Below are 57,671 nucleotides of genomic sequence, written 5' to 3' on the forward strand. Positions count from 1 at the left end.
AGCTGGAAGACTCACTTTGGATGACGGTGTCCGTTTGATTTAATGCTTCGATATTATCCGATAATTGGCTATCTGACAGCATACCTCCATTTATATAGCTGGAAGACTCACTTTGGATGACGGTGTCCGTTTGATTTAATGCTTCGATATTATCCGATAATTGGCTGACAGCGGTACTGCGTAAATAAGGCTCAATTCGAGAAAAGACTTTGGATCCTTGGCGGATATTATCATGATCAATTGTGTTGTCGGTAAATAGATGTGTGCCATATGGCAGCTTAGAGCTGGTAACTGTGACTAAGCCGTCATTTGCCCCATAGAAAGATAAATAGGCGCCGCCTAGGGCTAGGGCAGATAAGGCCGGTCCTTTGTTCGTTCCGGCTACCGTATAGTATTTATTCTTACTGCGGTTAGGATGGCTGTCAGTTACGGAACGGAATTTGGCCATTTCCCCAACCTGCAAGGAATAGGTGCCGGCGTCATTCATCCCGAGCAGTTCTCCGAGCCATCCCGCATACCAGCTGTATGATAGGTCTGCTAGTTCTGATCCGTAATGAGGCGATCCTAATGTGATAACCTTGTCGGCATATGAATAGGCCCCGTAGTGAATAAGGGCAGCCTGAGTATCAGGACCGCCCTTGCTGTGGGCGATAATATTCACTTTCTGTCCATTGAAGTGCCGTGATATTTCTCCAAGCATGTCGGCAAGTAGGCGCCCATTCGTGTATTGATTTTCAGAACCTTTACCGGCCGCGTCATACAGTTGAACGAAAACGGTCTGATATCCAGCATCGTAAGCCTTCGTGTACATATCATTAACCCCGTGATAAGTCGTCTCCCCATACCAGCTTGTTGAGCTTCCATTCTTCCCTTGTACAAAGACAATTGGCGCTTTCGATGAATCGTAATTCGTTGGACGGTCACCAAGGAACCATTGGCCAGGGGTGAAGGTTTCATCGGACGGCTTCAGCTTTCCGGCTGATACTTCTGAAGACAGGCCATATGGTGTAAAAACCAATAAACATAAGAAAATAGCTAAAAGCTTTCTCATCAATCTTCTGTTCATTAAACTCCTCCATTACATTCGTATTTTTGAATATTTTGCTAAATGTAAAAGGCAAATAGAGCTATAGATGTTTACATAGAATGTATTCTCTATGTTTCGTCGTATTCCTTCTTTTTGAGTTCCTATTTTACGATTGTACGGACTTTTACCTTCCGATGGGAGAATGGATTTCGAGCTTTGCGTCCCTACATGGACTAGAGATGAGAGAGTATTTCCCCCCCAAAAAAAGCTTGATTCACTAGTTATCCAGTAAATCAAGCACTTTGTTTTATTTCATAGCTTTGGTCCAGATTTCAAGGCTGGGCCATTTAGTTTTTCAAAATCAAACTCTATATTTTAACCTTCTTCATCTACTCAGATGGAAATATTATGATAATAAATATAAAATATGTTTTACATTATTGAGGAAGGTGCTAATTATGGAAAACATTATTAAAGAGGCTAGGAGGACAAAAAAGAGGACTTGGCTAAGGTATGTGGTGTTTCTCTTCAAACGATAAATGCCATCGAAAACAATAAATATGATCCAAGCTTAGCCCTTGCCTTTCAATTAGCCTATTGTCTGGGATTGTCAGTCGATCAATTATTTCAATATGCGGGGAAAGAAAATGAGTTTGTATGAAATACTTTTTTGTAAAAGGAAGGGCTTTTAAATACTATGCGTAGATTGGGGCAAACTGTTCCCTGTACCTAATTATGATATTAATAAATATCCCAAGTGTAGAAAATTTGTCGAAATGGGTTACCATAATGCTCAATTTAACTTTAGATTAGATTCAACACGTATCGGTGAAATCTTCCAAGGGCAAACCCCAAGTAGAAACGGCCCGAACGCTAAATGTAACGACTCCCCGAGAAGGATTCCCAGTACCAGCTATGCCCGAAATGCCAAATGAGCACAGCCCAGGACTTAAAGATATGAGTAATTAGAAGAACCTCCCGGTGTAAACTGGGGGGATTTTACGATTAGAAAGCGATTAACTAGTTGTAATGCCCTTTGGAAAAATAGAACTTCTTGTACTTTTAAACCATTGGTAAAATAGTAAATATACAAGCACTATTTCAACCGCATCTCCGCCATAATACATTATCATAGCACCCTGTTCTGCCTGTTGTGTAGATACATGGTTAGGAGGATAAGCATAAATATACTTTGACAATATCGAATGAGCTGTTAATGCTACTAATAATACGCTTGAGCGAAAGACATAAGATAGTTGATGTGGAGTTGGATCAATATAGATAAAAGCAACGGTAAACAAGTAACCTGCTAGAAAAATATGAATGTGAATCAAAATAAATAAAAATGGGCTTTCGTGCATCAGGTTATAGAGAGGTGTAGTATAGAGCAACCATAAACCACCTACATTCAGAATAGACGCTATGATAGGATTGCGCACAAAACTAAAAAAAGAATTGCGTAGTATGCAAGAAATATGCCGGGCCATTTCCACCGGGATAGATCTTAAGAGTAGAGTCATTGGAGCTGCTAGAGCGATAAGGAGCGGGGCTAGCATTCCAAGCAATAGATGACCAATCATATGCGCTGAAAAATTAACATGTGTAAGCTCTGCTAATGGACCCATTAATGTTACGATGGCACATATATGCCCAAGAATCCAAAATAATAAGCGAATGTAAGGCCATTGTTTTTTATGCTGATTTGATAGAATGACTGCAATGATATAGGAGAAAAAAGAAATCAAAAACGGCAAAACTAATATCAACTGTACAATGATGGAGAAATTTTGGCTGTGAGTTTCATGCGAATGCAAGGTCGAATCCTCCTAACGCTTTTGTTTATTGGTTTGTATAAGTAATACAATACCAATAATAATTAAAATTGTAGCTAATACATTCCAAACTAAATCATAGGGAAGAATTTCGACATTGTAGCGGATTTGATGTAACCTCATTAACTTGTGTTGAATGATACCATCATATAGTTGAAACACTCCTGCCCCAAGAAAAATACCTCCAAGCCATTTTTTTAACCAAAATCCATGTTTTCGATGAAGATCAGCAAGTAAAAAGGAAGAACCAATAGTAGCAAAAAAGCTGAAGGCATGAAATAATCCATCAGAGACTAATCCAATATTAGCAGTGGATTTATCATAGAAATGGTGCCAATATAATAATTGATGAAAAATCACCTCGTCTATAAATGCCACTATTCCAAAACCCAATAATATTCCAGTCCACATATTACGCTGCCCATACTGAAGACGATTTTTGTGTTTATAATTGTTCTCATTTATCTCCTCATACGTATTTGATATTGCCAACCAAATCACCTCAGTTTAAATTTTTATTAGTTTATCCACGATGTTAAGAGGTTTAAACAGTTTACAAGGAGTTCTCCTAGAAGTGATTCTACATGCTGTAACATAAACACTTCTTCTTTAATTTTAAATTTATCTATGAGATAACAAGTCCCCAGGAAACACTAGGGACCCTCTTTTCAATTTAAGTATTTTCCATGATTAGGGATGCGATTTTCCTAAATTCGTTAGCCAATTTTTGTGAGTTCTTCAACTATCATCGGCAATCCATGTCCTGTGATTGCTACCGTAGGTTTTAAAGCTTCTAACTTTATTACTGAGTTCCAAGCACCCGACCAACAATGCACCTATACTATTTTCTTAAAAAAACAAAAAAAGATTTTTAAAACTGATTCTATTAATTAATTCTTTGAACTTTTAACTAGAAAATCACTTATTAATTAACACTATAAAGCATAATATAACAAGAATAGTTGATACGAATCATACATATATTGATTTTAATATTTCATTAAAATAGAAGGCTATTATTATCCTAATGAGGAATTATATTATAAGCGGAAATTTTCTATAAAGATAGGATGATGACAATTATTGAAAAATCGGTTCTTGCTATGGTTATATTACGTGTATTGTCTGGAAGTATTGAAGTAAGCGCTGGATTATTGATGTTAAAGTTGAATAATTTAGAAAAAGCATTCTATATTAATACAATGCTTGCATTGGTTGGTCCAACAGTTTTAATCGTAACGACAGCAATTGCATTATTTGGACTAGCTGATAAAATTCCTGTGACGAGAATCATTTGCCTATTTACGGGAATAACACTTATTATTATTAGCTCACATGTTAAGTAATATGGACATGCCATTCTAATCTTTATTAAACTCTTTTTTACAAACATCACATTTGCTGCGTTTTTTTATGTATAAGTACCTCTATCTGTACAAATTTATATTGAGTGTATTGCACGCATTTATTCGGTTTTAACGTTAGTTGATCGTCACATCCTCTCTCATTTAGGATCACGGTAACTCCGTGATCCTTTTGTAATTTCTATTCTCAGATTGTTTAATAACATTACACTGCATCAGGTAGTTTTTTACTTGAATAAAGAATGAATCTATAAAGCGATTTCTTAACGGCTTAACATCGATCAACAGCATTTTTCGACCTCTACCCATTTTGGCAAATAAATTCTTCTATTTTTGTTTTTGTCAGAGTACTCTTCATTTTGCCCAGTTCCAACATCCCCTTGAATTATTACCTAGAAGGAAAAATATTGATTGCCATTAAATTTTACTTCTGCGATATAATCCATGACCCCTTACCTTTATACATAAGATTACTCCTCTGGTGCTTGTGAGCGCTTTGTAAAGAGAGCGACTATGAATGCTAGAACTGCGAAGCCGAAGCCGATAAGAAAGGCATTATGTACGCCGGCTACGATGGCCTCTGGTATCTGTGTGTTTGGATCAGCAGACTGAGCCAGAAAACTGCGCTGCCCAGAAGTCATCACACTGATGAAAAGAGCTACACCGATCGCACCTGCAACCTGCTGCAGCGTGTTCAGAATTGCGGTGCCATGCGGATAGTATTGGCGCGGAAGCTGATTCATTCCATTGGTCTGAGCAGGTACCAGAATCATCGTTAGTGCAACCATTAAACAGATATGCAACAACAGAAAGGTGAGCTTAGATGTCTCTACGGTTACTTGAGTTAAGCACCACATGATGATGGCGATGATACCCGTTCCCGGAATGATGAGTCTACGTGGTCCAATACGATCAAACAGCTTGCCCATAATCGGAGAAATCAGCCCGTTCAACAAGCCTCCAGGCAGCATCAAGAGACCTGTAGCAAAGACAGTTAAGCCAAGCGCCCCTTGGAGCACAAACGGCAACAGCGATGTCGCAGAAAATAACGTCATTGTCATAATAAAGAGTAATATTGTAGTTAACGAGAACATCCGATGCTTAAAAACGCGTAGTTCCAATAGTGGTTCTTTGATACGAAGCTGACGAATAACGAATAAGACGAGTGCTATAATACCAGCCAAGGACGTTCCGTAGATGATAGGGCTCCCCCAACCAAGGTCAGCTGAGCTACTAAAGCCGTAGACAATGCCCCCAAAGCCAATCGTAGATAGTAGAATAGACAGGGTATCCACTCGTGGCTTGCTGGGTTCAGATACATTTTTGAGAAAGATAAAGGCAAACACAATGGAGAAGATCGCAAAGGGCAGTACTAAGAAAAACAACCAGCGCCACTCTAATACTTCTAAAATAAGACCCGATAGCGTAGGACCAATCGCTGGAGCGAACATCATCACTAGCCCAAGGCTGCCCATAGCAGCACCTCGCTCCTCAGGAGGATACAATACTAGGATCGTATTCATTAAAACAGGCATCATGAGCCCTGTTCCTACTGCTTGTAGAACACGTCCGATCAGTAAAACAGAGAACTGTGGTGCTATACCGCAGACGAGTGTACCAATGATGAACAAAGTCATCGCTCCTAGGAACATCTGTCGTGTTGTAAACCATTGAATCAGCAATGCTGAAGCTGGAATTAGCACAGCTACTACGAGCATGTAGCCTGTCGATACCCATTGCAACTTTGATGCTGTTACATCTAGTTCAACCATTAATTTTGGGAAGGCTACGGTCAGTAGCGTCTCATTCAACATCGTGAAAAATGCTCCAATAATAAGAGAAATCAAGATCGGCAAGCGCTTTACCTGTCCGATGCCTTTCTGTGAGCTAAGAGTAGCTCCCGCTTTTGCAGTATTCATAGTAATCACTCCAACAATAAATATGTAGTTTCTAAAAAAGAATCATGTATTAGAGTAGTCCGTAAACATCACCTAGTTACAACCCACTTACCTTTGCTTGGTTTTGTCCATCATTTGGCTAACAACAATCACACAAACACCCGCCAATGCTCCACAAATGGCCGCAACAATTCCAGCTATGATTAGTCTTGCGCCCACAGCTTTGCTAATGACTGATCCAATTTTTGTATTTAAAGGTTGGTTCAGTGGACTTATCAACCATGTGCATGTTTTTCTTTAAAGTCGCATTTGATACTTCTTGTGTTCTGCTTAATAATTTTTCGTTATTTTATAGTAGTCTTTCGTTCAATTTTTTCATATATTTTCCCCTCCCTATGCTTTAATAGTTAAAGATAGCGCTAATTAATCCAGCTACTCCAAGTACAATAAACCATCCAGCCCATTTGTTTTTCTTCTTTTTTAACTTTGCTAATCCCAGAAAAATAGCCCCTACTGCAATTAAAGCAGCCGCAATACAAATCCCAACTATAAAACCAGCGCTCATCGTTCTTCCTCCTTCTTTGTAATGAGTTTTAAATATGTTTTTGATAATAAGACGATACAGCCTGAATGTTATGTTAAACCTTTTGGATTCAATTCGAACAAGAGTATTATGGACGATGCCGGTTGGCAAATAATAGGAAGTTGCGTCCAACTACTACCAAGGTATATCTGTGTCAAAATAGCATGTAATGTTCCATACTACACCGCCTCCATCTTGTTCACTTTTGTCAGTAGTTCCAGAAAAACAATAAGTCCGATTACAAGCAGAATGACCATTCCAATCAACATCATTGAAAAAGAGTGATCAGGAAATTTCGAAAACAAAGAGCCACATGGGCCGACCATTATAATTGCAGAAACAATGGATGCTGACAGCGATTTCTTAATGAACCCAATACGCATTGCTACAAGTCCTACCGATGAAGCAAGCAATGATAGCACAACAGAGAATTTTAGGAGATACAAAAACTCGCTCGTTGTAAATGTTTCCGGCAATATCCCTACCGCATTTGAAATAAGACCAAAAAACGAAACCATTGCAATATTACAGATGAACATCGCAAGACTTGTAAAGCCAAAAACCAGAATGCACTTGGCAAACAATATCCGGCTTCGCTTGACTGGATATGAGAACAAAAGAATTGCTTTCTTTCCGTCGTATTCTTCAACTGTGAATTTTGCGTTCATAATGGCTGACATAACAGCAAATGATACTAAAAATAAAGTACCGATCAGCGGAATACAGCCTTTCCAAGTCATAAAGATTTCAAAAGCTGTATCGTTGGGCATTACTCCTCTTGAAGCTTCTATTTGGGGACCATAACCGAACAAAAAGGTAAATCCAAGAACAACAACTGCGATAATAAGGCTTGTAATGAGAAAGGTGCTTATTTTGTTTCGCCGTAGCTCTAAAACAATTAACTTAATCATTGTATTTTCCTCCACTCAATCTTCCACTCAATCTTCCTATCAGATAATTTTCCAAGTTGTTTTGGTGTGTATTTTTAAGCTCCTCCATATTTGCTACCTCAATTAAAGTTCCATTTGCAATTACAAGTACACGCTCAACAGTCTGTTCAATCTCGCTCAAATTATGACTTGAGAGCAGTATAGTCATACCTTTATTTTTGAGTAAAATAAATAACTCACGCATCTCTCTGATCGCAACGGGGTCAAGTCCATTAATCGGTTCGTCAAGCAGCAGTATTTTTGGTCTATGGATGATACTTCGAGCAATGCCCAAACGCTGTCGCATGCCGAGTGAGAATTTAGATACAGGTTTATTTCCCGTATCCGAAAGTCCGACATCCCTCAGCACCTTGCTAATATCAGCACTTACCCCCATATATTCAAGGTGGATAGAGAGATTTTGCGATGCCGATAAATGCTCATAAAAGTATGGCACTTCAATTAAGCTCCCAATATTACTTAGCACCTTATCTCTTTGTTTCCATGAGTTTTCGCCCAATACATAAGCTCCGCCCTCCGTTGGCTCAAGGAGTCCGGCTATGAGTTTGAGGAGAGTTGTTTTCCCTGCACCATTTGTGCCTAATATACCGTAAATCTCTCCCTGATCCACCCTGATTTCAAGATGATTTAATACCGATTTCCCATCAAATTCCTTGCATAGATTTTTTGTCTCTACTGCTATTTTGGTTTTCATATTTTCCTCCTCAAAAACCGACCGGCGGTTTGAATATAGACTTAAAAATAACTGCTTTTTCAGCAGCTATTTTAAGCTGGATTTTTCATCCTCTGAAACTGCCCATTTTATCGTAAGCATTCATCGTTATAGCTATATATTCATCATCTATAATATCTAACCCCAGTTTGCACATGATAGAGCTCAAATAATTTAATCGTTTCTGTGTTTGGGAAGAATCCCTGACAAATAGAATGGGATTTGTCCAATAATTCAGAAGCAACAAAAAGACTTCCGCACACAACTCTGGGTCATCTGTATGGATAGAACCATCCTCCACTCCAGCGGCTACTAGTTTACTTATAATGGGTGCATCCAGGTTGACACAGCTCTGAATCCCACTTACAACGAAATGTGGATTTTTAAGCTGTAAACCCAAAACAAGATCAAGTGCGTGGGTTTCTGTGTCAGTTGCAATATGCAGTAATATTTTTTTGAGCTTCTCTTTTGCATTTTGCGCAGTTGTATTTTGCATGAGGTCGCTTAAAAACTCGTAAACAGATTGCGAGCGTCTTTCTAAGACTGCCACCAAAATTTCCTCTTTCGATTTAAAGTGATGATAAATTCCACCCTTTGAAATATGAAGTGCCTCCATAATGTCTTGTATACTTGTCTGCTCATAACCTTTTTCAATAAATAGCTGTGCAGAAGTACTTAGTATTTTTTCAAGTGTTTGTTCAGGGTATTTGTTGCGTGCCATAGATAGCCTCCTTTCAAAACCGACTACCGGTTTGTATAAGTAGATTATCAACTTTTCTTACCTAAGTCAACCCTAAAAAGTCAACAAAACCAATACTAGGGAATATTCCAAAAATATCTTTTTTAATATATTACGGTGAATCAATTTACAATATTACGCCATCATCCACACTTCATCCCGCTTCTGGCATCCTATAAAGCTTCTTTAAGATCATATCAAAATATCCATCTGAATCTGTTTTCTTGAATACAAACCATAAAAGCATTATATCTACGCGGTTTGTATGTCATATTTAAAAATGTGTTAAAAAAAGCGGGCCTTCCACCTCCCGCTTCATATTACATCACTTAATATTGAAAAATACAGTATTTACCTACCGGAATTTAAATACTTCGTTTGTTCGATTAGATAATTTGATATATCTGTGTTGGTACCATTCCACAAGAGGAATTCTACTAAATCTTGCTTTTGAAGAACAGGATTAATAACAGCTCTATCTAGCTGACTTAGAATCTGAACAATGCCATGATGTGAAAAACTCTTGATTGCTTTAAAAAGCTTTGCATCACGTTTCTTTCGTTCGGCGGATTCTTCAGGATACCCAGTATTGAACGGTTCTTCAAATAGATTCTCAAGCGTGACTAAGACCATTGAGATAGGCCTTACATACTGTTCTCCATTGATGGAAGATCCCCCTATGGAAAGCCTGCCTGTTGTCCATTCAAAAGTTCTTTCATCTACCCCTGTCTGAAATATATCTTCACCTTGCAAAAATATTTTGCGAAAAATTTCCCCTCCAGTTTGGAGGCAAAGCTAGAATCTTGAATCGGTCTGTCATGTTCATTATTTTCCCCTGCTTCAAGAATTAAAACAGACGTTTTTTATCATCTGTCAATGTTTTAGCCATAACCACACTAGAGGTCCGGTTCCGATAATAATATAGTCAAAATGTTGGAGATAAAAACTTGACTCACTCATCGCTGTGAACCCCTTAACGGAATTGGTGATGAGAACTTGACTCATCATCGTCATGATCCTTTTTACAGTCACAATGTTTATGGTCTTGGTTGCAGCATTGGGTAAATGAATCGTCCCGGCATACGCCTGGAATAGGGATGCATGGATCAAAATTATGGTTTTGGAGTACTTCGTAAGGGCGCATCATATCATGATCTTCATGTTCCAGGATATGGCAATGCCATATATAAGTCCCGGTGAACGGCCCAAAACGTGCAATGATACGGGTAACTTCTCCAGGGTTTGCACGTACAGTATCTTTCCAACCCATTTCATTCGGATCCGGTTTCTTTGCTTCCCCTATATCAATGATATTCCCATTTTCATCCACAGTAATTGGTGCTCGATTGAGAATCTGGAATTGAACTAGATGCAAATGAATCGGATGGGTATCGGGGGTTAAATTATAAAGCTCCCAAATTTCTATTGTTCCATTATATGGTGTTTCTGTAATAGGGTCGAACCACCTCAGATTATTGAGTTCAAGCAACGGTCGGCCAAATTCATCAGTAGTTTCAACTAAAAAGTTTTTTCTCACATATATAGCATCTTTAGGATCAAGTTTTTCCAAGCAACTTAGTCTTGCGGGTATTGTACTTGTATCCGGCTTGGAACATTTTTGCTTAACTTTAAATTCCATAATTTGCGAAAGATCTGGAGAAGGTGGAACTCCCTCAGGAAAAGGTGTCGGAGCATCATTTGTCAGTATGATATTCTGCCCTCTATGTTTTGAAAAATCGATGATTACATCTGCTCGTTCTGCCGGAGCCAGTATGATTTCAGAAACCGATACAGGTTTTTCTAATAATCCGCCATCCGTACCGATTTGAACGAAATTTTGACCTGAACTCAGTCGAATACGATAAAAACGGGCATTAGAACCATTAAGGATTCTAAATCGGTATTTTCTCGGTTCAACTCTAAGATAGGGCCATATTTTTCCATTGACTAGAATTACATCTCCGAAAAATTCCGGAACCACTGATGGATTCGGAAGATCAGGATCTATTGGAGGTGGCGGTTGTGGTGCAGGTGGTGGTTCTTGCCCGGGCTGGGAAGGATAGAAGAGTTGACCGTCAGCATAGAAGGAACGATCCTGGATAACTAATGGTATTTCGAATTCTCCTTTGGGTAGATTTAGTTTTTCTTCTTCCTTGTCTCGAATAAGGTAAAACCCTGCTAACCCGGCATAAACATTTAATCGAGTGATTCCAAGGGCATGGTCGTGATACCAGAGTGTTGTCGGACGCTGACAATTCGGATAGTAGTAAACTTCATGCACGAATTTGCTGCCAAAGTTTTCAAAGTTTTTGGTAAACCATGCTTCTGGATATCCGTCATTTTCAGGGCGAACACGACCCCCATGCAAGTGAACTACCGTTCTGACAGGAGGTTGACTAGGATCGGCACCGTGAACAGTCGTATCCACTGGCAGAAGGTGATTAAAAGGTAGTTTATTTTCCCACTTCACAAGAATGGGGTGATCCCTACGAACATCGAATGTTGGCCCGGGATACATACCATTATATCCCCACACTGTTGTAGGCGGTAAGGCCCGATGCAGCTTTTGTTTTATCTGCTGCATAGACACCTCATAGTAAGGAATTCCATCCCGTTTTCCGGCTGCCTTTATAGTAGGTGGAATCGGTAATGCATCAATGAACTTTTTTAATTTCAAAATAATTTCCCCCTAATCCTTTTCAAATAATTTAATCTTAGCCATTGTTAGCCACAGAATCATTTTGACTTAGTTTATTAAATGTATAATTAGATAAAAATGTTTAGGCAAAGGATGAAGGACAGCATAAAAGCTCAAAGACCTTCTATCAAGCCTCGGTTATTTGAGTTAAAGGTAATTATTGAGATAAACATTTGTAATAATATTCTAATTTTAAAACCGTGATTACATTTATGCTTTTCAATCTTATTACGGGTAGTTAGCTCTACACATTTTTTGACAAGTGAATAGAGAAAACAACCTATATTATTATTTGCATTTAGCTTAATGTTCGTATTTTATTCAATTAATGAAGTATCTAGTCGATGGAGAAATAGCATTTTCAATACTAAAACACGAATATTGCGATATGTTTCATACGTAATATTTCGTTAATTTTCTATTTTCCTCAGCCTATTAACAGATTTTAGTTTCTTATCTGTTGAAGTTTTCGTTTTCACTTGGAAATAATATCACAACCTTTTAATGTTCTGATTCATATTAACTTTCTTATAGCATTTAAATACGAACATCCACTTGATATTCTGCTCATTTTCTCACCAGCTATCTATAAAATTAAGCCTTGATTAAGACCTAATTCCTCACCTTTAACAACTTTCTTTTTTATGCTTTCATCAAAATGTGTGTTATAATTTCTCGTATTTTTATATTCTTTATGAAGGCTTCTTTGTCTTCATCACTAAAGATAAATAAGAAAATCGACGTTGTTGCTAAATACTCCTCGCCTTAACAACACTATTAAACACAATGTTGTTCCTAAGCCCCCCTATAAATAACGTAATTTGAAGTCCAAATATAGAAACTAAAAATGTACTAGCACAACTTCCCAATTCCCTTTCCTTAAATAACATGAAAAACCCCCAAGTAAATACAAGTAAACGGTTTGAAGTAACGTTTATAATGTATAACTTAGAGGTTTCTGCTCCTTTTTCTTCCTTAATTTAACCTACTCTTTTAGTTCAATAATTTCAACATTAAGTAGTGAGTTACGTCCTTATTCTTTCAAGAGATTGAGAAAACAGCCTAAAAAATAATTTATGTTTATTATCTAGTAGTAACAGAGATAATTATATTATGTAAACTTAATTCATTTGATGTTTCAAATAATTTTTCACTAGAATTTAATTTAAATAACGCATCGTCAAAATAGGACCATGCGTTTGTTCTTTTTATGAATAATTTTTTTGTAATCGCCACCATCTAAAACTTTGTCATTCTATTTTCAGCCCTTGTCTCTTTATCTTTATAAATGCAATCACTTCCTATTTTTTTACGGCTCAAACCCAGCCTGGCTCACATAAACGTGATTTTCCGGAAAGATTTCAATAAATCGGTTATATACTTTTTTAATTACATGTGGCCCATACCATTCTTCTAAACCAAGTTGGGCATATTTTTTCTCAATACCCAGTTTTCTTGTGCGTTTTCCACCACTGCCATCGCCCATGAAGTAGTCATCAATACATATCCGATCGACGAATGGCTTTAATTTCGCAGGAAAATATTCCCCACTTGGTAAGATGGGGGCTATAGCAACTTGGGTCGGTATTCCCGCAGCTGCTAATTTTTCCAATGTCTTAAAGCGCGCCTGGATTGGGGGTGCCTTTGGAGTAAAATGGTTGCGTATCGTTTCCGAATCTGTCTCAATCGTCATACTTACTCGAACTTTATCTTTTAAATGTTGCAGCAAATCGATATCTCGACTTACAAGTGGGCTTCTCGTCTGTACTAATAGGAAGTCAGGAGGATCTTCTACCATAACTTCTAGTAAAGAACGCGTCACTTTTTCCTTATGCTCTATTGGCTGATATGGGTCTGTACTTGAGGACATAAAAATGGTCACATTCCCTTTGGCTTTGGCGCGATGGAGCTCCTTTTTTAATAAATTTGCAGCTCCGTTTTTAACATCGACCCAATTTCCCCATTCCTTTTCTCGAAAAAGAGCTACAGGCATTTCGCGTACATAACAATAGGAACACCCGAATGAACAGCCTGTATAAGGATTTAGTGAATGAGTATATCCAAAAAGAAAGCCAGTCCCTTTATTCAGAATGGTTTTCGGATTTTTATAGAATAATTCATTTTTCATGACGGAACCTCCATTCAATCAATTACGCCTCGGCGTAATTGCGTCCAAATTTTGAATTGCGCAAGCGCAATTCAAAATTTGTGACATCCGCCGGAGGCTTAACTTGAATCAGCAGGGAGTTTGGACCCCCTCTGATTTATATGTATCTTCGTATTCATCCCTCCATTTATAGAAGTGGGGGGCTTCTGCTGAATCAAGTTAAACGGTAATAATTACTCATTGCCAGATGAAGCTTGCTTTTCCAAAGCCAGGAGCAGTGTCTTCATTTCTAATCCGCCCCGATAGCCAGTTAATGAGCCATTCTTTCCTATTACACGATGGCACGGTACAGTAATTAATACCGGATTAGCCCCAATAGCCGCTCCTACAGCACGAACAGCTGCTGGTTTCTTTATATCATTTGCAATGTCGGAATAGGATTTCGTCTGTCCATAAGGAATTTCACAAAGTGCATTCCAGACTGCTAGCTGAAATTGCGTACCTACGTACTCAAATGGAACAGTAAAGGTTTTCCGCTTTCCTTCTAGATACTGAGTGATTTCAACGACATAGGGTTCAAGCTTTTCATCATCTTCAACAAGAGGACTTCCCGGAAAGCGTTTCTTAGCCCATTCGAACAATTCCTCAAATGGTTTGTTCTGTGAACCTACAAAAACAAGCCCTTTTGAAGTTGAAGCAATATAAAAATTCCAATCCTTAAACTTTAGTAAAGACCAATAAAGGGTGGGTTTATTCTTTGTTTCCATTATACTTTTCCTCCACTTTACTCATTTGACGAAATTGTGCTGGTGTCTGTCCAGTTTTCTTTTTAAATAAAGTAATAAAATAAGGCGCGTTAGCCATACCCACACATATGGCGATATCTCCAATCGCTTTATCTGTCTGAATCAAATACTTTTTAGCAGCGAGTACTCTAACTTGTTGTATATACTCAACCGGCGTAATGCCTTTAATCTTTTTAAATGTTCGATGCATATGATACGGACTCCCATGACAAATAGTTGCTAACGATTCTAGCGTTAATTTTTCTGTGAAATTTTTATCAATGTATTCAGTAATTAAATCAACCCACTCGCTATCAGGCAGATTTTCATTCGTGGGCTTGCACCGTTTACAAGGGCGAAAATTTGCACGGAGAGCTTGTTCTGCGTTTGGAAAAATACATACATTTTCTTTTTTCGGAACGCGAGATTTACAAGATGGTTTACAGAATATCCCTGTCGATTTTACTGCGTAGAAAAATTGATTATTGTACGCTGCATCATTATTTAGTATTGCTTGCCACTTTTCATCTGTGATCATTTCGACATCATTCAAAATTCTATGATCATAGCGCTCTTTATGTCCGTTATTGATACTATCTGGCATTTACCTCACCTCTCCTTACAATATACTCCCTTTAAATTCAGAATGGTCAATTCAAGGAATAGAATAGCAAGATATTGAAGTTTAATTTTTATCCCGCATTAACGGGCTGTAAGACTCCAACCTCAAAACTTAGAGAAATCGGAGAAGTTTAGGTGGGGGATGTAGAAAACCCCCACTGATCAAAATTTCACTTTATTTAGAATCGTGAAAAATGATTCCTAGACCATATCGTTCTCCAGAAGTAACCGTGCTTACTCCGTGACGAACCGTATTTTTGTGATATCCTTTTTTACCTAGAACAGGTCTATGGTTAGTAGGAAAGATCAGTGCACTGCCTTGTTCTAAAGTAATGACATGTCCCCTACTCTGAGCACGAGGAATTTGTTCCACTAATAGTGATTCTCCACCGCAAAAGTCTTTATCTCGTTGATTCAACACAAATACTACTTGAAACGGGAAAAATATGTCACCATATAAATCTTGATGCAAACAATTAAAGCCGCCTGTTTCATACTTTAATAGTAAAGGTGTCGGTCTAGTTTGTTCAAATTCTTCACAGGTGTTCAAAAAATCTTGAAGATGATCTGGAAACTGATCTGTTTTCTTTAAATAACCAAACCATCGATTAGCTGTTTTGGCCAATTCTAGATAAAAGGACTCTCTTAAACTTTGGATGATTTCAGGTAATGGATAGGAAAAATATTTGTACTCCCCATTCCCAAAGCGATATCTCGTCATATTGATTGTCGTTCTGTATAACTCTTCCTCACAATACAATTCTATGAAGAATTCACATTCCTCTTTTGTTAAAATCACTGGAAGCTTTGCAAATCCTTGCTCATCTAATTCATTTTGAATTGAATCCCAATTTAAGTTTTCGACACGTGTTTTTATATCTTGGACCATGTTTATCCCTCCTATTTAGCGTTCTTGATAACTAACACTATAACCTCATAAATAGAAAAAAATAAGGTATTTAGAATGTAATAGCAAGATAACAAAATTAGGTAAGATTATTATGTGATAAAGTAAAAATTGCAATAGAAAATCGTATTAAGATGAGGAGAATGAAAAAGTGACATGGCATGAAGTCAATGATGTTATTGTAATTACATTACCTGAAGATTTCGACATGAATGCTAACCTTGGCTATCTAACAAGGGAAAAAAATGAATGCATGTATGAAATAGAGAACGAAATCATTACAAAAGTTATAGCCATTGGGGAAATTCGATCCTTAGTACAGGTAAGCGTAATTAATAATAAACAAATGGTTGTTCAATTCCTAAATGATTCTAGACCTATTGAAAAGTGGAAACGAGAAGAGATTGTAAAATATATTCATGAATGGTTTGATCTTGATAACGATTTAACTCCATTTTATGCAATGGCAAAAACAGACCCATTACTTAAAATGCCTGCCCAAAAATTCTACGGATTACGAGTTGTCGGCATTCCCGATTTATTTGAAGCTTTATGTTGGGGAGTTTTAGGACAACAAATTAACTTAGCATTCGCGTACTCCTTAAAGAAGCAATTCGTAGAAGGATTTGGCGATTCTATCGAATGGCATGGTAAAAAGTATTGGGTGTTCCCACCGTACGAACGAATTGCACAGTTAACACCTTCCGACCTTGCAGATATTAAAATGACGGTCAAAAAAAGTGAATATATTATTGGAATTGCCAAATTAATGGCAAGTGGAGAATTATCGAGGGAAAAATTAATGAAAATGAACTTTAATGATGCTGAAAAAAACTTACTTAAAATACGAGGAATCGGTCCTTGGACAGCCAATTATGTTCTAATGCGCTGCCTCAGGTTCCAGACAGCTTTTCCAATCGATGATGTAGGTCTTATTAATTCGATAAAACTATTACGTAATATGAACCGAAAGCCTACGAAAGATGAAATCTTAGAAATATCGCTTCCATGGAAAAACTGGGAATCATACGCTACCTTTTATTTATGGCGTGTCCTTTACTGAATAAATTCTGTTCTTTATTAAGTCAAACAATTGGACGAAAACATTGTTATGACAACATTTCATACCACACATAAAGAAACCGGCAAGAAATCGAATAGAAGTTCCATTTGGTGGTAAAAACATGTTGAGCAATGACGTTTATTTTTCCATCAAGGAACCCCTACAAAATAGCACTACTATAAAAGCGTATTCGAAAAAATCTCGAATACGCTGCATTAATCTTTCATCGTTTCTAAATAGCCTTGCTGTAAACATGTATCCGTCAAAAATTTCTTAATCCCCGTAGCAAAAGACAATTCAATCGTACTACTCGTAACAGCTAATATTTCTCCTTCTCCAAAAATCACATGCTTTACTTTTGAGCCAACGATTAATGCTGACTCAGTTGTAATCGTCCGCCCATTACGGTACTGCTTCAGTGCTTTTTTCGGGCTTTTCGGCGCTTTCTTTGGTAATTCCTGCGGTGAGACGATTTGTTTTAACGCCTTCATGAAAATCGATGGCACCACACTTGTTTTAAACCGCTTACTATATGAAATTAATTCCAAATGGCGAATCGCACGCGTGATACCGACATAAAAAAGTCGCGTTTCTTCCTCGATTTCTTCTTCCACCTCACTCGGTAAAATCCCCTCAATCAAGTCAATCAAATACACACGGTCAAATTCCAAGCCTTTTGAACTGTGCAATGTTGTCAGTGTAATTGCATTCAATTCATTTTTCATATGAGACGAACGTGCTAAATTTTCAAGCTGCTTCAAACGACCCGCAAATTCGGTCATAGTCAGTGTATGACGAGCAATTAAACCAAGTACATCCACAATATCTAGTAAATTTTCATAATTAAAACCGAGTTTCTCACTCATTTTCTTTAAGGTACGCTCATAACCAAAGTCATAACGGATATGCTCTAGCATGGCTGTTGGTGTCGTTTTATCAAATTGAATGCTATCATACGTTTTGCGAATCCGCTTAATATATTCAGGCTGATAATCCTTTAACTCAACGTGCTCTAACAACTGTGTGAATACACAGCCATCCTCCGGCACTTTCTGTAGCGCCTTCAATTGCGTTGGTGTAATATAAGCATTCATTTTTCTGTAAACCTTTTCAAATACCGTGATATTTTTTGTATTATACGCTAGACGCATGAAGTTCATAATATCCTCCACGACCCAATGCGTAAAAAAACGAATCGTCGAATCTTTCATATAGAAAGGCAAACCTGCTCTATCAAACGCGTCCATAAGCGGAATGGCTGACGTATTATTTCGATATAAAATAGCCGTTGAGCCGCGCTTAGACAGATTTTTCAACTGGTCCACTAAATATTTAGCCTGTAAATTGTAATTCTCTAGGATTTTAAACGCGATGGGCTCTGCAGCAGGATTTTCCGTAAACATTTGTTTGTTATAACGATTTTTATTTCGCTGAATGAATATATTGGCCGGCTCTACAATCGTTGCAGATGAACGATAGTTTTGCGTCATAAGTAAAACATTCGCCTCCGGATATATCTTTCGGAAATTCAACAAATAATCTGGCTCTGCACCCCGCCAGCTATAAATGGCCTGATCCTCATCTGCAACGACGCATAAATTTTGATGGACTGCGACGAGCTTCGCGATGATCGCGTGTTGAACTGGCGATGTATCCTGACTTTCATCCGTTAAATAATAATCATAGCGGCGTTGGTATTGCGCCAGCACCTCTCGATTTTTCGCGAAAATATCATTCGCCATTAATAGCATATCGTCAAAATCAATTAACAAACGGTCACTACCTCTTCGTTTATATTCCTCATAACGCTGTAAAATCTCGACTTTTCTTGGCACCTTTACTTCTGGAATTGCCCATTCCTGTTCAGGCAACATTTTATTTTTGATAAACGTTATGTACGTCAGTAGCTCGTCTAACTGATCTTCGGTAATTTTTGAGCCATTTAATTGTTCAAAAATCTCGCGAAGCACTCGTTTTTTTGAAACAACACCAGGCTTGTCCGATTCTTCAATGATGCCGTACGAAATGCCCTGACGTTCAAGTGTCTGCCGCACAACTTGAAATGCTAAACTATGAATCGTCGAAAAATCAACCGGTGGTAAATGCGGGAACAACTTTGCAAAACGTGTCTTCATATCACTGGCCGATGCCTTACTAAACGTGACAGCCTTTATGCGAGAAGGATTCACACCAAGCGCCTCAATCATATAGCCAATACGCATAATAATCGTCGTCGTTTTTCCTGAACCGGGTGATGCCAATAGTAACAGCGGACCATTCGTTTGCAATACCGCCTGCGTCTGCACATCATTTAGACGAACGCCAAGTGAACGCTCCTTTTCCTCAAAAAACGCTTTTTGCGCTCCATTCATATTAATCGCTCCCATTAATGGAAAATAAGATAAGCCTTTTTCTTGTAGATTTCACTGTTACCTTTAATCCGTTATTTTAAATCATAGAATTCCATATCGTTGCCTATTGCTTGTCTTTGATCATCCAAACCTTCTTCAAAATCAGCCATCAACCTGATTACTTCATCCAAAAATACATAATTTCTTCCTACCTTCGATCTTCAACAATCGCAACCGTTTGTTCAATTATGATTTAACTAACATCTGCCTAGTTCAAAAAGCTACTTAAACAATCTGCGTGGAGTGTATGTGGCAACACAAGAGATGTTGGTGGTTTTAAGTGATTGGTTAGGTTCTTATGATAATAGAAACTAGCCTTTTTTATTTATCTTCACATAGCTTTTTTTCAATTAAAGCATCCAGTTTGTTCTACAAGGACTTTAAAGATTTAAATATTACGCTCCTTTTTTGATAAACCTTTATAATTCCCCATATTGAAAATAAAGGAATAGAGAAAGCGATACCCAATAATAGTGATAAAACAGCTAAATTATCAATACTCCTATAAGTAATATAGATAAACCACTTATCATCCCCATTACCTTCTCGGGATAGGTCAATAAATCTAATTTCGGGTGCCCATATTTCCCTTTCGAACTGAAACTCAGGTTTAGCTGTATCAATATAATTAAATACGTCATTTTTATTTTCTATATTGTAAACCTCAACTTTTGAAACCTGATTCGTGCCTTGAATTAAAGACTGAATTTTATCTTGCTTTTCCTTTGAAATGACACTATTAACATCGCTTAAAATTATAGATATATCATTATTTATTTTATGCCGTTCATTCTGATTGCTTTTTTCAATTGACATAATGATACCAAAAGTAAGGAGGCTCAAAGCAAGAAAAAATATTGCAAAATAAAGGAGCCACCTTGTAAATTTTTTTTGCACGTCAAATAATTGACCAATCACTGTACGGATTTCTTTTTCTCCACCGAAGCGTTCAATTGCAATCTTAACTGCTTCCGTTTCTGACTTACCTTCTAATTTTAATTCGTGTACAGCTTCAATTAAATGGTTCTTCATTTCTATTTTTAATTCTTTTATCTCGTCTTTATTGCCATCGAATTTTTGATAAACGGAATCTATAAAAGCATCAATTTGTTTCAATTTCTATTCCCCTTCCAAAAAAGAATCCATTATTTTTTTTACAAAACGCCACTCTGAACGCTTTTGTTCGAAACACTCTTTTCCAAGTGGGGTAAGTTTATAATATTTTCTTCTCCCCCCTGGTCCTTGTTCATCACCCCAGTATGATTCAACCCAATCATTTTTTTCTAATCTTTTCAAAGAGAGATAGAGTGTACCTTCTTTTATTTCGAACTGTTCTTCACTTTTATCTCTTACGAATTTAGCCAGCTCATACCCATACATATCTTTTTTATGTAATAAAGATAAAATCAAAGTATCTATATGCCCTTTAAGAACCTCTTTGTTAATTTCCAAAATTTGCACCCCCTATAACTAAACATATTACAAGGTACTCTATAATGCAAGGTATAATTTTATAAAGATGCATTATTTCTTGTTTCATTAACCAGCACCGTTAGTTTAAGTAGAAAAGGCTCTACTCCTTATTGAAGTAAAGCACCCGTTAGAATTAAAGTGCAGAAGTAATTTTTGTCCCTTGATGGAAATGCATCTTCCAACGTCCATCAAATAATTTCCAAATCGAACTACGTAATGAATGTTGTTTATTCATCTCATTATAAATTCTTTAGGTTGTTAAAACTATTTTTTTTAGATAGTGGAAGAATTTAAAAATCACTCAATTTCATTTGTACTAAACCAAGAGTCATTTTGCTAATGTTCTCATCTTTGTACAACACTTTTCCTGACGCTTAATATGTTTGCTACCAGATAGATGTAATTAGTTACTCTAATAAAACCAGCTCATCGGTATTAGAAAAGTCCACGGTATTGTAACGACAGCGAGTGTAAGTGCAACTTTTATTCTCAATTTTTTATCCTCTATAATTGTTTTAAAGGTGTATTTATAATTAAAAACGAAAATAAAAAAGGATGAAACAATCATAGCGAATAAAATAAAGACTACTGCTAACGGTTGTTTGAAGGGATCATATGATATGGAACTAGTTAGTTCATACGGTAATCCTAAACCTCCTCCTATTGTCACGACTAAAATTAAAATAAATGCACCAATCATATCTGCAAGAAAGCCGAATAACCATACTTTTAATATACTACGCATATAAACTGGCTTCAAAAAATAATTTAATTTAGATAACTTAAAAACATAAAAACTAGCAATAACAACTAATGAATCAATTAAAAAATTTCCTAACATCGTTGCAAATATTATGGGTGGGAAAAACAAGATAAGCCAAAATGGGAAAATGAGATTATATACCTTTATATCTTTCATGATGAATGTCCTTCTTTCTTTATGTTCTATTATTATTACAGTGTAATTTTACACCTTTAGTGTTAATTGTCAAATGATTTTATGTTAAACTAAAAAATCTTAATTCAACAGGTATTTGGCCGTTTCCGTCTAAACAATGTTCATACAAAAAACCACGAAACGTTGATTTAACAACATTCGTGGCTTTTTAATGTGCGTCGAAACTTTGATTTGGGATGTTAGAGTTGAAGAATTTCAAAACAAAAAACGCCTGTTATTTTCAAGAGTCCCTTGAGTTTGGCAAACTTCTTGTAGTTAGTGGCTGTATCTGTGCATAACAAAGCAGATGCTGAACTCAATGAAAAGGATATCGTTGCAGGAGATTTTGAGCAACAATATATATGGAAAGATTAAGAGAATGTTAGCAAACAAAACTTCAACTTCTGTTACGAGGGCGCTGAAAAAATCCAATAACAGTGCGATACATAGAATCAATGTAAAAATACTCAACATCCATTTTTTCATTATTAAAACCAGTTTCTACGGTGTGGACTTCATATAACGTGGTGTAGTACCTATAGGATTATGACTTGGGAAAGGCAGATGATCATTGTTCGTTACCAAGCCATTAAAATTAAATGTGAATTCCACACGTGCGTCTGTATTCTGTGTATCAATATCTTGTATATAGGCTTTCAATCTACTTTCTAGGTAATCTTGTATGATGAAATCTGCATAGGGTATTGACTTTAACTCATTAAAAGGTAATAAATAGGCTTCGATAAGGGTATTGAGCTCATCATATTCGACAGGTGCTAGTAGCTCATAGTCATATTCAATATGAATTACTGTTGTATATTTCTGTCCATGATGTTTATGCACAATTTCAATCGGGTATCGGTATCTTGCTTCAGTTCCAATGACACCCGCTGAAAACACATCACGATAGAGCTCTTTGTTTATAGTAGGCTCAGGTGGCACAGCTTTTCTATCCTTCATATTCTGTGGGTAAATAATAAATTTGTCTGTTGCAAAGTCACCTCTGGATGCACCATTTAAAATGGAGTCTTTCATAAATGTTTCGTCTAAATAGTTCAACGGTATACTAGAAATAGCAAATGCTGAACTGACAGCCATTCCGCCTGTTGAAAGTAAAATTAATAGTGCCATCACAACGATTCCTGATTTCTTCTTACTCATATCCATAATGGAGAGTATCCTCTTTTTTAGAATTTGTGTACTTCCTAGAAAATTCGTAGAAAAAACACCTTCTCCTCTTTTGGATTTCTCAGCATATAGTATCGTCTGACTATACGTTTTTCTAAGTTGGATGTCAGTATTTTTTACTACTTCATCATCACAAGCATGTTCACAAAGATTGTCCAATTCTTTAGCGAATAGATAGAACAATGGATTGAACCAATGAATACTACTAATCAGCAATACAAACGCTTTATACCATAAATCCTTTCGTTTTAAATGAACTAACTCATGTTTTAATATCACGTTTAGCTCTTCTTCTCGATAAGCATTATTAGGTAGCAAAATAGTATTTTTAGTAAATCCCACTAACATGGGAGAATGGATAAAGCTGCATTCTTTCAATGCGATTTCCTTTGTGATATTCATTTCACGTTTAACTTTTTCAAGCAAATGAAGGGTTTTCGGCTCAGTTATCGTTAGCCCCCATCTTTTCACCATGTACATAAAACGATAATGTCTTACAAGATGAACTGCCAAAAATATAACGATTCCAAGAATCCAAACTATCATCACCAGCTGCCATACAGAAAGTGCTGTCACTGTATCTACAGATGAGGACACAAGCGTTATCTGACTACTGTTAGTTGGAACAGGTTCTTTAGATGGTAATTGTACTGATTCTGATAGATTGACAACTTTGGTCGATATATCGAATGTAAATGGTAAAATAAACCCTGCAAGGATAGCAAGCCAGCTATAATAAAGCCAGCTAGATTTGTATCGTTTTAAAAGGAAAGGCGTTACAGCTATAAATAGTAGTCCAATAAAGGACATTACTACAGATTTAAAGATTAAACCCACCATGATACTATGCATATTAATCCCTCTTTTCTTCCACCCATTTAATTAATGAAGCTAAATCTTCATTAGAAATAGTATCGGATTTATAGAGTGTACCCACTAAATTCATAAAGGAGTTTTTATGATAGTGCTTCATAAAATGCTCTGTTTCAAAACTTAGATAGGCATCTTTTTCTACTATAGGGTAATAAAATCTCTCCTTACCTTTTTTCTCACTACGAAGAAATCCACGTTCAGTTAATCTTTTCATAAGGGATATTACGGTTTGGATTTTCCAACCTTTCACATTTCCTATTTCGCTCATTATTATACCTGTAGTAACTGGCGGATTACTTTCCCAAACTATTTTCATAATCTCAAATTCTGCTTCAGGCAATTTTTTTATAATTACTCACCTCTTTTTCATTTAAGACAGTTGTCTTATTTATATAATATGTCTCCCTTGGATTATTGTCAATTTTTCCTATGTATACTATATATTACGCAAATGCTAAAGGTTATCCCAACAGCTATTACATTTTTTGATCCAATATGATTATGAAAGTTATTAGAAAAACACTCGAAATACAAAGAATCAAGGCATAGAATAAATCAATTAATTGACGAAGGTAGACTTGCTAAAGTTTTAAAGAAAGGTTTAAAAGGAAGCTATGAATTATTTTGATTCAGGATTTGTTGGTAAACAGCATAATCCCTTAAATGATGCTTATAATACTGCAAAAATTAAATTTGACCAAAATCCTTTTAATAAGTTAATTTGTCATCTCTATAATAAATGTAAAATGTGTAACGAAACCAAATACTATCAATATTTTTCTAAAAAGGATAGTCGTTATAAAAACATATGTTTAGATTGTGCGGCTGAAAAAAGTAGACTGAAGAAGGAAAGAAGCGAATTAAGAAGGATACAGAGTGTCAATCAATAATTTTGAAATAACTATATCCATAGATATAATTATTTCAGCAACAATTAAATATAGCCTTTACGGAAAATACCGTAGGCACTGACAGACAGGTAAAGCACCTGTTTTGTTGGTGTTGCTTTGAAATAAAGTTTGATCAAAAAAATCCAACAAACCAGCATTTTACAATAAATATAAAGAATCCAGTTTGAAAAAAGATTGATCAAAATGGATTCTTTATCAGCAGATCAAAAAGGCACAATTCCAATTCAAGAATTGCGCCCGATTGTGGAAGATCGTTATTCAACTAAAATCTTAGTTAGTTCAAGAAGGACTGTTCTTTTTTAGATTTGTTAATTAAATCTATTCTTTCTTTAATACTTTCGTTCTTACTAATATCCCACCATTCAACGACCACATAAATCTCATTTATATCTTTAAGTGTAACAGAGTCACCTTTTTTATTTAGGTATGGCCCTTCAATAGCACCAGTTGTTTTTTCTGCTATGTTCATCCCACCAGTAGCTGAACTAGAATGAACCACTGAATCATCACTATCTATAACCACATGAGTTTCAAAGTGGAAGAAATCTGTGATATACTCATTCACGTTTTTCATATTTAAAGTCCCATATCCTGCTTTTAAGTCTTCTGGTGTTATAACAATTTCATAACCTGTTAGATTCCAGCTTTCACTTTCACCCATCAATAATAAATAATAATTATTACCACCTTTTTGAGCATTACAGCCAGATAGTACAAAGAAAGACAACATCAAATAAATCCAAGGCACTAAACCTTTTATATACTTATTCATTATATCCCCCTTTGTAACATTACTTTTATAAAATTTTAACATAAATATCCAATTCTCCAAAAAAGAATGTTATTCAACAATCTGGCCCGATTGTTGAACACAATTAAACCTGCCCCTTTAGTATAATAAGAACAGTTGTCTTCGGTAGCTGTTTCTTAAACTCATGCCTTTATTAGTGAAATAATGGTAGCGCTTTTATTAGCTAACTAAGTTAAAACTATAGATATGAAAGTTGTAATCCTACTCCAACTTCTTCTAAATAAGCAACTGTCGAGAGAGCTATTTTAGAGTGTAAATCTGTACAATGGCAAGCATGAAGCTTAGTAGGTTTAAGATCTTTTATATAACGAGCTGTATTATCTAACTGCTCTTTCGGCGGATTTAATAGGTGAAATCCTCCAATAATATCAACTACTCTCTCTTCCTGACATACCTCTTTTGCATATTCAATAATGTTACATATCCCCGAATGTGCACATCCAACGATAATAACTAGCCCTTCTGAAGATTTATAAACGATTGCTGTGTCATCCAAAACGAAGTCGTTAACACTCCCTTGATCTGTCAGCACTTGCCCTATAGAATCTTTACCTTCAAAATCAAATATTCTTTTAATTTCCCCTAGAAATACTAGTCGATCTGTTAGCCATAATGGTTCTTTAGTTAATCGGACTGGAAAGTGTCTGCTTAACTTTTCATGAGATAAGATACTCCCTATCTCTCCTACCGGATCAATTAGTTTAGTATTAAAAACCACTGGATGCCCAATAATCTTAGGAGTATTGTGTAGTATTTCTTCATTTTTTGCTTCCATATGTAATCTAATTAAATGTGTCAGTCCCCATGTATGATCCACATGTCCATGCGACAAGACAACATAATCGAGATTTCTTAAATCTATTCTCATTTTATCTGCATTCTTTATAAAAGCATCAGAATATCCGGTATCAAAAAGGATACGTTTATCATCTTCTTCAATAAAAAAAGAAAGCCCAGGTTCCCCTAAAAAATAGCGATCAATAAAAGTATTATTATCTACTAAAACGGTTAATTTCATATAATACCTCCCTTTTTTGTTAATTATAACAAAATAAAGTGAGGTGTGATCTATATGGTTAATCTTTTTCTTGAACAATGCAAATCATAAATATCGAACTGACCTGCCCCGTCATTTCAACTGATAGTGGACTACTATAGTAAAGTTGTTTTCTTCTATTAATAAAAAGTATCCTGTTAGTTTATTCTTTCTCGACTAATCTTAATTTTTCATAGCCCTTTACAGCTAATGAAAGAGCTTGCTGTTCATTCCATATACTATAAGGGAAAACTAAACTAATGATTGTTTGTTGTTCCTCCTCTAAGTATTTAACATTTGCACTATTTGCGTAGAAGGATTCGCCATTTCCATTTACTAATGCTGTTTCAAAAATATCATTTTCATTTAGATTATCGATTTTATAAGATACTTGCATGGAACCATTTGTTAATGAAGCTTGTTGTAACTCAAGACCTGGAACTACATTTCCCTCTACAAAAACTTGTGTTTCAATCGTTGTTGATGTTAAATCAAATGCCCATTCGCCATCTACCGAAGTAACATTTCCATCCTTATTAAATAAATTTATAGTTTCAATTACTAATTTAGCACCATCTAATGAGGGTACAGCGATGCCATTAGACACACTTAGCATTTCTAATGTTGCAGCATGTTTTTTTACATTCCCCAGTTTAAACTCGCCACCACTAAAAATTCCCGGTCCTGCAATTGGCTTCGTATCGGATACGAAAGCATCTATTTCTTCACCTTGTACGTTATAAAGTCGATATTCCACGTTCATATCATACAAGTCGCCCATTTGCATATTATCGGATTCAATATTTAGCTGCATAGCTAATCGATACGCATCCGCAAAAAAGTGTTCTAGTGTAATGGTAATATCTTCTGATTGCTGTGATTGAGCCACATATTGCACATCTCCATGATCACTTGCTACTTCAATTCCAGGATCCTTTAATCCGAAAAAGGTTTGTAATTTTGCTAGAACTGTATCATTTGTTAACATAACACCTGAAGCTAGCGCAATTGTCGCTGCGGCAGCTGCCACAGGTTTAAACCATAATATTTTAGTTTTTTTCTTTGATAGCTGACGAATCTGTTCATAGGATTGATCAAAAGCTATTCGAACTGATTGTGGTAACTCTTGCTCTTTATTCATTTCTTGCTGTATGCGTTCCTCTACATTGTTGAATTGTTATCACTTATTTATAAGCAAAAAGACAACCCGCACAAAATGTAAGGGTCCCGCCCCCCCTCTATTCCACTTTAACTTGCCCCATCATACCATTTTCTTCATGCTCAAGAATATGACAGTGGAACATGTAAATGCCTTTGTTATTAAATTTCACAGCTAACCTTACAGTTTCTCCAGCATCTATTGCTACAGTATCTTTCCAACCTTGTTCATTTGTCGGAGGTTCTTTTCCATCGATTGAGACAATTTTAAACTGAGTACCATGTATATGGAATGGATGTGTCATGCCGCCCATCATATCTGGTTTATTATAAATTTCCCATATTTCAGTCTCACCTTGTTTTTGCGTAAAGTCGATTCGGTTCATATCAAATTGTTTATTATTAATGGATACCATTGTTCCCATTCCATAAAGTTCAATTTTTTTAGAAACTGGCAAATTTCTTTCCTCATCAGTTACTACATAATCATTTAAGTTTTCTGGTGTATTACTTGATTTTGTTGATGTTTGTTCAACGATTTTAAATGGCAATAACTTTATATCTTCTTCATTAATCAATGCAACATCCGTTGACACATGATAGATTGAAAAATCAACAATAATTTCAGCACGTTCACCTGGAGTTAATGTTATTTTACTCATTGAAATTGGTTTGTTTACAAAGCCTCCATCAGTAGCTATTTGTTGAAATGAATCGCCAGTACTTAATTTAAATGTATAGTTACGAGCATTTGAACCATTTAATAAACGTAAACGAACCTTCTCTTTTCCAACAGTAAGCTTTGGATTCAGTGTACCATTTATTAACAAAATATCACCTATAGTACCATCCTCATTCATTGCAGCTTTATAATCTAATTGTGTATTTTCATCAAATTTTCTATCTTGGAATACTAAAGGGAAATCATTCACACCATATTCATTTGGTAAACCTAGTTTTTTAGAATTTTCATCTTCCACGTATATTAATCCTGCTAAACCTTTATATACCTGTTCCGCAGTTGCACCTACAGGATGAGGATGGAACCATAATGTAGATGCTCCTTGTTTCAGCGTAAACTCCACAATTTCCGTACCTCCAGGTTGTAAAAGATGGTGCGGACCCCCGTCCCCTTCTCCAGGTATATCTAAACCATGCCAATGAAATGTCGTTGGTTCTGATAATTGATTGTTTGTTTTAAACGTTACTTTTTGACCTTCATATAATTTAATGACAGGCCCTAAAAAAGTGCCATTATATCCAAATGTTTTGGTGTTAATGCCTTCGAAAATTTCACTCGTTCCTTGTTGTGCAGTAATATTAAAAGTTCCATCTTTTGATTCTAGTATAGGAGGAAGAGCAAGCTCATTTTCTCCAGTTGAATTATTTAAAGCTAATGGATTATTGTGACTTTCATGTCCATTCCCCATATTCATTTTTTCCATATCTTTTTCCGACATGTTGGAATGATCCATACCCTCCATATTCGGCATTTCTTCCTTACTCATCTTGGAATGATCCGAATTTTCGTTAGACTTTGAACTAGTTGTACTACATCCTCCAATGATTACACTACTCACGAGTAGAGGTATAATCAAAAATTTAGTCTTCATTGTGTTTCCTCCTTACATTTCATTACAAATTAACTGTAACAAATAAATATGGAGAAATTATGGAGTTGCAAATTTCTGTATAGGTATGTAACATTGTATGTTTTTCCTACTTCAACAATTAATTCTTCTGTCGCTAAAGGTGGAATTTAGTTATTCTGCTTGGGGTAATGTATATTCTCTACTTTTCATAATTAGAGACAAATAAGAAATGAAATAATCTTTTGTAACACAATTGCATAATTAACAGCCATCGTTATTCAACCCTGATAAGACTGATTCATATTATAAAAGTATCTCCGCAAGACGAAAAATGCCTTCTTCAATTGCTACCTCATCAATTTTAGCAAATCCCAGTACCCATCCTTTTCGATTATTTTCTAAACAGTACTTACTAAGCGGATAAACACGTATTCCTTTTTCGAGCGCTAGGTTCGTCATTGCTTCTTCATCAAAAGATTCTTCAGCTTCAAGAAGCATATGTAAGCCCGTTTCAATGCCACTTAGTTTGAAACGTTCAGCTAGCCCAGTTGCCATGATGGCCTTAGTCATAGCTTCATGTCTACGTCGATATACATTTCTTGCTCTCCTCATATGACGCATAAAATGACCGTGCTCAATAAAATGAGCAAGCGTTAATTGTTCCATAATTGGAAGATGTCGATAGGTTAGTTGTTGTACTTGTGCAAGTTGGCGAATGGCATTTTTTGGACCAACAACTGCCGAAATTCGTATGCCAGGAGCAACCATCTTGGAAAAACTCATCATATACAATGTGTTCTGTGGTTGCTGGCTGAACAAGGTGGGAAGCGGGCCACCACGATATCTAAATTCGCCATCATAATCATCTTCTACAATCCAAAATCGATCTTGCGCAGACTTTTGTAGCAATTGTTGCCTGCGTGGCTCAGACATAATGACACCAACTGCACATTGGTGAGAAGGAGTAACAAAAATAAGTTTGGTTTGTGGATGAATACGATCTACTTGTATTCCGTACTCATCGAGAGGCACAGAAGCAACATTCATATGCCGATATTTCATGGTCATCCAGGCAGCAGGAAATCCAGGATCTTCAACAGAAACCGTTTCTCCTTCATTTAAAAGTGCTTGGGCAATTAGATCTATGCTATGCTGTGCACCAGAAGTTAAGATAATTTGTTCGATATCTACATGAATACCTCTTTCAAATGTCAGGTAACGTTGAATCTGTTCACGTAGCGGTGTAAAACCATAAGCGTTGCCATAACCCCAATCGGTCAGATCTGCTTCGGCTGAAGCCTGTAAAAAAGATTGTCTCCAAATTTTTCGAAAGTGCTCGTCCAAATACGGCTCATGGGGGCAAAAATCGATTTCTACATTTTGATTTTCTTTGCCTCTAAACCAACTGTTTAACTGATTAACTGCTGAGTTTAATAAAGGTAATTCTGGCGTGGATGGTCCTTGAGGAATAACCTCTTCTGACGGGTTGATTTTATATCCCCATTCACTTACCCTTGTTCCACCACGCCAATTTGTAACGGTGTAGCCACGACTAAATAATTCCTCATAAACAATTTGTATTGTTGAGCGTGAAACACCGACTAATAAGGCGAGCTCTCGAGATGGAGGAAGTAACTCGCCTGGTGGCCATTTTCCTGTTGTAATATTATGAATAGCTTGGTCAAGTAACTGCTGCCATATGGGATTTTTATCGTGTCGGTTAACTTTTAACATTCAATTCACTTCCAGTTGAAATATGGATTGTTAAATTATGTGAAAATAAATATTTAATAATTATTATACTATCAATTAAATAATTATCTTAGTAATTTTGGGTTTTCATTGGCTCTTACATTGAATTGATTTATATTTCATAGCAAATTCTGTGAAATTGAAGGCATCAGTGCACGAAACATAATACCATTGGACAATTTTTTTCGACTGTAGAATAAAACACACATTCCTTAAACAACACATAGTAGATACAAAGTGTTATATTTTTTAATATTTCTAAGTAAGTGCGATTTTTTCAATTTTGAACATTTCCCCTTCTTCAATCGGATTTTCTTTCGCTGTAATATGTTGTGGATCAATTCGGTAAACTTGAACCGGACCACCGAAAACTGCTGATCGATATTTGTCTACATGTTGTTTGGATAAGGGACGATTATAATAACCAGGCACATACTTATAAATCATTTCTTGCAACATATGTGTAGCTTCATCCAAATCGACGATGGGTTGAGCCTTGCCAAAAACTATTACACTCATATAAGCAGTGTCCGTCTTGGCTGGTACTGGATTAGTAATAGTTCCATATTCTTCACAAACTGTAAAGCAGACCTCAGGATTTTCATCCATTACTTGATTTCGTCTCCCACCGGTGGCTCCATGGAAATAAAGCATCCCTTTTGTCCAAACAAAATTAAGTGGGACAACATAAGGCAAATGGCCATCAACCATTCCCAGATGCCCAATTCGAGCTTGCTGCAAAAATGTATCAATTTTGTTCTTGTCCAAAACTTTTCTTACCTTGTAACGTACCTCAACCATTGTTATCACTCCTACTTGTAGTATTACGTAATCTTATCAACCTTTGGATTGAATAAAAACGTCCATAACTATAGTAATTTAGCAATCCATTTCCCTAAGACAATTCTATTTATGTAATAGATATGTTTAAAAGTGGAAATGAAGCCGATGTGTGTACAGGCAGATCCGCAATTACATCTTTTAAAAAATTCCTTTCATAAATCGGATAACTAGAAAGTAGTGACCAAGGTATTTATATTATGTAAACTAGAATTATTTTAAAGAGAAAAAGGACTTTCCTATACAAGAACTTCCGTACATGAACGGTATATGCACAAAAATGTCCAGACAAATTACAAATGTATTGTTGATTATCTACTTTCTAATCAACAATACATTTGTAGTTATGAAATAAAGTTTGATTAGAAATCTCACATAAACCTGCATATTACGTTAAATAAAATGAATCGGTTTCGAAAAAAGTTTGATCAAAACGGTCTCATTTTATATAAAGAACTATGCAATCTATATAAAAAGTTTGATCATTTCCAACCTAGGCTGCTCCACAATCGCGCCCTATAATGGTATAGCTTTAATACGACCTTAGTCCTTTAAGTACTGATATTTAAATAAGGGATTAATATTTTTGATAAATTGTTCATTGTTCGAACTTCTGTTTATTTTCATACCGGACTATCCACTGGCTAAATATAGGCATTAACTTAAAAATGAACCCTATATTGATAATCATAATAATAAAGCACAAAATAGAATACAAAATAATGGTATATAACGAAGATATCTGTATTATTATTATTTGCTTAATGATATAAATACAAATGGGCAAACAAATAATGCTTGTAACAATTACAGGAATATACTTCCTTACTATCAATACTTGAAAACAATGTATTACTAAATGTAAAGTAAACGCAATAAATGAGCCTATCCATAGGTCATACCAATTTGTCATATAAGAAACAATAGTAATGATGCTGATTAAAATGAATTCTTCAGCTACCCCCAAAGCGAAAGCAGATGTTGTCATATGTTCAAAATGAGGTAGTAACTTTTTAGATAATGCAGGAAACCTTTCGCATATATAACTTCTATTATTATGTATCCATGCTCTCATAAAGATAATTTCTTCAAAATCATGGAACATAAAAAGAATAGGGAAAAGCCATACAATCACTTGCATATTGTTCATTTAACATCACCTCTTCCTACTTTTTTCTACGTCAATAATTCTATATGAAAACCAGTAACTCTTAATAAAAAATCTATGAGAATTAACGAAGCTATTTGTAACCGTAAACTACTTACTTTGCCTCTGGAATTTCTTCATAACATTTTCAATTAGTGGTAACCTTATACACTTTGGTAAAAATCGTACTAATCCTTGAAAAATAATACTATTCGTCATTCCTGGTAATAAGGTAGTCTTAACTCCAAGAGAACTAAGAGTCAATATAGCGACTTTTTCTGGTTCCATAAGGCCAGGTGTACTAATTCCTGAACGTTCTTGAAATTTAGTATTCATTGCTCCGGGACATACGGTTAAAACATCAACATTGTACTTTTTTAACTCTTGCGATATAGTCTCCCCAAAGTTTAACAATGCTGCTTTACCTGCTGAGTAAACACTCCATAATGGCACAGAAGTATAAGCAACTGCAGAAGAAACTAAAATGATCCCACCCCTACCACGTTTAACCATCTCATTAACAAAAAAATGTGTAAGTGCCATAGGGGTTTTTAATATGGTTTCAAGCAGTTTACTTTGGTTCTCCCAATCTTCACAATGAAATTCCCCAGTAATGCTATAACCGGCATTGTTGATCAATAACCCTACCTCTAATGGTCGAGTCACTTTTTCAATTTCAGAAATAGAATCTGGAGTTGATAAATCCGTCGCAATTGTTTCGACCTGAACTTGATATTGATTCCTGATCATTTCTTTGGTTTGTAAAAGAGTTCTCTTGTCACGTGCAACCAATACTAAATGAATCCCCTTTTCTGCTAATAAGTGAGCAAATTGATATCCGGTTCCTGATGTTGCACCCGTTATAACTGCCCATGGACCATATTTTTTTATAAAATCATCCAAATATAACACCTCCTGAGTAAACACTCAATAAAGCTCAAAAAAATAAAGTATATTTAATTTGAAATATTAAGTCCTTTTAATACTAGAGTTACTACATTCTTAATATAGTTATCATTTTCAAGAGGAAATTTATCTGATGCTCTTTCTCCAAATAAAAAATGTGTTAATAAGGTTGAAAGAAACATCGAAGCTGACAATTCAATTGTCTCTTTTTCAATAGGAGCAGAAACAGCCCTTGTTAAATGCATGCTGATTTCTTGAGACATTGAATGCATAAGGTCAATAACCTTCGCATTTACATCTTTGTTCTGTATCATTTCAGGGGACCAAATAAATGACAAGAAACTTTTATTAAGATATAAAAAATCGGAATATAGATGTCCCAATTGAATCAAAGCCGAAATGGGGTCCATCTTCGATAATTCCTTCATCTCCTTGCCCATTGATCCAATAAATGAAAACTCATGAATTAAATGATTAAGTAGTTCAGCTTTATCTTTAAAATAATAGAAAATAAGACTTTCTGCTACATCACTTTTTAATGCAATTTCTTTTGTTGTTGTCGCTTTAAATCCCTGTTCTGTAAAAAGCCTCAATGCAGTTTGTGCAATCTTATCCTTTTTTGAAATCAATAAATCCACCTCTAATTGTCTAAAAGTTGGAGTGTTTACTCAATTGTAAACCAAATGAGGTTGATGTCAAGACCTTCCATTTAAACGTGTTCTTCCACAATTCTCCTGACTGTGGAAGAAGAAAAAATCCTGTATCTTTTAAAAGTACTTCCTGTTCTTCAATCGAAATTGCACCAGAGACGCAGCCAGAATATAAATTCATATCTGATAAATAACTTTCAGATTGCCTTTAACAAAACATTTGAAATCGCTAAACGACCACCTGTTTTTAAAATGAGGATGGCTTCTTTAAATACTTGTTGTTTGTCTTTGTAAGATACGCAGGTCATCCATTCCATCTGACTTTAGAAGTTCATTCATTGTTTCGTTTTCCACAAATGTATTCGGCTCATTTGTAAGATTAAATCGTTCAGCTTTTATCTTTTTCCGAAGGGTCTTTTCGAGTATACTTAACTTTGTTTAATGATCACTTTTAAGTTGAAGACGTTTTTAAGTTTCACAACTTACCTTTGCTAAAAGTAATAGAAAAGCTGCAGCCAAAACAATTACACTTCCTAATAAACCGAAAAATGTAGACTACAAAATTCAAGGAGCGGATTTTAAAGCATTTGAATATCAATTGTATTTATTTGAATCCTAATTACAAATTAAAAAACCTTTCAATTTTTTGAATAAAGCAGGTGATTTTTTACTGAGTGAAGAAGTACATATTATGTAGATATATTTAATTTAACGACTACGTAAGAAGAAATAGAATAAAAAGAGGTGAAGAAAAGGTGAAAATAAAGACAATTTTGTTGTTAATTATTTGTTCTATATGGTTAGTTGCTTGTAACAGTAATACAGAAACAACAAAAACTATAGAAATTCAAGAATTAATTAATTTCGAAGAAGAAAAACCAGACACATTACAATTAATATCTGATGCGAAGGATATTAAAATTATAGAGAAAACATTTAAAAAGGCTAGAGAATTCGGTGAAGTAGATAACAATATAGTTCCGCAATATAAGATTAAACTAGACGATAATGAATACTATTTATGGATAGACAATACAATTACAGGGACAATAGCGAACGTAAAAAGTAGAAATATGTTTTACAATATCCTAGCTACCGAAGAATTTAAAGAAGCTATTAATTTTCAAGAACAAAAATAAATTACTTCTACAAAATTTGATCAAGGCAATTCAAAAAACTTTATTTACCATAACAATCCTTTAAATCGTCCTTTGAAAAGATCCTAAATCTCTGTGTCTTAGTCTAAGCCGCTTCATTGATTGAACATAGCCTATACTATGTCAATTGAAGGGAGTTAAAAAAAATGGTAAATCCAATGCGTTTTAATGAAGGACGCCGATTTTTTCCAGGTATGAGCCCATTCTCCCCAGTAGGGAGACCATTTTTTCCGGTCGGTAGACCATTTTTTCCAGGCGTGAGTCCGTTTTTCCCAGTAGGGAGACCATTCTTCCCAGGTATGAGTCCGTTTTTCCCAGTAGGGAGACCATTCTTCCCAGGTATGAGTCCGTTTTCCCCTGGCTTTGGCCCTCGTTTTTAAGTAGGAATCCTTTTGTATAAAATGCAAAATAAACGATTCAAGTGTTGGTTTATATCATCAACGTTGTTCTAAAAGATATTAATTTTAAATTTAGGTTCGCTTTAACGGTAAAGATGATTTAGGTTTTCCAACAATAGCTACTACTATCATAGAATAAGTTACTAAAAATGAAATACTCCTTATTAGATAGACAGAGTAAAAATAAAATCTTTTTATCTAAGGGAGTATTTTTAAGGTTCGAAATAAACATCCAGTTGAAATCAATTACGCCAAGGCGAAATTGATTAATCTTCATGTTTTTCATACATCTCTATTTTTTTATTTAGCAAATCTTTACTCCAAACTTGCATGGCTTCTAATACAGGTATAAATTTTTGCCCCTGCTTTGTTAATGAATATTCTACTTTTGGTGGAACAACTTTAAAAACTTCTCTGTGTACTAGCCCATCCTCTTTAAGCTCTCTTAATTGTCTAGTTAAGATTCCTTTTGAGATTCCAGGTAACATCCTCAATAGTTCATTAAACCTAATAATTTCATTTCTGCTTAAATGCCACAAAATCACGATTTTCCATCTGCCTGCAATTGCATTTTGGGTAACTGCTAATGGACAAATTTCTTGCTGTATTTCTTCTGGGATCGGTTCATCTTGATAACTAACACGTGCCATCATAAAACCTCCTTTATCTCTAGGTACTATTTTTATGACTATAAATTTGCCTACTTACATAAATCCTTCTTAAGAAAGAATATATATATTATGAACAAAAATCAAAAATAACACCAAATAGAGGAATGTACGTGATGACAAGTCTGAAAAAGCACTTAGCTATAAGGAGCAAGACTTAGAAGTACGTGTGACAGATTTTGAAAATCAAGAAACCTTTCTTTCAGCATTCAAAGATGTTGATCGTTTATTCATATCTTACAAAGTGCCAGTCCATATTAGGATTGGCACTTCTTTATTACTGCATTTTATGATAAAACAAACATCGTATTAAACTAACCGACCGTTCGTTAAAGAAGGATTTTAAAACAATTTAGACTAGGCCTCATATAACACGTGAGCAATACTGTCATATCTCACCTTTTCCTTGCAAACCATATTAGACACTTCATATGTGTAGAATACCTTTGGAGTAAAGAGGTTAAAATTTTTCAATTGAAATATCTGAATTAATAGTCATGGCTACTTGTATTCCCGTTGCTTCCGAAAGAACGATTTCCATAGGTGCAGGCTGGGCAGTATCACCGGCTGCATACACATTTTCTTCCGATGTTCTACCGAAATGATCAACAACAGTTAACCCATGCTCATCAAGATCACAAGAAAATCCTTGAGCAATACTATTTGTTGTATAAGTAGATGGGGTAATAAAGCCTGCTTCTCGCTTAATTTCTAACCCATTTTGAAAGACAACACTACTCATTACCCCTTGATGTCCTTTCACTTCTTTTATCTTATCGGTAATCACATTAATCCCTTTGTTTTCTAATTCTCTCTTTTCATTTTCCTTTATGTCACGACCATTTGTTGCCACGATTAAATCATTTGATAAGTTATAAATTATTTTTGCTGTTCGTAGAATGTCATCAGTTTCATTAATATAAATCAACTTTTTACCCTTTAACTCCCAGCCATAGCCATATGGAGAAGTAAAAATACTTTTATTATAGTATTGCTCAAAATTTGGAATATCCGTCTGGATTTTAGCACCATCTGTCAGAAGGATTTTTTCAGCAAGAAAATTCTCGCCATCTCCAGCATAAATTTTAAAAAGCTTATTGTCTGATTGTTTAATCACCCTAACATTTTGATTATTAATGATGGAATGAATATTAGGATATTGATTTAATTTATCTTTTGCTGCTTGCATGAATTCAATAGCGGCATTCCCATTTCTTGAAATACTTTCTTGAAGCTCGAACGCTAGGTGGTCATTACTTGTCTCAAATAATGCTACCAGGCGATTCGCTCTACCTAACAATAGTGCTGCATTTAATCCTGCCGGTCCTCCACCAATAATGGCACAATCATAAACTTTCATCTTATATCCTCCTGTTATTATGACGAATCAAATACCGATTATTTGCTTTAAGTTTTCAAAAGGAACATATCCAACAATTGGTTCACGTGATTTATTATGAATAATCAGACGCGAATGAGGGATTCCAAGTACCTGATATTCCGCTGCAATCTCTGGGCTTTTATCAACATTCACTCTTAAAATTTTCACCTTGTCACTGTATTCATCATTGAGTTGATTAAGTACCATTGCGAACATTTTACAAGGGTTACACCATTCAGCCCAAAAATTTATTAACACAATCTTTTTAGTTTCTAAGTGTTCTTCTAATTCTTTCTTTGTTGTTACATGAACAATCGACATAATGTTCCTCCTTAGTGGAAATAGAAATTTTAAAGATATACTTTTAGTTTTACTTGAACCACTATCCCCCTTTCGATGAATATTAAAGATCTTTAATATCTTCAATGGGGTAAAATTTTTTACATTGTACTATCAAAAACAACTGCCATCGCCGCTTTATATCCTTCAGCAGCAGCAACTATTAACGAAGACTGACCTAATTTAGCTGTCTCCCCCGCAGTATAAACATTTTCCTGTGACGTACGACCTGCCTCATCCATTATAATGCTACCATTTTCATTCAATTGACAGCCAAGCTGCTCTGCAAATTGATTTGGACGCATAAAATTAGGTACGATAAATCCTCCAGCTCTTTCGATTTCAAGGCCTGAACTAAACACTACTTTGTTTAAATAACCATCCTTACCATGTAAATTTTGAATAGGTTCAGTAATTACAGTTATATTTTTTCTTTGTAATTCATTCAATGTTGGAGAAGAAAGTTCATGACCATTTGTGGCTATTACTAAATCTTTTGACCAGTTATATACAAGTTTTCCTTTAAAAAGGGTTTGTTCTTCATCTTCTGAAATGATAATGAGAGGCTTATCTCTTAATTCCCACCCATCACAGGTTGGGCAGCTGAATAAACTTTTACCATAATATTCCCTAACATCTGGAATCGCTGTGAATTCCTCTTGAACACCTGTTGCCAATATAATTCTCTCAGCAACATATGCTACATCCTCCAACGTCTCAATCTTAAACAAACCGTTTGATTGTTTTGTGATGTTCGTAACCGAGTTTTGATAAAAATGTACTGATGGGTATTTTTTCACATCATTCAAAGCTATTTCTTTAAACTCTGCTGGTTTAATTCCATCACGTGTTAGAAATCCATGTGATTCCTGCGTCACACGATTGCGATTTGTTCCATTATCAAATAACGCTATTTTTTTTTGAGACCTTCCTAAAATCAAGCTTGCATTTAGACCAGCTCCACCTGCACCTATAACTGCACAATCAAATATTTCCATAATGTATCTCTCCTCGATAAATTGTTTAGAGTACATGTTGTTTCGTTAAAAAAGACCATTTCTATAATACAACATGCATTCTAGCTTACATTAAAGTTTAAAACAGAATGATTCTAAGCTATAACCACTTGAAAATAGAAGAAAGAAACGAGTATAAATCTCTAGATTTTATTTACGGATTTAAAAGACTCCTTATATCTCTAATTGTTCAAAAAATAATGGTGGACTAAATCCACTACTATTTTTTCAAAATATCTGATATTTTTCTGCTTCTTAACTCATTTTCCAGTTTTTCTTCTGCAGATAGCATTACTTCTTTTATTGCACAGTTGGGATCGTTGTATAAACAACATTCAAACAAAGACGACTTGCCTTCAATTGCATGGATAATATCTAAAAATGAAATATCATGCCAATTATGACTAAGCGTATATCCACCATTGGCACCCGATACAGAGTTAATCATTCCCTCTTTTACTAACTTAGTGAGGATTTTAGACAAATACGTAGGAGAAACATTTTGCATTTCAGCTAATTGTTGGACACCTACTGGTTTATCTGGAGTTTCCTTTGCAAGAAAAAGCATTGTGTGTAGGGCATAATTTGTTGCTTTAGAATATTTCATTACTGTTACTCACTCCAATAAAAGACTTTACATGTCCATAATAGCATTGAATTAAAGTTATTTCAATATTTGTGTCTTCGTATTTATTTTGAATGAAAATTTAGCCATCATCTAAAGCCGAAAAATCTGTCCCTTATGATGTGACTCTTGTTCAAGTAGAAGGTCAATAACCCACTCGGATATGACATCATAATGAGTGAGTTTTCTGGATGTACTCCAATGTACCTAGCCTATTTTCCTAACATAGAGTGCACTATTTCTTGCTTGATTTACCTTACTATCCATATCATCTTGTATTAATTAATATTTAATCTATTTTAAAGTGCCTAATATTCACTAAGATTTCCTTAACTATTTTGTTTTTCAACACTATGAAAACCCTCACTATAGGGTTTTTGTAAGTTACTTTTGATTAGGTTCTATATAGTAAGGATTTACATGAATAAGGACTTCCCCTACATCTGGGTATTTATTTAATATTTCATTTTTTATCTCGCGAGCTATATCATGGCCTTGTTTAATTGTTAAATCATGATTAAGTGAAATACGAATGTCTAGCAACTTATAGTGACCGTGTTCTCTTCCACGGATTTTGTCTATTCGTTTTACTTGATAAAATTCATGAATAGTGGCTTCATAGCCGTCTAAAAGTTCCTGATCTACACTTTTTTCCATTAAAACATCAACAGAAGGTTTAACTAAGTACATTGCGATTCTAAAAATAAGATAAGCTACTATAGCACTCGCAATAGCGTCAGCGTATAACAAAAATGTCCATCCAATTGCATTTCCTATAATCGCTAAGAGGACGCCAATAAATGCTGCAAGGGAAGCAAAGATATCACCTTTATGATCATAAGCAATCGCTATAATTGCCTTACTATTCCACTTTCTCCCCTGCTTTATGGAATATCTATATAATATTTCTTTCGCTAAATAAGAAAATATGGCAGCAATCAAGGCACTGTACTGAGGTACACTTGGTTTTTCAAAAAATGCTAAAATTGCTTCACCAAAGATATAGAGTGAAACTAAGATTAAAATAATTCCAACGATCGCTTCACTAATAACCTCTGCCTTACCATGCCCAAAGGGATGATCCTTATCAGGTGGTTTATTAGAGATACCTACTACTGCTAGCACAGCAATCGAAGCTACTACATCTGCTCCAGAGTGAATACCATCAGCAAAAACAGCCTCACTACCCCCAAAAAGACCAAAGAAGATTTTACCTATCATTAGAATTAGGTTGGATACAAGTGCAATCCAAGCAACTTTTTTACTTATTTGTTCTCTCTCACTGACCATTTCTAACTCCTCCGATTAAGAGTTTTATAACTATAATTGAGGGAGAATTCTCCTCCAATACCCTTAATCTTCTTTCTTCAATAAATACTCAACTATGATATCAGACGAATATCGAGTGGGTCTACAGCAACCTTTTTTACCATTACTAAATAATTTGAGAGAATAAAATTAAGTTGCTTTAGACCAAATTAATCTAAAACAGACGTTTTACCCTAACTAGAGGAATTTCTAATAAAAAAAGTAACCCATTTATTCATAGGATGAATACATAGTAGAGATTGAAGAAAGGAGGGATATTTTATGGGATGCTACGGTAAGTAGGAGGCATAAATAACAATTGCTATTACGGCGGCGGAAGCTATGACGGCTCAACATTCGTTCTAATTGTTGTTCTATTTATTCTTCTGATTATTGTTGGCGCAACTTTTATGTACTAACCTAAAAAGCCTCAGCTGCTGCCTATCACAAAATAGAAATAAATAATGTGTAAAGTTTATCTAGCTTTACATCACTTCTTACTGCTCCACTTTTACAAAAGCATTAAGTCTCTTGATATATAACTAGGATATTTTTTAAAAATAAAATTTATTAAATAGATAATTATCGCAGTTCATTTTAACAACTATTCATATTATAGATTAAAGAAAGGAGGGGGATTTAAATGTCTGAATATTGCGGTAATGGCGGCGGCTATGGTTCAGGTTCAGCATTTGCGCTAATCGTTGTTCTATTCATTCTTCTAATTATTGTCGGCGCTAGCTTCATGAGATATTAATATCTAATACCGAATCCAATGCTCATAATTTTTTAGGATAATACTATCCTTTTCCTTCTAAATTTTACTAAGGGTCACAAACCTCCGAGTGACCCTTTTAATAATGTAAAAATTACAATAAAACTTCCTCGTTATTGAATTCGTAACGTCAATATTTGACCATAGACATAATTCCGAAAATAGGCCCGATCGCTAATATAGTAAAGACCACTCCCAACCAATGATTCTCTAAATAATAGGGATGAGATTTATAGAAAATATATTGAAAAGTGAGGACTGTCCCTACATATTCAACCCCAGCTATTTCTGATTCTGCTACAGAAAATTGGGCGTAATCGGATATGACAGACATCCCCCAAATCATAGAAATTAGTAGCGTTAACCAAATAGATTGTCCAAATGTAAAACCTATTAATATAGAACAAACCGCACTGATAATCATTTAATAATCGTTAAATTGGCTCTTCCGATTTTATCTGAGATTAGTCCACCACCAATTCCCCCTACAATTCCTATTGAAATGAGGATAATGCAATGAACCATTAAGGAGTTTCTGATGAGTGGATTAAGAAACTAGCTGTCAAAAAAGCAGGAAACCATGTCCACATCGCGTACAATTCCCACATATGGCCAAAGTAACCGTAGTTCGCAAGCATTACAGGTTTATTCATAACTACTTTTTTTATTAATTTGAACGAGAAGAGTAAATTTTAATCCCTCGAAATAAAACAGAATAATATAATTATACAAAGTATTCTTTTTAATCAAAGCAAGATTTCCTATAATTTCAAAAATCATTTTTTATAAAAGAGGTCGATTTTTTTGATCCTTTATATTCCATTAAAGCCCCACGTCAGCTAAATTAGGTCGGAACTTACGAACTAGGCTTAATGCATTCACCTGTTTAAGACTATGAAATATGCTTTTGTTAACACACTTGAATGGGGCTGTCCTAAAAGTCCCTAAATAAAAAGTTCGATTTGGAGAACGAGTAGTTTTCTAAATCGAACTTTTTCCTTTTGACTTAAAGTAGCGAGGCGGATGCCTGCTACTTTAAGTAGGTTATGGGCGATTGCTACGAGTCCAAATTCTGTTCGGACCTTAGCTCGCCCACGCAATAAAAATCGCGTAAACGACCGATTGCCCTTGATGTCACCGAACACAGTTTCGACATCCACTTTGCGTTTTGCATAAAGGGCTGCTTTTTGTTCGTCATCAAGGGCTGCTCGTGCTTTTGCCTTCATTTCTTCATAGACTGGATTCAAGTGGACTTGACGATTGCCTTTTGCTTTTGTACAAAGCGCTCTCAACGGGCAATCTGTACAATCCTCACATTCATAAATTTTATAGTCCTGTTCGTATCCTCCGGTATTTTTTCGTCGACTATAACGTTTAAATAATACCTTCCGATTGTTCGGACAAATAAAGACATCTTCTTCCTCACGATAGGGCCAGTTTTGTACCTTCGAAATATCCTGTTTATATTTTTTTGTTTGTTCCTTTACATACGTGTTATAAGGAGCTAGTAATTCAAATAGTGGTTCCTTCTCTTCGCCAATCGCAAATAAGTAATTTTCTTCACTCGCATAACCTGCGTCTGCTATCACCTGTGTTGGCGCTTTGGGTAACGCTTCGAGTAGTTGTTTCATAAATGGTTGGAAACAACGTGTGTCTCCTGGTCGTTGAAATAACTCGTATCCGATAATGAACTGATATTGTGTGGCCACTTGTACATTGTACCCAGCTTTTAATTGACCATTTTTCATATGATCATCTTTCATTCGCATAAACGTGGCATCCGGGTCTGTTTTCGAATAACTACCACGTTCACCAAGAATTTCTCTTTGCGCTTCATAACGTGCTAGTCTTGGCAGATAGTCCGTTTCAATCGTTTGGATGTGTTTTTTGCGTTTAGATTTCTCCATTCGAAGTCGTTTTCTTTCCTCTTTGTCCGTTGTCTGTTTATATTGACCTTCTAACTCTTGCACTTCCTCCGTTAGTTGTTCGACTGTCTTTGCTAGTTGTTCTTCTAGTTTGTCCTCACGTAACTCTTGGGTTGTCACAGCACGCACATCTTTTATCAGCGATTGGATTTTATCACGTAGCTTTTGGTCGTGATTGGCAATCGCTTTGCCCCATACAAACGAATATTTATTGGCGTTCGCTTCAATTTTCGTACCATCCACAAACATGTGCTCAAGGTCAATGAATTCTTGCTCAACCAGTTGCAGGAGGAATTGTTCAAACACCTCCTCTATAATGGCTGGCATACGAACACCACGGAAATCATTGATGGTACGATGGTCAGGTTTTTGCATGCCTGCTAACCATATAGCGGGTAGACTTTCTTCAACCATTCGTTTCATACTTCGGCTAGAATACGTTTTTTGCGTGTAGGCATATAAAATGACTTTCAGTAACATTTTAGGATGATAAGGAGCACGACCACCACCTACGTAATGGGAAAATAACAGTTCATCAGGAATAGATTCCACCATTTCATCGACCAAACGAGCTACATGGTGCTCAGGAATATAGGATTCGATATCCATAATCATCATACTTTGACGATTCGTATAAGGTTGGAACACAAGATGTTTAGGATGTTTCTGAGAGATGTCCGCCTCTAAAATTCCTTCTAGAGTCATTTCCATTTGCATGTTATAATCTGCTTGAGTAATCAGTTGGTTATTCATTAAAAATCGTCCTTTCTTTTGAATGTTGTGTGGTAACTTCATTTTACAAAAGAGGGCGATTTTTTTGTATATAAAATGGAAAAAAGCTGTGCCGAAAAGTCAATCTACATCGACTTTTCGGACAGCCCCATTCTCCTATTTAACGGCTTGAATAATAGCTGAGACAATATAATTCTCTAAATCATAATTAGGTTCCCATTCACGGATAAATTCTTTTGACTCATCTTTTGATTCAATTGAGATATTTGTAAAGCCTGCATCTTTTAAAAGTGCTTCATATTCTGCAATTGAAATAGCCCCAGAAATACATCCAGAATATAAATTCATATCCGTCAAATAACTCTCTGGTAAGGTTGCTGTTAATACAACATCTGAAATCGCTAAACGACCACCTGTTTTTAAAATACGGTATGCTTCTTTAAATACTTGTTGTTTGTTTGGCGAAAGATTAATCACACAATTTGATATGATTATATCAGCAGTATGATCCGCAACAGGCATATGCTCGATTTCACCTAAACGAAACTCTACATTTTCAAAACCTGGCTTTTCTGTGTTACGACGTGCCTTAGAAATCATTTCAGGTGTCATATCAATGCCAATTACCTTACCTTTTCTCCCTACCTTTGGTGCAGCTAAGAAACAATCGAAGCCGCCACCAGAACCTAAATCGACAACAGTTTCTCCAGGCTTTAAATCTGCGATAGCTTGTGGATTGCCACAGCTAAGCCCCATATTAGCTCCGTCAGGAATAGAAGCTAGCTCTTCTTTTGTATAGCCCATTTTTTGCGAAATTTCCTCAATGGAAATATTTTGATTGTCATTCGGATTGCAGCAGCTAGATGCTGGTGTACAGCATCCCTGTGTGCCGTTTAATTTCAAGGCTACTTTCGCATAATTTTCACGTACATTTGCACGAATATCATCTTCTCTTTTCATTTAAAACCCCTCCTTAACATGATGTTGGTGAATATCCTAATAACTCTAAACCTAGTTCGCTATTCTCTTCTTCTGCATGAATTGTGACTTCGATACCAAGAAATAAAGTATATTTGTTTTATTAAGTACGCCCTATAATTTAATGGTTTTAAAATACTTTTTCTGCCAACGTAAAGCAACCCATACAAGCCCAATGAGTACAGGTACTTCGACAAGAGGACCAATAACAGCGGCAAACGCTACACCACTATGAAGTCCAAATACACCAACTGCAACGGCAATGGCTAACTCAAAATTGTTACTTGCAGCTGTAAAAGAAAGGACCGCTGTGACAGGATAGGATGCACCTACTTTACGTGATGAAAAGAATGAAACAGCAAACATTATCACAAAGTAAATAAATAAAGGAATTGCAATTCGTACAACATCGAGTGGTAATTCTACTAATTTCTCACCCTTTAAGGCAAACATCATGACAATTGTGAACAGTAGTGCAATTAAAGTAATTGGTGAAATCTTCGGTAAAAACCTTTCCTCATACCACTGTTTCCCTTTTATTTTGATACCTAATAGTCGAGTTAGGAATCCAGCAGCAAATGGTACCCCTAAGTAGATAAGAACGCTTTTAGTAATCTCCCACATGGAAATGGAGACATTAAAATTCTCTAAGCCAAACCAACCAGGTAATACATTTAAGAATAAGTAAGCAAATATCGAATATGTAACGATTTGAAAGATGGAGTTAAAGGCTACTAGACCAGCTACATATTCACGATCTCCACGAGCTAAATCATTCCATACAATCACCATAGCAATACAGCGAGCTAAGCCAATCATAATAAGCCCAGCCATGTACTCTGGATAATCACGTAAGAAGATAATCGCTAAAAAGAACATTAAGAATGGACCAAGTAACCAGTTTTGAAAAAGTGATAGTAAAAGTACCTTCCAATCCTTAAATACCCGCCACATTTCTTCATATTTAACTTTCGCTAATGGTGGATACATCATGACAATTAACCCTATGGCAATCGGTATGGATATTGTCCCAATAGACATGGTTTCTAATGCTTCTCCAATGTTTGGTACAAGGATACTTAATAAGACACCTATTCCCATAGCTACAAAAATCCAGAGAGTTAGGTAGCGATCTAGAAAAGAAAGCTGTTTTGTTAAAGATTCATTACTCATTAACGTTTCACCCCTACATCGCAACAATCGGTGCTACAATCGCATCCAGTTGCAGGTTGAATTTGTTCCAAAATTCCCTTCATCAAGGGCGTTTGATCCTCCACTAAACGATAATGTTTCCAAGTCCCTACTTTTCGTTCAGTTATAATGCCTGCCTCCTTTAATTTTCGAAGATGTTGACTAACTGCTGGTTGTGAAATGCCTAGAACATCTACAAAATCACATACACACACCTCCCGATTTTTCATACATGCAAGTAATTTAATGCGATTCAAGTCAGCTGCTGCTTTTAATTGTTTTTCAATTAGTGTATTTTCCATCATATCTGTGCTCCTTACATAACCATTTACTTATATTTTTTTAAAATAAAGTCACCTAAACAATTAAAGGTAATTACATTAATATATAACTATACACTTATATTATGCTTACCTAAATAATAATTGCAATAAATTTTTTCATCATTCAAAAATTTTACTGCAAATTCTATTTTCTTTTTGTGTTGGTTTCGGAAAGCATTAATTCATTAAAGCTCTTTATTATAGGAAGAACCTGAATAACAATAGGCAATCACATTTTCATCCGATTAGAATGGTTATGTGCACCTTGCAGAGTTTAACAACAACAGCTCATGGTAGGGTTTACCCCTTAACTAATATTATTATATATAATGTTACAACACTCGCTGAATCATTGTGGTGTTCTTTTGTTCATATATAAGGCTAGGAGTTTGAGGAAATAGAAACGGCTGAAGTTCTTGTATAACAAGAGTCTCAGCCGTTTGTTTTTCCTCGATTGGAGTTATATCCTTATCATGAAATACTTAATTTCTTTGCCATCTAATAGCCTTTGAAATAGTACCTCTCATGATTAATAGCTAATTAATATTACCTGTTGGGTATAATGTAGTTCCTCCAATTGAAACTTTTATTTCATTAGATAGCGGAACGTTGTATTCATCAATAACTGTTCTCCACCAATCCCACGCAAGACCTGTACATTCTCTTGCATAAATTCTTATATTTTTTGAATTAGGTGGAAGTGGTATTACTGTAGAGAAATGAGCTGTTTTGTCTTTCCAGTTTCCATCCCAAGTTTTATGGGATAGTACTTCTTTTCCATTTTCATCATATGAAAATTCATCCCAAGCTACTTCAAATTGAGCAACATATGCACCATAATGATCAAGGATGATGCTGCCTTTAGAATATTCTGTAGATGTTGTCTCGATATAATCAGTATTGTTATGAACAGCAGCAATTGAATTATCCTTTAAGAAAACACTTGTATATGATATTGGGTATGCTGGATTTTTAAGACTAAATTCTGCATTATCTTTAATGATTGTTCTAATATCATTAAAGTCTTTTGAGACAACCTGGTTATGCGCTTGTGAATCTCCGCCTAATACTACAGCAGTAAAGGAACTTTCCTCAAAAATATCTTTGTACTGTCCACTAGTTTCTACATTGGTATTGAAATCCTTCAGTAAGGCTTTAAAAGCAGCCTGTACATCCTTGCTCTTAGAGCTTGTTTCTAATTTCACATAAATTGTTCTGCCATAAGCTACATTTGACACCATAACGGGAGGGGCATCATTACTTACCCCTTTACGAGTTAATTCTTCGAAAGAAACACTATCATCAAAAAGATCTGATGGATTGTTAGGTAGTTCTGCACTTACGGTATAAAATATTTGTTTATAAGCCGCAACCATTACTTTTTTCTCTCCACTTGCAATTGCATTAAAATCAATACCCAGTGAATTATCAAGAACCTTAGCGTTAACATTTAGAGTGCTTGCTATTTGAGATTTGCTATACACCATAGATTCTGAATATTGTAGTCTTGCAGGTAAAGTATGGGTTGTTGAATATTTTTCACTCCAAGTAGATATTAGCTCATCTACTGCTCCAGATATATTACCATATGTAGGATTATCCACGGTCATAGTGTTTTCTCTTTTCATGCCAGGTAAATCTATGCTTATATTTAGCGGTTTTCTTTTGGCCACCAATACACTAGGTTGATTGTCAACAAAAGCTTGATTTGCAAGTTGTAATGCTCCTGGATAGGTACGATTCGCCATAGAATCGATAATTGAAATATCCACTGGTGAAGTTGTCAGTGATTTTTTGTTACGTTCAACCACTATAAATTTATTATTTGAGTTTATACCTTCTTTTGGAATAAAACTATCAATCCTATCACCTTTCACTGCTAAAACTTCGTTATTATTGTAGTTCAAGTTTGCTATACCAGTATCAATGTCATTAGATCTGCTTCTTTCACTAGCTAAATTATTATCAAGTGTTTCAGCAAAGGAAATAATCGGATTATTTATGATGCATAAACTAACAGATAAACATACTAGAAATTTTATTACTTTAAAATATTTTTGAATTCCCAAAAAACCACTCCTTTATTAGGAAATTATACCATAGAAATATTTTGGTCAAATACAGTAGTTTAGCATTGTGTTTGACTTACTTAATAGCAACCTAATAGTTAATTTGACATATTCGAAGTCCGGTTTTAATTACTATAATCTTAATAGTTCCTGTAATACTATCTCATTAACTTTGGATTTATGATTAATATGGTAAAAGTGAGATGCCGCTTCAGCCATGCATAACACCTATCTCTCTCGAAATCGATCTCGTACTTTCATTTTCATTCAAATATCTTAAAATAGCTTTTAATTTTTCTTCTACGCTAAATTTCCCCATAGAAAAACTGCTCCTCCAATTATTAGATTGTGTCTAACAATTGGGGTGCAGTTTAATTTTTGGAGTGGTCTTTCATTAATTAGATAACTTCAATTGATTTTTTATAAGTACATTTTTTATAAAGGCTGCTCCTGCCGCCACCATTATTGTAACGATAAGTATACCAAATCCCATTACCGCAATTACTGGTGGTAACGCATTTGCATATTCAAGTACAAAGATTCCTAAGACATACAAAACAATAATGACAAATGCACAATATTTTATATGATTTAATCCTTGAACAATGCGATTTGAAAAGATAGATTGACACTCAATGGCTTGAATCATTTTCACTGTTTCATAAATCGCATAAAAAAATGGCAGCGCTGTCGCATACATTCCTAATAAAATCGGATATCTTAGATATGCAACTTCTGGATGTATTAGTACAGTTTCCTGTGCTACCCTCGGTAAAACAAACACACACAATAACAAAATGATAGTACCTATTAAAACAATGACTGAACTTAAAATAGTGGAGTTGATTTTTTGCACATTATTCCCCCTCGTATTTTTTTATGGTCATCAATACAACGTCATAAAAATCAGAAGGTTTCTATAAATATCCAATAACACAGGTTTTTATTGAATTATGGTGTTTCATTAGCACCATAACAAAAAAGAAGCTGATAACAGCTCCATTTATTTGAGTAATGCCAATGTTTGTTGAAGTGTATTCTTGCGCAATCTACTCTACACTTTAAGAATATATAAGTACTTTAATAAGTGTTCTAAAGATTTTAGCCTATTTTACTCGTTGAAACATAGGATGACCCACTTTAAATTGTATTGAATCCCATATGTTCCCATATAAATCTTTGAATACAGCAACAATACCATATGATTGTTCTTTTGGTTCTCTAACGAATTCAATTCCTTTTTCTATCATTTCATTATAGTCTCTCCAAAAGTCATCAGTCCCAAGGAATAGAAAAACTCTTCCTCCTGCTTGATTTCCAATAAAAGATGTTTGTTCTGGTTTTGAAGCCTTTGCAAGTAATATCGTAGTTCCAGACGAGCCAGGTGGGGATACTACTACCCATCGTTTATCTTGTTCTGGTTGATACGTATCTTCAATTAACGTAAAATGAAGTTTTTTTGTGTAAAACTCAATAGCTTCATATAATCTTGAACAACCAAAGCAATATGTACAACAGATTGTATCATTTATTAACCTTCTTTCTTTATAAAGCAAAAAGTCTTACACCATATTTTAAAAGTGAAACTACTCGGATTTTTGCACAACTAAGTGGCAAGCTTAGGAAGGAATTTAATCCGAATTACTTTTTAGTTTAGTTGAAACAGAGAAACACCATAATAAATGTTTCTCTGTTCAATTAAAGTCCCTATTTGCTAAAAAAGTAACTCTACTATTTAGTAGTAGGTGACTGGCATCCATAAGAATATGCAAGACAAGTAAACCCACATTTTTCTAGGATTGGTCTACTCATTGGACTAGCATCAACAGTAAGGAAAGGATGCCCCTTTTCATACGCCTTTTGTGCACGAACAGCTAATAGTTTTGTATAATAACCATTCCCTCGAAACGATGGTAGCGTTGAACCTCCCCATAAGCTGGCAAAAGACGAGTTTATCTCTAAGTACATCCAAGCTGCACTTACAAGCTGACCATCTTCATAAATTCCATAAAGGTATAGTGAGTCAGGATTATTCTGTTTGTCTCTCCAAAGTTTTTCTCCAAGCTCCGCATGAGGTTCATTCCAGATAGTATTTTCTAGAACAACTATGTCTTGAATGCCTTGTTCATCTGTTATTTCCTTTACACCGAGGAACTGGTTATTAGTAAGCAAAGGGTGCCGATCAGCTAACTTCATGACCATGAGAGCTTCAGGATTATCAATTTTAAATCCTTCTTGTTCAAGAATATCTTTCAAACTATCTGGCTTATCGTAGCTATACACCTTCCACTCAAAATCCTGCTTACGGTTACTAAAATAGTTTAACTCGTTCTTAATAATTTCTCTTGCATTGTCTTTGTTTACATTAGAAGCGATAATAAACCCTTTTTCACCAAACTTTGAAATATGACGCACAACATGCTCTGTTTCTTCTCTTATGTAACCTTGTGTTTGAGCCTCATGTCGAAGTTCTCTGTGGAATAGTGAAATTAATTCATTTTTATCCATTGCCGAGCTCCTTTCGATTTTAACTAAAATAACAAATCTTCTAGTATGGCATTTAATTTCTCTCTCATATGTTCGGATTTCTGTAAATGTTCTATTATTATACCATTTAATATTTCACGCTCAAGCTACAATCGCTATTTTAGGGAAATCAGCGCCATCGCACACTCTTTCATATAAGGCAAGAGGTTCGAGTTTGAGGAAAGCCTTGACTCGAAAAAGCCTTGTAAAGCGATAATAAAGTTGTTTGATTTTTATGAATTTAAAGGCATTTAAATTCAAAAACCATTAATAAAGTTGTTTAATTATTATTGTACTAAAGCGCCCCGTTAGTACAATAAGTATTATTAGTTTTGATAACAAGTCTCATATTCGTCTTTCATTAACAAACTTTTACAAGCCAAACCGTTTTCGTGATAAATCTCTTTACCAATTTCTAATTTGACACTTCTATTTGAATTTGGATATTTAGGTTCGTCATTTAAAATGTATAGTGTATCCTCATCTAGCCATTCCATAGAAAAATTACTTTTTGCATCACTATAATAAACAGTCCGGACTTTATTCTTCTCAATATTATTTGTGATTTCAACCCATACATTAACACCGCCTGCTGCGCCACCATATGGTTCGTAATAAGCATTAGCAGTATACTTTTCTGTAGGTGATGTTACAGGTCCAGGTCCCTTTTGAATGAATTCTCTATCAATATCACTAAATGTAAAAAAGTACATTTCATTTATATAGATTGAAGATGTCAGAACAACACCTGACAGCGTTGCAATCAACAATTTTTTGGGAAAAGCTTTCTTTTTTATGATAGAAAATATTATGTTAGCACATAAAATTATAAATAATATAACGGTAATGAAAGAAATTAATATACCAAATAAAATTAATATGATAATACCCCCTTTTTAAGTCCAATAACAATCATTTCAAATAATGATAATTTCGAAATACTCTTCTTTTAGTAAAGCACCCCGTTCGCTTAATTACAATCTTTTACAAACTTATTATAACTTTGATTTACTGAAATAACTCACGTAAAAAGAAGCGTTCCCTTCTCTGAAAGAAACACCTCTTTTGAAGAACTATATTTATTCAAACGTTAGGCATTGTTTTTGGATTTCTTCTTGCGAAATATGTTTCTTTATTTTTACGTTTGTCACTTGTAACCCTGTTAGGTTAGAGTCCCTTACAGAAAAAGTAAGTTTATCATAATCTCCTCCGTGGTGTCCTGAATAGTTTAAAGCACTGGCAAAAACGAGATGTCTCCGAGGATCTCCATTAATGGGTTCAATTTCTATTTTTGGACACATAAAAAATTCCGAATAAGATTGGTCCAAATGATTTAAATAACGTGTAAACAATGCTTCTTCAAGCAACTCTTCTTTAGTAGGTCCGTCCAATTCTTTTCTCCAGCCTAACATGAGCCAATCATAAAGAGATTGTGACTTCAATTGCACTTTTTGTCCATTTTCTGAAACGATTATTTCCCCTTCTTTAGCCGTGCAGGTTTTGCGTTTATTGTCAACTACACATATATAAGCGGGTTCAATGGTGATCACTTCATCATTTGCCCTTTTTAACGTCAATTTATTGGATGGATTATCTAAAGATACATCGATTGTTCCATTCACTCGGTCAGAATTATTAAGCCAGTATACAACTTTTCTGAGTACACGTTCTTGAAAACCATCATCGATACTGAATACACGCTGAAGTCCAGAACTATTTTCAACTTTAATGTTTCGAACATCATTATGTACTAATGAATGTGTCATCAATTGTTCCAAAAAAGAGAGATTGTTATTCTTTTTTGCTTCAGCCCTTTGGTTGGCTAAATTAATTAAATTTACATCGAAAAAATACTTATTAATTAATTCTTGGTTAGGTGTTTCTTGCTTCGCAAAAACAACAGTATTATTTATGAGAAATAGGATACAAAAAAGGACGTAGCGTTTTTTCTTCAATAAAGCCCACCTACCTTTTCTTTATAGGTACCTGTATCTTTCCCGAATATTCTTCAACTATCCTGCTCCACCAGTTCAATAAAGAAAAAAGAGCTGCCTATGCAACTCAATGATTTTATTTAACGCCTACGTTAGTTCAATAAGAAACAGACTTTAATCTAATTTTTTTACAAATAAAACTCTGTCTTGATTTTGTCCGTCATAGTCTGTATTTATTGATAGACCCTCAACATTTCTATCTCCATCTTCAATTTCAAACCCCATCTTGGTATGATAGGCAATCGAAACTTTATTGACAGGTGACGTTACACAACGAACCATACTTCGATTATTTTGCTTTACCACATTAAAAAATTTATGGTATAAATGTTTTCCAATATTATGCTTCCTGTATTCAGGATGAACTCCTACGAAATGAATATACGCTTCATTTGAATGAGTTTGAGAAAGGAATCCTATTAGAAAACCCACAAGTTTACCATCCTCTTCTGCAATGAAACTTGTTTGTGTAAAATGGTCGAAGAATAATTTTGGTAACATATCAGACATATTCCTGCCACCCCACCACTCATTGATAAGAGGTGAAATTACATAGTAGTCTGAACCTTTAACTGAACGAATTTCCATTTTGATCCTCCTATGTAAAAATCCATTTAAACTAATATTAACATTAAAGCAAACATTATATTATTCATTATGACTGCTCCGTTAGCTTAAGATTGAAAAATGAGCTACCAAAGCAACTCGGTCATCTTTAACTAAAGCACCTGAACTTTAGTTTTTCAAAATAATACGATATTTACGTGAAGACTGCATGATAACTAAAATTATTGTAAACCCAACAAAAAAATTGTATACTTCTATTCCCTCAATCCAAGGGACTTCTCAAGTGTTTTGCAGTGTCCTCTTTTTAAGGCTTAAGGTTCTTTTCAGTAAGGTAGTACACGCTACAAATCATGTGTGAAGTTAAAAATGTTACTATATGCGTACCTATTGGTTTATAACATTTATTTTATTAATTAATTGTATGTTATGCGGATAAAAAATCATCTTTCACTCACACTAATGGTGGAGGTGAGATGATAATGGGTAGTAATAAACATAAAAATAATAAAACTCAAGACAACAAAAAACAGCAAAATCAAAATCAAAATGCTAACAGAGAGCGTGAAAACAGAGAAGAGTTTGCTGAGGAAGTAGACTTCAGTCATATTCAAAATGAAAATAAACGTTAGTTGTGATTATTAAAATTTAATTTTGAAGTAACCCCTAATATTCACTTTAGAAGTGTGTATTGGGGCTTTTCTTATTAAGCTTAAACATCTTTGATCCATCTCTTTTGATTTCTTCAAGTACAAAAAATCCGGAAATAATTCCGGGCTGATCACCACTTACTTTTTTCCTCCATGACACACTGTCTCGCTTTCGCATTCGATCTTAAGAACAACCTAAGACAACCGTGCTTTAGCTTTCAGTTGATGGTTATTCAGAGTAAACGATCATTCGCACTCATCGGGTTAACCCTCCTAGTCACATTGGTTGAAGTGAAAATCTTTAATAGTATAGATTAATTATTATTTTTTATACTTTGAGAACTTCACCGATAGTATTTGTTTTCTCCATATTTTCTTCTTTAATTGTTGTTACGTTTCTGTTGTGAAGCAATATGATTAATATTTACAATTGCTTTTATTCTGAGTACAAAACTATCGAACGCCTCTTGCGCCTCAACTCGACGTCGTACAGTACTGATTACAGGATATGTAGGACAAAGTTGTAACAACTTCTCTTGTTCCATTTCAATTGGTAAATCACCATCTACCTTTACATCCCAAAACCCTTGCATATTCTTATATGCAACAGCTTGAAAATCACTTTCCCAATCTCTGTTAAAATAGATATGCCAATGACGTCCAGGTAAATGCTCCTCAATTCCCTTCGCATAATCGCTATAAGATGTTTTAATAAAAATAAGTTCCATCTCTTCCGTCACAAGGTTAGCAGGAATGGGCGCCTGACTTGGTAACTCTTCATTATCATATAGCTCGCCGGCTAACAAATAAGCTAAGGCCTTCTTTGCATTTTGAATTGCTTCTTCTTTCGTTGGGCCTGAGGTTAAGTAAAAATCCCACCCAGTTTCTGGAAGTAGCATCGGGAAATGAATGCCAAAATTTCCTCCTTCTTGCTTTATAAATGCTGGATAAACTACATTCTCAAATGCCATATCAACTACACCTATCCTTTAAAAATATTAGTGAAATTTAGAAATCCAAATGTAATCTTGTTCAACTAAGCAGCTCCGTTAGCAAAGTAGCACTTGCTCTAATTGAGCAATCATCTCTTAAGCTTACGTCTATGTATTGACAACACTAAACACCAAAATGAATCATCCATTTATCTTCTTTTATTGCTGCAGCTATTTTTTTCATTAATTTTTCAAGTTCTTCTGATTTGTACTCGTTGTTTGCTTCACTAACCATATTTAAAAATTGTTTTTGAGAACTCGGTGGTATCAATGTTATTCCACAATAGGCGAGGCTTTTAAAAGGTCTATTTGTGTTATGTGCGAATGTTTCTAGGTGATGCATCTTTTTACCAAAATCCTTAGAAAATAGTTCATCGAAAAGGTCACCATCTACACCAATGCAATTATAATTTTCAGGTTCATAACGAACATAATTTTTATCTTTTTCAATACAAGTAACTATTCCAAACTCGTGAATATAAGCCACATTTACACATCTCCTAAGTCTTCAATTTTTATCGCTATTTTTACATACAATTTCCTTTATGATCCTCTATTATACATAACGTTTCTCACATTATTTTACAACATTTTCTTGTTCATTCTTTAACTTCCCTGCTTCGTTAGTCCAATAAGAAAAAAGAGCTGCCTATGCAACTCAATGATTTTAAAAAATAACATATATTTATCCCTTGAATATATGTAAATTCATTCATAGATTTGTTATTTATAGTTTTCAAGATAATTGCCCTTTTCAAAAATTTCTTTTGCACTTAGGGCAGTCCATTCCTCTGGAGTTACATTTGGGTGCAAATCAAGATAGGATTTAACCATTTTATAGCCCTCACCGTAACCAGATAAACTAAGAAGGCCATTACCTCCCGCAAGAATTTCTAATGACCGATTCAAGTCAACCCTTTCGAGATCTAATGCAATTTTTGACCAATAATCTTTGTTGAATGTTGAATGAATTGGAGCAATATCAATATCAGGATAAACTAACTTATCAAACATAACCGCCTTTCCTTCAAATATTAGGTTATCCAATACAGTCATAGGTACATCTTTACGTAGGTATTTCTCAGTCCA

The 57,671-nt window shown here is 35.2% G+C and carries 58 protein-coding genes and 5 pseudogenes (1 of these 63 cut by a window edge); 12 read left to right on the plus strand and 51 right to left on the minus strand.

Annotated features, from left to right (window positions below):
- Positions 1–1,066, minus strand: a 1,066-nt coding sequence (locus ACIQXF_RS02895; RefSeq protein WP_402778843.1) for a lipase family alpha/beta hydrolase, incomplete at its 3' end; no start/stop codon positions are given.
- A 419-nt stretch (positions 1,067–1,485) separates the two neighbouring features.
- On the opposite strand from ACIQXF_RS02895, the pseudogene ACIQXF_RS02900 reads away from it, so the two are divergent.
- Positions 1,486–1,688, plus strand: a pseudogene (locus ACIQXF_RS02900) (helix-turn-helix transcriptional regulator).
- 34 nt (positions 1,689–1,722) lie between these two features.
- A pseudogene (locus ACIQXF_RS02905) lies at positions 1,723–1,996 on the plus strand (manganese catalase family protein); the annotation flags it as partial.
- A gap of 47 nt (positions 1,997–2,043) precedes the next feature.
- Here ACIQXF_RS02905 and ACIQXF_RS02910 read toward each other — a convergent pair.
- Entirely contained in the window at positions 2,044–2,841 is a 798-nt protein-coding gene (locus tag ACIQXF_RS02910; RefSeq protein ID WP_402778846.1) for a cytochrome c oxidase assembly protein, read from the minus strand.
- A gap of 12 nt (positions 2,842–2,853) precedes the next feature.
- Positions 2,854–3,270, minus strand: a complete 417-nt coding sequence (locus ACIQXF_RS02915; RefSeq protein WP_402779091.1) for a DUF2243 domain-containing protein — start codon at positions 3,268–3,270, stop codon at positions 2,854–2,856.
- Between the two features lie 318 nt (positions 3,271–3,588).
- Between ACIQXF_RS02915 and ACIQXF_RS02920 the strand changes: the two genes are divergently transcribed.
- Positions 3,589–3,753, plus strand: a complete 165-nt coding sequence (locus ACIQXF_RS02920) for a hypothetical protein (RefSeq protein ID WP_402778849.1) — start codon at positions 3,589–3,591, stop codon at positions 3,751–3,753.
- Positions 3,754–3,929: 176 nt separating this feature from the next.
- Positions 3,930–4,205 carry a YqhV family protein gene (locus tag ACIQXF_RS02925; protein WP_054611762.1) on the plus strand — a complete coding sequence of 92 codons (276 nt, stop codon included), beginning with the start codon at positions 3,930–3,932 and terminating at the stop codon, positions 4,203–4,205.
- A gap of 488 nt (positions 4,206–4,693) precedes the next feature.
- On the opposite strand, the gene ACIQXF_RS02930 is transcribed toward ACIQXF_RS02925, so the two are convergent.
- The 12 genes and pseudogenes from ACIQXF_RS02930 to ACIQXF_RS02985 form a co-directional block, all read right to left on the minus strand.
- Entirely contained in the window at positions 4,694–6,142 is a 1,449-nt protein-coding gene (locus ACIQXF_RS02930) for an MDR family MFS transporter (protein ID WP_402778854.1), read from the minus strand.
- Between the two features lie 379 nt (positions 6,143–6,521).
- Positions 6,522–6,686: a hypothetical protein gene (locus tag ACIQXF_RS02935; RefSeq protein ID WP_402778857.1), complete on the minus strand. Its 165-nt coding sequence runs from the start codon at positions 6,684–6,686 to the stop codon at positions 6,522–6,524.
- Positions 6,687–6,883: 197 nt separating this feature from the next.
- Positions 6,884–7,615 carry an ABC transporter permease gene (locus ACIQXF_RS02940; protein WP_402778860.1) on the minus strand — a complete coding sequence of 244 codons (732 nt, stop codon included), beginning with the start codon at positions 7,613–7,615 and terminating at the stop codon, positions 6,884–6,886.
- Complete coding sequence (locus ACIQXF_RS02945; RefSeq protein ID WP_402778863.1) at positions 7,608–8,348, minus strand: ABC transporter ATP-binding protein; 741 nt, start codon at positions 8,346–8,348, stop codon at positions 7,608–7,610. The genes ACIQXF_RS02940 and ACIQXF_RS02945 overlap by 8 nt, the downstream gene beginning before the upstream one ends.
- Before the next feature lie 85 nt (positions 8,349–8,433).
- Entirely contained in the window at positions 8,434–9,087 is a 654-nt protein-coding gene (locus tag ACIQXF_RS02950) for a TetR/AcrR family transcriptional regulator (protein WP_402778866.1), read from the minus strand.
- Positions 9,088–9,456: 369 nt separating this feature from the next.
- A complete protein-coding gene (locus ACIQXF_RS02955; RefSeq protein ID WP_402778869.1) occupies positions 9,457–9,858 on the minus strand; it encodes an RpiB/LacA/LacB family sugar-phosphate isomerase in 402 nt (133 codons plus the stop codon).
- 220 nt (positions 9,859–10,078) lie between these two features.
- Entirely contained in the window at positions 10,079–11,782 is a 1,704-nt protein-coding gene (locus ACIQXF_RS02960; RefSeq protein ID WP_402778872.1) for a multicopper oxidase family protein, read from the minus strand.
- A gap of 607 nt (positions 11,783–12,389) precedes the next feature.
- Positions 12,390–12,491 (minus strand): annotated as a pseudogene (locus tag ACIQXF_RS02965) (HEPN domain-containing protein); the annotation flags it as partial.
- 621 nt (positions 12,492–13,112) lie between these two features.
- A complete protein-coding gene (locus ACIQXF_RS02970) occupies positions 13,113–13,931 on the minus strand; it encodes an SPL family radical SAM protein (protein ID WP_402778875.1) in 819 nt (272 codons plus the stop codon).
- Positions 13,932–14,143: 212 nt separating this feature from the next.
- A complete protein-coding gene (gene adaB, locus ACIQXF_RS02975; protein ID WP_402778878.1) occupies positions 14,144–14,677 on the minus strand; it encodes a methylated-DNA--[protein]-cysteine S-methyltransferase in 534 nt (177 codons plus the stop codon).
- Entirely contained in the window at positions 14,661–15,299 is a 639-nt protein-coding gene (locus ACIQXF_RS02980; protein ID WP_402778881.1) for a bifunctional transcriptional activator/DNA repair enzyme AdaA, read from the minus strand. Before ACIQXF_RS02980 ends, adaB begins: the two co-directional genes overlap by 17 nt.
- Before the next feature lie 192 nt (positions 15,300–15,491).
- Positions 15,492–16,205 (minus strand): 2OG-Fe(II) oxygenase, encoded by a 714-nt coding sequence (locus ACIQXF_RS02985; protein WP_402778884.1) that lies wholly within the window; start codon positions 16,203–16,205, stop codon positions 15,492–15,494.
- 169 nt (positions 16,206–16,374) lie between these two features.
- Between ACIQXF_RS02985 and ACIQXF_RS02990 the strand changes: the two genes are divergently transcribed.
- Positions 16,375–17,286, plus strand: a complete 912-nt coding sequence (locus tag ACIQXF_RS02990; protein ID WP_402778887.1) for a DNA glycosylase — start codon at positions 16,375–16,377, stop codon at positions 17,284–17,286.
- Positions 17,287–17,501: 215 nt separating this feature from the next.
- Here the strand turns inward: ACIQXF_RS02990 and ACIQXF_RS02995 are convergent, their stop codons facing one another.
- The 6 genes from ACIQXF_RS02995 to ACIQXF_RS03020 form a co-directional block, all read right to left on the minus strand.
- Positions 17,502–19,658: an ATP-dependent helicase gene (locus tag ACIQXF_RS02995; RefSeq protein WP_402778890.1), complete on the minus strand. Its 2,157-nt coding sequence runs from the start codon at positions 19,656–19,658 to the stop codon at positions 17,502–17,504.
- 408 nt (positions 19,659–20,066) lie between these two features.
- Positions 20,067–20,813: a permease prefix domain 1-containing protein gene (locus ACIQXF_RS03000; protein ID WP_402778893.1), complete on the minus strand. Its 747-nt coding sequence runs from the start codon at positions 20,811–20,813 to the stop codon at positions 20,067–20,069.
- 3 nt (positions 20,814–20,816) lie between these two features.
- A complete protein-coding gene (locus tag ACIQXF_RS03005; protein WP_402778896.1) occupies positions 20,817–21,149 on the minus strand; it encodes a PadR family transcriptional regulator in 333 nt (110 codons plus the stop codon).
- A gap of 433 nt (positions 21,150–21,582) precedes the next feature.
- Positions 21,583–22,089 carry a hypothetical protein gene (locus ACIQXF_RS03010; protein ID WP_402778899.1) on the minus strand — a complete coding sequence of 169 codons (507 nt, stop codon included), beginning with the start codon at positions 22,087–22,089 and terminating at the stop codon, positions 21,583–21,585.
- A gap of 519 nt (positions 22,090–22,608) precedes the next feature.
- The gene (locus ACIQXF_RS03015) at positions 22,609–24,147 is read right to left on the minus strand and encodes a M56 family metallopeptidase (protein WP_402778902.1); all 1,539 of its coding nucleotides are present in this window, start codon (positions 24,145–24,147) and stop codon (positions 22,609–22,611) included.
- 1 nt (position 24,148) lies between these two features.
- Positions 24,149–24,508 (minus strand): BlaI/MecI/CopY family transcriptional regulator, encoded by a 360-nt coding sequence (locus ACIQXF_RS03020; RefSeq protein WP_402778905.1) that lies wholly within the window; start codon positions 24,506–24,508, stop codon positions 24,149–24,151.
- Positions 24,509–24,782: 274 nt separating this feature from the next.
- On the opposite strand from ACIQXF_RS03020, the gene ACIQXF_RS03025 reads away from it, so the two are divergent.
- Positions 24,783–25,058: a hypothetical protein gene (locus ACIQXF_RS03025; protein ID WP_402778908.1), complete on the plus strand. Its 276-nt coding sequence runs from the start codon at positions 24,783–24,785 to the stop codon at positions 25,056–25,058.
- 295 nt (positions 25,059–25,353) lie between these two features.
- Here the strand turns inward: ACIQXF_RS03025 and ACIQXF_RS03030 are convergent, their stop codons facing one another.
- The 10 genes from ACIQXF_RS03030 to ACIQXF_RS03075 form a co-directional block, all read right to left on the minus strand.
- Complete coding sequence (locus ACIQXF_RS03030) at positions 25,354–25,851, minus strand: hypothetical protein (RefSeq protein ID WP_402778911.1); 498 nt, start codon at positions 25,849–25,851, stop codon at positions 25,354–25,356.
- 217 nt (positions 25,852–26,068) lie between these two features.
- On the minus strand, positions 26,069–26,908 hold the full coding sequence (locus ACIQXF_RS03035; RefSeq protein ID WP_402778914.1) for an MBL fold metallo-hydrolase: 840 nt from the start codon (positions 26,906–26,908) through the stop codon (positions 26,069–26,071).
- Positions 26,909–27,089: 181 nt separating this feature from the next.
- A complete protein-coding gene (locus ACIQXF_RS03040) occupies positions 27,090–28,067 on the minus strand; it encodes a DUF4179 domain-containing protein (protein ID WP_402778917.1) in 978 nt (325 codons plus the stop codon).
- A 97-nt stretch (positions 28,068–28,164) separates the two neighbouring features.
- The gene (locus ACIQXF_RS03045) at positions 28,165–29,697 is read right to left on the minus strand and encodes a multicopper oxidase family protein (RefSeq protein ID WP_402778920.1); all 1,533 of its coding nucleotides are present in this window, start codon (positions 29,695–29,697) and stop codon (positions 28,165–28,167) included.
- Between the two features lie 282 nt (positions 29,698–29,979).
- Positions 29,980–31,410 (minus strand): MocR-like pyridoxine biosynthesis transcription factor PdxR, encoded by a 1,431-nt coding sequence (gene pdxR / locus ACIQXF_RS03050; protein ID WP_402778923.1) that lies wholly within the window; start codon positions 31,408–31,410, stop codon positions 29,980–29,982.
- 276 nt (positions 31,411–31,686) lie between these two features.
- Positions 31,687–32,229, minus strand: coding sequence for a pyridoxamine 5'-phosphate oxidase family protein (locus tag ACIQXF_RS03055; protein ID WP_402778926.1), 543 nt, complete (start codon positions 32,227–32,229; stop codon positions 31,687–31,689).
- Positions 32,230–32,866: 637 nt separating this feature from the next.
- On the minus strand, positions 32,867–33,418 hold the full coding sequence (locus ACIQXF_RS03060) for an HXXEE domain-containing protein (RefSeq protein WP_402778929.1): 552 nt from the start codon (positions 33,416–33,418) through the stop codon (positions 32,867–32,869).
- Between the two features lie 108 nt (positions 33,419–33,526).
- Positions 33,527–34,318, minus strand: coding sequence for an SDR family NAD(P)-dependent oxidoreductase (locus ACIQXF_RS03065; RefSeq protein ID WP_402778932.1), 792 nt, complete (start codon positions 34,316–34,318; stop codon positions 33,527–33,529).
- A 53-nt stretch (positions 34,319–34,371) separates the two neighbouring features.
- Positions 34,372–34,950, minus strand: coding sequence for a TetR/AcrR family transcriptional regulator (locus ACIQXF_RS03070; RefSeq protein ID WP_402778935.1), 579 nt, complete (start codon positions 34,948–34,950; stop codon positions 34,372–34,374).
- A 288-nt stretch (positions 34,951–35,238) separates the two neighbouring features.
- Positions 35,239–35,397 carry an arsenic metallochaperone ArsD family protein gene (locus ACIQXF_RS03075; RefSeq protein ID WP_402779094.1) on the minus strand — a complete coding sequence of 53 codons (159 nt, stop codon included), beginning with the start codon at positions 35,395–35,397 and terminating at the stop codon, positions 35,239–35,241.
- 329 nt (positions 35,398–35,726) lie between these two features.
- On the opposite strand from ACIQXF_RS03075, the gene ACIQXF_RS03080 reads away from it, so the two are divergent.
- Both ACIQXF_RS03080 and ACIQXF_RS03085 read left to right on the plus strand, forming a co-directional pair.
- A complete protein-coding gene (locus ACIQXF_RS03080; protein WP_402778938.1) occupies positions 35,727–36,110 on the plus strand; it encodes a hypothetical protein in 384 nt (127 codons plus the stop codon).
- A gap of 164 nt (positions 36,111–36,274) precedes the next feature.
- Positions 36,275–36,508: a hypothetical protein gene (locus ACIQXF_RS03085; protein ID WP_402778940.1), complete on the plus strand. Its 234-nt coding sequence runs from the start codon at positions 36,275–36,277 to the stop codon at positions 36,506–36,508.
- 284 nt (positions 36,509–36,792) lie between these two features.
- Here ACIQXF_RS03085 and ACIQXF_RS03090 read toward each other — a convergent pair whose 3' ends face one another.
- Positions 36,793–37,176 (minus strand): winged helix-turn-helix transcriptional regulator, encoded by a 384-nt coding sequence (locus tag ACIQXF_RS03090; protein ID WP_402779096.1) that lies wholly within the window; start codon positions 37,174–37,176, stop codon positions 36,793–36,795.
- Between the two features lie 127 nt (positions 37,177–37,303).
- Here ACIQXF_RS03090 and ACIQXF_RS03095 point away from each other — a divergent pair.
- A pseudogene (locus tag ACIQXF_RS03095) lies at positions 37,304–37,429 on the plus strand (SDR family NAD(P)-dependent oxidoreductase); the annotation flags it as partial.
- Positions 37,430–37,654: 225 nt separating this feature from the next.
- Here the strand turns inward: ACIQXF_RS03095 and ACIQXF_RS03100 are convergent.
- The 5 genes from ACIQXF_RS03100 to ACIQXF_RS03120 all read right to left on the minus strand — a co-directional run bounded on the left by ACIQXF_RS03100 (position 37,655) and on the right by ACIQXF_RS03120 (position 41,845).
- A complete protein-coding gene (locus tag ACIQXF_RS03100) occupies positions 37,655–38,554 on the minus strand; it encodes an NAD(P)/FAD-dependent oxidoreductase (protein ID WP_402778942.1) in 900 nt (299 codons plus the stop codon).
- Between the two features lie 27 nt (positions 38,555–38,581).
- Positions 38,582–38,896 carry a thioredoxin family protein gene (locus ACIQXF_RS03105; protein ID WP_402778945.1) on the minus strand — a complete coding sequence of 105 codons (315 nt, stop codon included), beginning with the start codon at positions 38,894–38,896 and terminating at the stop codon, positions 38,582–38,584.
- Positions 38,897–39,015: 119 nt separating this feature from the next.
- On the minus strand, positions 39,016–39,912 hold the full coding sequence (locus ACIQXF_RS03110) for an NAD(P)/FAD-dependent oxidoreductase (protein WP_402778947.1): 897 nt from the start codon (positions 39,910–39,912) through the stop codon (positions 39,016–39,018).
- Between the two features lie 238 nt (positions 39,913–40,150).
- Positions 40,151–40,537, minus strand: coding sequence for an Rrf2 family transcriptional regulator (locus ACIQXF_RS03115; protein WP_402778950.1), 387 nt, complete (start codon positions 40,535–40,537; stop codon positions 40,151–40,153).
- A 402-nt stretch (positions 40,538–40,939) separates the two neighbouring features.
- Complete coding sequence (locus ACIQXF_RS03120) at positions 40,940–41,845, minus strand: cation diffusion facilitator family transporter (RefSeq protein WP_402778953.1); 906 nt, start codon at positions 41,843–41,845, stop codon at positions 40,940–40,942.
- 326 nt (positions 41,846–42,171) lie between these two features.
- Between ACIQXF_RS03120 and ACIQXF_RS03125 the strand changes: the two genes are divergently transcribed.
- Together ACIQXF_RS03125 and ACIQXF_RS03130 are read left to right on the plus strand one after the other, a co-directional pair.
- The gene (locus ACIQXF_RS03125; protein ID WP_402779099.1) at positions 42,172–42,282 is read left to right on the plus strand and encodes a YjcZ family sporulation protein; all 111 of its coding nucleotides are present in this window, start codon (positions 42,172–42,174) and stop codon (positions 42,280–42,282) included.
- A gap of 224 nt (positions 42,283–42,506) precedes the next feature.
- Positions 42,507–42,620 carry a YjcZ family sporulation protein gene (locus tag ACIQXF_RS03130; protein ID WP_402778956.1) on the plus strand — a complete coding sequence of 38 codons (114 nt, stop codon included), beginning with the start codon at positions 42,507–42,509 and terminating at the stop codon, positions 42,618–42,620.
- A gap of 962 nt (positions 42,621–43,582) precedes the next feature.
- On the opposite strand, the gene ACIQXF_RS03135 is transcribed toward ACIQXF_RS03130, so the two are convergent.
- The 11 genes and pseudogenes from ACIQXF_RS03135 to ACIQXF_RS03185 form a co-directional block, all read right to left on the minus strand.
- The gene (locus tag ACIQXF_RS03135; protein WP_402778959.1) at positions 43,583–45,316 is read right to left on the minus strand and encodes an IS1182 family transposase; all 1,734 of its coding nucleotides are present in this window, start codon (positions 45,314–45,316) and stop codon (positions 43,583–43,585) included.
- A gap of 135 nt (positions 45,317–45,451) precedes the next feature.
- On the minus strand, positions 45,452–46,255 hold the full coding sequence (locus tag ACIQXF_RS03140; RefSeq protein ID WP_402778962.1) for an arsenite methyltransferase: 804 nt from the start codon (positions 46,253–46,255) through the stop codon (positions 45,452–45,454).
- A gap of 132 nt (positions 46,256–46,387) precedes the next feature.
- The gene (arsB, locus tag ACIQXF_RS03145) at positions 46,388–47,446 is read right to left on the minus strand and encodes an ACR3 family arsenite efflux transporter (RefSeq protein ID WP_402778965.1); all 1,059 of its coding nucleotides are present in this window, start codon (positions 47,444–47,446) and stop codon (positions 46,388–46,390) included.
- On the minus strand, positions 47,446–47,766 hold the full coding sequence (locus ACIQXF_RS03150) for an ArsR/SmtB family transcription factor (protein WP_402779101.1): 321 nt from the start codon (positions 47,764–47,766) through the stop codon (positions 47,446–47,448). Before ACIQXF_RS03150 ends, arsB begins: the two co-directional genes overlap by 1 nt.
- A gap of 557 nt (positions 47,767–48,323) precedes the next feature.
- A complete protein-coding gene (locus tag ACIQXF_RS03155) occupies positions 48,324–49,856 on the minus strand; it encodes a thiol-activated cytolysin family protein (RefSeq protein WP_402778968.1) in 1,533 nt (510 codons plus the stop codon).
- A 394-nt stretch (positions 49,857–50,250) separates the two neighbouring features.
- Positions 50,251–50,712, minus strand: coding sequence for a DUF2975 domain-containing protein (locus tag ACIQXF_RS03160; RefSeq protein WP_402778971.1), 462 nt, complete (start codon positions 50,710–50,712; stop codon positions 50,251–50,253).
- Between the two features lie 250 nt (positions 50,713–50,962).
- Positions 50,963–51,384 (minus strand): annotated as a pseudogene (locus ACIQXF_RS03165) (VOC family protein).
- 203 nt (positions 51,385–51,587) lie between these two features.
- Positions 51,588–52,364, minus strand: a complete 777-nt coding sequence (locus ACIQXF_RS03170) for a GNAT family N-acetyltransferase (RefSeq protein WP_402778974.1) — start codon at positions 52,362–52,364, stop codon at positions 51,588–51,590.
- A 344-nt stretch (positions 52,365–52,708) separates the two neighbouring features.
- On the minus strand, positions 52,709–53,152 hold the full coding sequence (locus tag ACIQXF_RS03175; RefSeq protein WP_402778977.1) for a DUF5412 family protein: 444 nt from the start codon (positions 53,150–53,152) through the stop codon (positions 52,709–52,711).
- A gap of 309 nt (positions 53,153–53,461) precedes the next feature.
- Positions 53,462–54,337, minus strand: coding sequence for a hypothetical protein (locus ACIQXF_RS03180; RefSeq protein WP_402778980.1), 876 nt, complete (start codon positions 54,335–54,337; stop codon positions 53,462–53,464).
- Between the two features lie 153 nt (positions 54,338–54,490).
- Positions 54,491–54,964, minus strand: coding sequence for a GNAT family N-acetyltransferase (locus ACIQXF_RS03185; protein ID WP_402778983.1), 474 nt, complete (start codon positions 54,962–54,964; stop codon positions 54,491–54,493).
- Positions 54,965–55,422: 458 nt separating this feature from the next.
- Between ACIQXF_RS03185 and ACIQXF_RS03190 the strand changes: the two genes are divergently transcribed.
- Positions 55,423–55,572, plus strand: coding sequence for a hypothetical protein (locus tag ACIQXF_RS03190; RefSeq protein WP_402778986.1), 150 nt, complete (start codon positions 55,423–55,425; stop codon positions 55,570–55,572).
- 398 nt (positions 55,573–55,970) lie between these two features.
- Here the strand turns inward: ACIQXF_RS03190 and ACIQXF_RS03195 are convergent, their stop codons facing one another.
- The 3 genes from ACIQXF_RS03195 to ACIQXF_RS03205 form a co-directional block, all read right to left on the minus strand.
- Positions 55,971–56,561, minus strand: coding sequence for a type II toxin-antitoxin system HicB family antitoxin (locus tag ACIQXF_RS03195; RefSeq protein ID WP_402778989.1), 591 nt, complete (start codon positions 56,559–56,561; stop codon positions 55,971–55,973).
- A 145-nt stretch (positions 56,562–56,706) separates the two neighbouring features.
- Positions 56,707–57,069 (minus strand): hypothetical protein, encoded by a 363-nt coding sequence (locus tag ACIQXF_RS03200; protein ID WP_402778992.1) that lies wholly within the window; start codon positions 57,067–57,069, stop codon positions 56,707–56,709.
- 236 nt (positions 57,070–57,305) lie between these two features.
- Positions 57,306–57,671: the 3' end of a DUF2268 domain-containing putative Zn-dependent protease gene (locus ACIQXF_RS03205; protein ID WP_402778994.1), read on the minus strand. The gene runs 585 nt beyond the window's last position; 366 of the gene's 951 nt are visible here — the last part of the coding sequence; its start codon lies off the right edge, out of view — the gene reads right to left on this strand; its stop codon occupies positions 57,306–57,308.

The organism is Lysinibacillus sp. NPDC097231 (assembly GCF_044761885.1).
GTDB lineage: Bacteria > Bacillota > Bacilli > Bacillales_A > Planococcaceae > Lysinibacillus.

Bases quoted from the DNA above. Each gene is read 5' to 3' on its own strand.
- ACIQXF_RS02915 (WP_402779091.1), bottom strand. From the start codon at position 3,270: ATGTGGACTGGAATATTATTGGGTTTTGGAATAGTGGCATTTATAGAC.
- ACIQXF_RS02925 (WP_054611762.1), top strand. From the start codon at position 3,930: ATGATGACAATTATTGAAAAATCGGTTCTTGCTATGGTTATATTACGT.
- ACIQXF_RS02930 (WP_402778854.1), bottom strand. From the start codon at position 6,142: ATGAATACTGCAAAAGCGGGAGCTACTCTTAGCTCACAGAAAGGCATC.
- ACIQXF_RS02935 (WP_402778857.1), bottom strand. From the start codon at position 6,686: ATGAGCGCTGGTTTTATAGTTGGGATTTGTATTGCGGCTGCTTTAATT.
- ACIQXF_RS02940 (WP_402778860.1), bottom strand. From the start codon at position 7,615: ATGATTAAGTTAATTGTTTTAGAGCTACGGCGAAACAAAATAAGCACC.
- ACIQXF_RS02945 (WP_402778863.1), bottom strand. From the start codon at position 8,348: ATGAAAACCAAAATAGCAGTAGAGACAAAAAATCTATGCAAGGAATTT.
- ACIQXF_RS02950 (WP_402778866.1), bottom strand. From the start codon at position 9,087: ATGGCACGCAACAAATACCCTGAACAAACACTTGAAAAAATACTAAGT.
- ACIQXF_RS02970 (WP_402778875.1), bottom strand. From the start codon at position 13,931: ATGAAAAATGAATTATTCTATAAAAATCCGAAAACCATTCTGAATAAA.
- adaB (WP_402778878.1), bottom strand. From the start codon at position 14,677: ATGGAAACAAAGAATAAACCCACCCTTTATTGGTCTTTACTAAAGTTT.
- ACIQXF_RS02980 (WP_402778881.1), bottom strand. From the start codon at position 15,299: ATGCCAGATAGTATCAATAACGGACATAAAGAGCGCTATGATCATAGA.
- ACIQXF_RS02985 (WP_402778884.1), bottom strand. From the start codon at position 16,205: ATGGTCCAAGATATAAAAACACGTGTCGAAAACTTAAATTGGGATTCA.
- ACIQXF_RS02995 (WP_402778890.1), bottom strand. From the start codon at position 19,658: ATGAATGGAGCGCAAAAAGCGTTTTTTGAGGAAAAGGAGCGTTCACTT.
- ACIQXF_RS03010 (WP_402778899.1), bottom strand. From the start codon at position 22,089: ATGAAAGATATAAAGGTATATAATCTCATTTTCCCATTTTGGCTTATC.
- ACIQXF_RS03015 (WP_402778902.1), bottom strand. From the start codon at position 24,147: ATGCATAGTATCATGGTGGGTTTAATCTTTAAATCTGTAGTAATGTCC.
- ACIQXF_RS03025 (WP_402778908.1), top strand. From the start codon at position 24,783: ATGAATTATTTTGATTCAGGATTTGTTGGTAAACAGCATAATCCCTTA.
- ACIQXF_RS03030 (WP_402778911.1), bottom strand. From the start codon at position 25,851: ATGAATAAGTATATAAAAGGTTTAGTGCCTTGGATTTATTTGATGTTG.
- ACIQXF_RS03035 (WP_402778914.1), bottom strand. From the start codon at position 26,908: ATGAAATTAACCGTTTTAGTAGATAATAATACTTTTATTGATCGCTAT.
- ACIQXF_RS03040 (WP_402778917.1), bottom strand. From the start codon at position 28,067: ATGAATAAAGAGCAAGAGTTACCACAATCAGTTCGAATAGCTTTTGAT.
- ACIQXF_RS03045 (WP_402778920.1), bottom strand. From the start codon at position 29,697: ATGAAGACTAAATTTTTGATTATACCTCTACTCGTGAGTAGTGTAATC.
- pdxR (WP_402778923.1), bottom strand. From the start codon at position 31,410: ATGTTAAAAGTTAACCGACACGATAAAAATCCCATATGGCAGCAGTTA.
- ACIQXF_RS03055 (WP_402778926.1), bottom strand. From the start codon at position 32,229: ATGGTTGAGGTACGTTACAAGGTAAGAAAAGTTTTGGACAAGAACAAA.
- ACIQXF_RS03060 (WP_402778929.1), bottom strand. From the start codon at position 33,418: ATGAACAATATGCAAGTGATTGTATGGCTTTTCCCTATTCTTTTTATG.
- ACIQXF_RS03085 (WP_402778940.1), top strand. From the start codon at position 36,275: ATGGTAAATCCAATGCGTTTTAATGAAGGACGCCGATTTTTTCCAGGT.
- ACIQXF_RS03090 (WP_402779096.1), bottom strand. From the start codon at position 37,176: ATGGCACGTGTTAGTTATCAAGATGAACCGATCCCAGAAGAAATACAG.
- ACIQXF_RS03100 (WP_402778942.1), bottom strand. From the start codon at position 38,554: ATGAAAGTTTATGATTGTGCCATTATTGGTGGAGGACCGGCAGGATTA.
- ACIQXF_RS03105 (WP_402778945.1), bottom strand. From the start codon at position 38,896: ATGTCGATTGTTCATGTAACAACAAAGAAAGAATTAGAAGAACACTTA.
- ACIQXF_RS03110 (WP_402778947.1), bottom strand. From the start codon at position 39,912: ATGGAAATATTTGATTGTGCAGTTATAGGTGCAGGTGGAGCTGGTCTA.
- ACIQXF_RS03115 (WP_402778950.1), bottom strand. From the start codon at position 40,537: ATGAAATATTCTAAAGCAACAAATTATGCCCTACACACAATGCTTTTT.
- ACIQXF_RS03120 (WP_402778953.1), bottom strand. From the start codon at position 41,845: ATGGTCAGTGAGAGAGAACAAATAAGTAAAAAAGTTGCTTGGATTGCA.
- ACIQXF_RS03130 (WP_402778956.1), top strand. From the start codon at position 42,507: ATGTCTGAATATTGCGGTAATGGCGGCGGCTATGGTTCAGGTTCAGCA.
- ACIQXF_RS03135 (WP_402778959.1), bottom strand. From the start codon at position 45,316: ATGAATAACCAACTGATTACTCAAGCAGATTATAACATGCAAATGGAA.
- ACIQXF_RS03140 (WP_402778962.1), bottom strand. From the start codon at position 46,255: ATGAAAAGAGAAGATGATATTCGTGCAAATGTACGTGAAAATTATGCG.
- arsB (WP_402778965.1), bottom strand. From the start codon at position 47,446: ATGAGTAATGAATCTTTAACAAAACAGCTTTCTTTTCTAGATCGCTAC.
- ACIQXF_RS03150 (WP_402779101.1), bottom strand. From the start codon at position 47,766: ATGGAAAATACACTAATTGAAAAACAATTAAAAGCAGCAGCTGACTTG.
- ACIQXF_RS03170 (WP_402778974.1), bottom strand. From the start codon at position 52,364: ATGGATAAAAATGAATTAATTTCACTATTCCACAGAGAACTTCGACAT.
- ACIQXF_RS03185 (WP_402778983.1), bottom strand. From the start codon at position 54,964: ATGGAAATTCGTTCAGTTAAAGGTTCAGACTACTATGTAATTTCACCT.
- ACIQXF_RS03190 (WP_402778986.1), top strand. From the start codon at position 55,423: ATGGGTAGTAATAAACATAAAAATAATAAAACTCAAGACAACAAAAAA.
- ACIQXF_RS03195 (WP_402778989.1), bottom strand. From the start codon at position 56,561: ATGGCATTTGAGAATGTAGTTTATCCAGCATTTATAAAGCAAGAAGGA.